This window comes from Aeromonas allosaccharophila (assembly GCF_000819685.1).
Classification (GTDB): Bacteria; Pseudomonadota; Gammaproteobacteria; order Enterobacterales; family Aeromonadaceae; genus Aeromonas; species Aeromonas allosaccharophila.
The window spans coordinates 1-45,487 of the sequence record NZ_CDBR01000086.1 but is presented as its reverse complement, the minus strand read 5'-3'; the positions used below and the strand labels follow the sequence as shown (position 1 = coordinate 45,487).

Annotated in this window: 42 protein-coding genes; 24 read left to right on the top strand and 18 right to left on the bottom strand. The window is 57.4% G+C overall.

Going from position 1 to position 45,487, the window contains the following annotated elements; all coding sequences use genetic code 11:
- Positions 1-117 precede the first annotated feature (117 nt).
- On the top strand, positions 118-2,094 hold the full coding sequence (locus BN1115_RS14990) for a Lon protease family protein (protein WP_042657781.1): 1,977 nt from the start codon (positions 118-120) through the stop codon (positions 2,092-2,094).
- 77 nt (positions 2,095-2,171) lie between these two features.
- On the top strand, positions 2,172-2,732 hold the full coding sequence (fabA, locus tag BN1115_RS14985; RefSeq protein WP_005336586.1) for a 3-hydroxyacyl-[acyl-carrier-protein] dehydratase FabA: 561 nt from the start codon (positions 2,172-2,174) through the stop codon (positions 2,730-2,732).
- A gap of 84 nt (positions 2,733-2,816) precedes the next feature.
- Here the strand turns inward: fabA and rmf are convergent, their stop codons facing one another.
- The 6 genes from rmf to BN1115_RS14960 all read right to left on the bottom strand — a co-directional run bounded on the left by rmf (position 2,817) and on the right by BN1115_RS14960 (position 8,097).
- Entirely contained in the window at positions 2,817-2,996 is a 180-nt protein-coding gene (gene rmf / locus BN1115_RS21820; protein WP_005315693.1) for a ribosome modulation factor, read from the bottom strand.
- Positions 2,997-3,154: 158 nt separating this feature from the next.
- A complete protein-coding gene (gene uup, locus BN1115_RS14980) occupies positions 3,155-5,068 on the bottom strand; it encodes an ATP-binding cassette ATPase Uup (protein ID WP_042657780.1) in 1,914 nt (637 codons plus the stop codon).
- 73 nt (positions 5,069-5,141) lie between these two features.
- Positions 5,142-5,372, bottom strand: a complete 231-nt coding sequence (locus tag BN1115_RS14975) for a glutaredoxin family protein (protein WP_042657779.1) — start codon at positions 5,370-5,372, stop codon at positions 5,142-5,144.
- Entirely contained in the window at positions 5,372-7,567 is a 2,196-nt protein-coding gene (gene rlmKL / locus BN1115_RS14970) for a bifunctional 23S rRNA (guanine(2069)-N(7))-methyltransferase RlmK/23S rRNA (guanine(2445)-N(2))-methyltransferase RlmL (RefSeq protein WP_042657778.1), read from the bottom strand. The genes BN1115_RS14975 and rlmKL overlap by 1 nt, the downstream gene beginning before the upstream one ends.
- 140 nt (positions 7,568-7,707) lie before the next feature.
- On the bottom strand, positions 7,708-7,833 hold the full coding sequence (gene ykgO, locus BN1115_RS14965; RefSeq protein WP_005336596.1) for a type B 50S ribosomal protein L36: 126 nt from the start codon (positions 7,831-7,833) through the stop codon (positions 7,708-7,710).
- Positions 7,834-8,097, bottom strand: coding sequence for a type B 50S ribosomal protein L31 (locus tag BN1115_RS14960; protein ID WP_005336598.1), 264 nt, complete (start codon positions 8,095-8,097; stop codon positions 7,834-7,836).
- A 156-nt stretch (positions 8,098-8,253) separates the two neighbouring features.
- On the opposite strand from BN1115_RS14960, the gene BN1115_RS14955 reads away from it, so the two are divergent.
- Positions 8,254-8,490 carry a hypothetical protein gene (locus BN1115_RS14955; protein WP_042657777.1) on the top strand — a complete coding sequence of 79 codons (237 nt, stop codon included), beginning with the start codon at positions 8,254-8,256 and terminating at the stop codon, positions 8,488-8,490.
- On the opposite strand, the gene BN1115_RS14950 is transcribed toward BN1115_RS14955, so the two are convergent.
- The 9 genes from BN1115_RS14950 to BN1115_RS14910 form a co-directional block, all read right to left on the bottom strand.
- On the bottom strand, positions 8,478-9,014 hold the full coding sequence (locus BN1115_RS14950; RefSeq protein WP_042657776.1) for a cell division protein ZapC: 537 nt from the start codon (positions 9,012-9,014) through the stop codon (positions 8,478-8,480). The genes BN1115_RS14955 and BN1115_RS14950 overlap by 13 nt on opposite strands.
- Before the next feature lie 90 nt (positions 9,015-9,104).
- Positions 9,105-10,115: a quinone-dependent dihydroorotate dehydrogenase gene (pyrD, locus tag BN1115_RS14945; RefSeq protein WP_005336601.1), complete on the bottom strand. Its 1,011-nt coding sequence runs from the start codon at positions 10,113-10,115 to the stop codon at positions 9,105-9,107.
- Between the two features lie 77 nt (positions 10,116-10,192).
- On the bottom strand, positions 10,193-15,031 hold the full coding sequence (locus BN1115_RS14940) for an NAD-glutamate dehydrogenase (RefSeq protein WP_042657775.1): 4,839 nt from the start codon (positions 15,029-15,031) through the stop codon (positions 10,193-10,195).
- Positions 15,032-15,309: 278 nt separating this feature from the next.
- The gene (locus BN1115_RS14935) at positions 15,310-15,531 is read right to left on the bottom strand and encodes a DUF2835 family protein (RefSeq protein WP_005351919.1); all 222 of its coding nucleotides are present in this window, start codon (positions 15,529-15,531) and stop codon (positions 15,310-15,312) included.
- A 70-nt stretch (positions 15,532-15,601) separates the two neighbouring features.
- A complete protein-coding gene (gene pepN, locus BN1115_RS14930) occupies positions 15,602-18,226 on the bottom strand; it encodes an aminopeptidase N (RefSeq protein ID WP_042657774.1) in 2,625 nt (874 codons plus the stop codon).
- Positions 18,227-18,370: 144 nt separating this feature from the next.
- On the bottom strand, positions 18,371-20,386 hold the full coding sequence (gene prc / locus BN1115_RS14925) for a carboxy terminal-processing peptidase (RefSeq protein ID WP_005351922.1): 2,016 nt from the start codon (positions 20,384-20,386) through the stop codon (positions 18,371-18,373).
- Between the two features lie 8 nt (positions 20,387-20,394).
- Positions 20,395-21,033, bottom strand: a complete 639-nt coding sequence (gene proQ, locus BN1115_RS14920) for an RNA chaperone ProQ (RefSeq protein WP_005351923.1) — start codon at positions 21,031-21,033, stop codon at positions 20,395-20,397.
- Between the two features lie 102 nt (positions 21,034-21,135).
- The gene (locus tag BN1115_RS14915; RefSeq protein ID WP_040065573.1) at positions 21,136-21,594 is read right to left on the bottom strand and encodes a GAF domain-containing protein; all 459 of its coding nucleotides are present in this window, start codon (positions 21,592-21,594) and stop codon (positions 21,136-21,138) included.
- 93 nt (positions 21,595-21,687) lie between these two features.
- Positions 21,688-22,149, bottom strand: a complete 462-nt coding sequence (locus tag BN1115_RS14910) for a hypothetical protein (protein ID WP_042657783.1) — start codon at positions 22,147-22,149, stop codon at positions 21,688-21,690.
- Between the two features lie 281 nt (positions 22,150-22,430).
- Between BN1115_RS14910 and ccoN the strand changes: the two genes are divergently transcribed.
- From ccoN to ttcA, 11 genes are all read left to right on the top strand, one after another.
- The gene (gene ccoN, locus BN1115_RS14905) at positions 22,431-23,855 is read left to right on the top strand and encodes a cytochrome-c oxidase, cbb3-type subunit I (protein WP_042062346.1); all 1,425 of its coding nucleotides are present in this window, start codon (positions 22,431-22,433) and stop codon (positions 23,853-23,855) included.
- Between the two features lie 16 nt (positions 23,856-23,871).
- On the top strand, positions 23,872-24,486 hold the full coding sequence (gene ccoO, locus BN1115_RS14900; protein ID WP_042062345.1) for a cytochrome-c oxidase, cbb3-type subunit II: 615 nt from the start codon (positions 23,872-23,874) through the stop codon (positions 24,484-24,486).
- Positions 24,487-24,497: 11 nt separating this feature from the next.
- Complete coding sequence (locus tag BN1115_RS14895; protein ID WP_005336620.1) at positions 24,498-24,677, top strand: CcoQ/FixQ family Cbb3-type cytochrome c oxidase assembly chaperone; 180 nt, start codon at positions 24,498-24,500, stop codon at positions 24,675-24,677.
- Entirely contained in the window at positions 24,677-25,660 is a 984-nt protein-coding gene (ccoP, locus tag BN1115_RS14890; protein WP_042657773.1) for a cytochrome-c oxidase, cbb3-type subunit III, read from the top strand. The genes BN1115_RS14895 and ccoP overlap by 1 nt, the downstream gene beginning before the upstream one ends.
- A 140-nt stretch (positions 25,661-25,800) precedes the next feature.
- Complete coding sequence (locus BN1115_RS14885; protein WP_042657772.1) at positions 25,801-26,301, top strand: FixH family protein; 501 nt, start codon at positions 25,801-25,803, stop codon at positions 26,299-26,301.
- 86 nt (positions 26,302-26,387) lie between these two features.
- Entirely contained in the window at positions 26,388-28,772 is a 2,385-nt protein-coding gene (locus BN1115_RS14880) for a heavy metal translocating P-type ATPase (RefSeq protein WP_042657771.1), read from the top strand.
- Positions 28,773-28,910: 138 nt separating this feature from the next.
- Complete coding sequence (gene ccoS, locus BN1115_RS14875) at positions 28,911-29,099, top strand: cbb3-type cytochrome oxidase assembly protein CcoS (protein ID WP_042657770.1); 189 nt, start codon at positions 28,911-28,913, stop codon at positions 29,097-29,099.
- Positions 29,083-29,769 carry a sulfite exporter TauE/SafE family protein gene (locus BN1115_RS14870; RefSeq protein ID WP_042657769.1) on the top strand — a complete coding sequence of 229 codons (687 nt, stop codon included), beginning with the start codon at positions 29,083-29,085 and terminating at the stop codon, positions 29,767-29,769. Before ccoS ends, BN1115_RS14870 begins: the two co-directional genes overlap by 17 nt.
- A 68-nt stretch (positions 29,770-29,837) precedes the next feature.
- A complete protein-coding gene (locus tag BN1115_RS14865) occupies positions 29,838-30,593 on the top strand; it encodes an FNR family transcription factor (protein WP_042062338.1) in 756 nt (251 codons plus the stop codon).
- Positions 30,594-30,731: 138 nt separating this feature from the next.
- Entirely contained in the window at positions 30,732-31,679 is a 948-nt protein-coding gene (gene uspE / locus BN1115_RS14860) for a universal stress protein UspE (RefSeq protein ID WP_042657768.1), read from the top strand.
- Positions 31,680-31,753: 74 nt separating this feature from the next.
- A complete protein-coding gene (gene ttcA / locus BN1115_RS14855; RefSeq protein WP_042657767.1) occupies positions 31,754-32,662 on the top strand; it encodes a tRNA 2-thiocytidine(32) synthetase TtcA in 909 nt (302 codons plus the stop codon).
- A gap of 103 nt (positions 32,663-32,765) precedes the next feature.
- Here ttcA and BN1115_RS14850 read toward each other — a convergent pair whose 3' ends face one another.
- Positions 32,766-33,452, bottom strand: a complete 687-nt coding sequence (locus tag BN1115_RS14850) for a DUF2987 domain-containing protein (RefSeq protein WP_042657766.1) — start codon at positions 33,450-33,452, stop codon at positions 32,766-32,768.
- A gap of 16 nt (positions 33,453-33,468) precedes the next feature.
- Positions 33,469-34,206 carry a DUF2189 domain-containing protein gene (locus BN1115_RS14845; protein WP_042657765.1) on the bottom strand — a complete coding sequence of 246 codons (738 nt, stop codon included), beginning with the start codon at positions 34,204-34,206 and terminating at the stop codon, positions 33,469-33,471.
- Between the two features lie 201 nt (positions 34,207-34,407).
- Between BN1115_RS14845 and potA the strand changes: the two genes are divergently transcribed.
- From potA to BN1115_RS14825, 4 genes are all read left to right on the top strand, one after another.
- Complete coding sequence (gene potA, locus BN1115_RS14840; RefSeq protein ID WP_042657764.1) at positions 34,408-35,511, top strand: spermidine/putrescine ABC transporter ATP-binding protein PotA; 1,104 nt, start codon at positions 34,408-34,410, stop codon at positions 35,509-35,511.
- Positions 35,498-36,385, top strand: coding sequence for a spermidine/putrescine ABC transporter permease PotB (potB, locus tag BN1115_RS14835; protein ID WP_042657763.1), 888 nt, complete (start codon positions 35,498-35,500; stop codon positions 36,383-36,385). The genes potA and potB overlap by 14 nt, the downstream gene beginning before the upstream one ends.
- Positions 36,382-37,152, top strand: a complete 771-nt coding sequence (potC, locus tag BN1115_RS14830; RefSeq protein ID WP_042657762.1) for a spermidine/putrescine ABC transporter permease PotC — start codon at positions 36,382-36,384, stop codon at positions 37,150-37,152. Before potB ends, potC begins: the two co-directional genes overlap by 4 nt.
- Positions 37,153-37,233: 81 nt before the next feature.
- Positions 37,234-38,301 carry an extracellular solute-binding protein gene (locus BN1115_RS14825; RefSeq protein ID WP_042657761.1) on the top strand — a complete coding sequence of 356 codons (1,068 nt, stop codon included), beginning with the start codon at positions 37,234-37,236 and terminating at the stop codon, positions 38,299-38,301.
- A gap of 362 nt (positions 38,302-38,663) precedes the next feature.
- Here BN1115_RS14825 and BN1115_RS21815 read toward each other — a convergent pair whose 3' ends face one another.
- Positions 38,664-39,011, bottom strand: a complete 348-nt coding sequence (locus BN1115_RS21815) for a hypothetical protein (RefSeq protein ID WP_075113591.1) — start codon at positions 39,009-39,011, stop codon at positions 38,664-38,666.
- Between the two features lie 1,192 nt (positions 39,012-40,203).
- On the opposite strand from BN1115_RS21815, the gene BN1115_RS14820 reads away from it, so the two are divergent.
- From BN1115_RS14820 to BN1115_RS14795, 6 genes are all read left to right on the top strand, one after another.
- Positions 40,204-40,821 (top strand): glutathione S-transferase family protein, encoded by a 618-nt coding sequence (locus tag BN1115_RS14820; protein WP_042657760.1) that lies wholly within the window; start codon positions 40,204-40,206, stop codon positions 40,819-40,821.
- 222 nt (positions 40,822-41,043) lie between these two features.
- Entirely contained in the window at positions 41,044-41,463 is a 420-nt protein-coding gene (rbsD, locus tag BN1115_RS14815; RefSeq protein WP_042657759.1) for a D-ribose pyranase, read from the top strand.
- 21 nt (positions 41,464-41,484) lie between these two features.
- Positions 41,485-43,020, top strand: a complete 1,536-nt coding sequence (gene rbsA / locus BN1115_RS14810) for a ribose ABC transporter ATP-binding protein RbsA (RefSeq protein ID WP_042657758.1) — start codon at positions 41,485-41,487, stop codon at positions 43,018-43,020.
- Positions 43,017-43,985: a ribose ABC transporter permease gene (gene rbsC, locus BN1115_RS14805; RefSeq protein WP_005336670.1), complete on the top strand. Its 969-nt coding sequence runs from the start codon at positions 43,017-43,019 to the stop codon at positions 43,983-43,985. Before rbsA ends, rbsC begins: the two co-directional genes overlap by 4 nt.
- Positions 43,986-44,015: 30 nt before the next feature.
- Positions 44,016-44,891 carry a ribose ABC transporter substrate-binding protein RbsB gene (gene rbsB / locus BN1115_RS14800; protein WP_042061682.1) on the top strand — a complete coding sequence of 292 codons (876 nt, stop codon included), beginning with the start codon at positions 44,016-44,018 and terminating at the stop codon, positions 44,889-44,891.
- A gap of 109 nt (positions 44,892-45,000) precedes the next feature.
- On the top strand, positions 45,001-45,487 hold a 487-nt coding region (locus BN1115_RS14795), incomplete at its 3' end, for a PfkB family carbohydrate kinase (protein WP_042657782.1).

The window sequence follows — 45,487 nt, the reverse complement described above, 5'->3', positions numbered from 1 at the left end:
CTGTTCCGACTGCGCATAATGTATATTATGTTAAATTGAATATCTTGTTTCCTGTCACCACTTATTGAACTGTGTATAATGGCAACAATTGATCCTATCTTCGACCGGATGTCTTAAGTGGCTGAATTAACATCAGAACAATTAAAACCCGCTTTTGCGATTGAACAGTTCCCCAAGCTCAGTGAGCTTGACCCCATCCCCTTTGCTGCGCTGCAGCCCAGAGCCATTTCCGGCATCAAGCGTCTCGCCAGTTTTGATGGTGACTGTCCGGTCATGCTGCTCAACGGGTTCCCCGGCGCAGATTATGAAGGCGTTTGCCAGACACTGATTGCCGACTCCAATGGCAAGGATGGTGACCTGTTTGATCTCTGCTATACCGAGAATCTGAACAACCCTTTCAAGCCTATCTGGCTGCGACTGCAACCTGGCACCGGCGTTGAATTCTGTGAAATGGTTGGTGAACTGCTCAAGCTCTTGAGCCACCATCTCGACGCTGAGCGCATCGTGACCCGGATCATGCGCAAGCAGAACAATGATCCGAAGATCGATGATTTTCTCTCCGATCTGGCGGCTCACGTGGCATTGGGGCTGGAGTTCCAGCACCCCGTACTGATCAACCTGCTGATCCATCACGAAGCGCAGGAAGCGCCGGTGATTTATGGCCGCGATCTCAACTGGGATACCCTTTTTGGTTCCATCAACTACCAGACCGAACAAGGCTCTGTCTATGCCAACCAGCACCTGTTGGAGCCTGGCTTGCTGCGCGAAGCCAACGGCGGCTACCTCATTTTGCAACTGGACGAGCTGCTGGATCAGCCGCACCTCTGGTTCAAGCTGAAAAATGCCATGCAAAAAGGCGAACTGGACTGGAACGCCTATCAGGAAGGAAAAACCCTGACCCCCTTCTTCGCGCCTGAAGCGACCCCCATCAAGCTCAAGCTGATCCTGGTGGGTGACCGACTCGACGTGGCAGAGTTCCAGATGCTGGATCGGGATATGTCCGAGCGTATCTTCCTGCGCGCCGATCTGGTCGCAGAAGTGAATATTGAAGAGGATCTGCAGGAGTTTTTGCAGTATCTGGCCTGGGTTCGCCAGCGCTGGAACCTGCTGGACTTCACGCCTGCCGCCCTCGCCGCCCTTTGTCGTCATGCCAGCCGCCTGTGTGACCATCAGGAGTGGCTGTCGCTCTCCGAAGTGCAGCTGGCCGCCATCATGCGGATGTCTGACAGTCTGGCCCGGGAGCTGGGATCCGAGGTGGTGACCGACGAGCATATTCGCGGCGCGCTGGAGGAGCAGGATTACCGCCTCAATTATCTGGTTGAGCAGTCCGATCAGGGCGTCATCGACGGCCAGATCCTGCTGCAAACCGATGGCGAAGAGATCGGCCAGATCAACGGCCTGTCGGTCATTCAGGTCTCCGGTCACCCTTATGACTTCGGTGAACCGGTGCGCCTCACCGCAACCGTCCACCTCGGCGATGGCGATGTGGCAGATATCGAGCGCAAAGCGGAGCTGGCCGGTCATATCCACGCCAAGGCGATGATGATCATCCACGGCTATCTCTCCAACAAATTTGGCGCAGAGAACCCCTCCCCCCTGTCAGCCAATCTGGTGTTCGAGCAGTCTTACCACGAAATTGATGGTGATAGCGCCTCCCTGACGGGCCTGTGTGCCCTGCTCTCTGCCCTCGCCCGCCAGCCCATCTATCAGCACTTTGCGGTGACCGGTGCGGTCGATCAATTTGGCAATGTGCAGGCGGTGGGTGGCGTCAACGAGAAGATTGAAGGCTTCTTCCGGGTGTGTAAAATCCACGGCATCACCGGCAAGCAAGGGATCATTCTGCCGGGGACCAACATCCAGCAGCTCAATCTTTCTGACGAAGTGATTGAGGCTGTTGCCGCAGGCCAGTTCCACATCCACCCGGTGGATCATGTGGAAGAGGCCATCGAGTTGCTGACCGGCTGCGTGGCCGGTGAGCCTGATATGCCCGATACCCTGTTTGGCCGTATTCAGGATCGGTTGGACGAGTTGAACGGCTCAACCGCCAAAGTCGGACTGCTGCGAGCCCTGTTGGGGCGCCTGTTTGGCCGCTGATGAAGTGATCGGAGTTGTTTAGCGAACAACTGTAAGCTAAATTGGCCCGGCTTTGACCCATTTGAAGGAAATACCGCGTGACCGTAGACAATACCACCATGGAAGCCCGCCTTTCCCTGTGCGAACAGGGCAAGAACTCTTTTACCCGTGAAGAGCTGCTGGCTTGCAGCCGTGGCGAACTGTTTGGTGAGGGTAACAGTCAGCTGCCTGCCCCCAACATGTTGATGATGGACCGCATCGTCAAGATCAATGACAACGGCGGCGAGCACGGCAAGGGCGAGATCCTGGCTGAGCTCGACATTACTCCGGATCTCTGGTTCTTCGATTGCCACTTCCCGGGTGATCCTGTGATGCCTGGCTGTCTCGGTCTGGACGCCATGTGGCAGCTGGTTGGTTTCTTCCTGGGCTGGAAAGGCGGCCCCGGCAAGGGTCGTGCGCTGGGCGTGGGTGAAGTGAAGTTCACCGGCCAGATCCTGCCGACTGCCAAGAAAGTGACCTACAAGATCACCTTCAAGCGCGTCATCAACCGCAAGCTGGTGATGGGGATTGCTGATGGTGTGGTCGAAGTTGACGGCCGTCCGATTTACAGCGCCACCGACCTGAAAGTGGGCCTGTTCAAAGATACCACCGCATTCTGATCTGTCTGATTAGTGGTAAAACAGCATTAACGCAAAGGGGCCACAACGGCCCCTTTCCTTTTGTAATGAGTGATGAAGTACCTGCTACTTCATGAAGAGGCCTGAGCCCCGCCCTTCCATGGCGTCACGCCAACCACCAAGCCAATGCCCACGGGCATCCAAGCATTGATACGGACACGCTTCTTTCTGTTTGCCGACCACGCCAGCCTGATAACCACGAGCACGAGCTCTTTCCAGACGGTCCCGCTTCTGTCTCTTCATCATCTACGACCCTCTTCGTGGAACAAAAAAAGCGACCAATTCTGCATCGGTCGCTTTCATCTTTACTCCTGCGAGTGCACCCGGTCAAACAAAAACTTTCACCCTAACCGGGCTATGTGACACAAGGCACTGAACTGGATTAAGTTTTAATTACAGGGAACTTACTCCTGATTTTTGAGTCCTTCCAGCTCTTCCCAGCGAGCAAATGCCTGCTCCAGCGCGGCTTCGGCGGCATTGAGCGCATCCAGTTTCGGCTGGGTTTGCTCGGCTGACAGGGAGAAGAACCCGGGCTGGTTGATCTCGCTTTGCAGCGCATCCAGTTCGGCTTCCAGCTGTTCGAGACGGGCAGGCAACCCTTCCAGCTCAAGCTGCAGCTTGTAGGAGAGCTTCTTGCTCTTCTTCGGCGCTTCGCTCGCGACGGCAACGACCGGTTCGGGAGCCTTGACCGCTGCACTCTTGGCCTGTTGCTGAATGCTCTGCTGTTCGCGCGTCGCCATCATATCGGCATAGCCGCCCACGTAGTCGCTGATGCGGCCATCCCCTTCAAACAGCCAGCAACCGGTCACGGTGTTGTCGATAAAGCGACGATCGTGACTGACCAGCAGCAGGGTGCCGGGGTAGTCGGCGAGCAGCTCTTCCAGCAGCTCCAGGGTTTCCACATCCAGATCGTTAGTCGGTTCATCGAGGATCAGCAAGTTGCTGGGCTTGAGGAACAGCTTGGCCAACAGCAGCCGGTTCTTCTCGCCGCCAGAGAGTGCCTTGACCGGCGTTCGGGCCCGCTTGGGCTCGAACAGGAAGTCCTGCAGGTAACCGAGGATATGACGGGAGCGGCCACGCACCATCACCTCCTGCTTGCCCTCCCCCACGTTGTCCACTACGGTCTGCTCGGGATCGAGCTGCTCGCGGTACTGGTCGAAGTAGGCCACCTCGAGATTGGTGCCCCCCTTGACGGTGCCACGGGTCGGCTCAAGCTGACCTAGCAACAGCTTGATCAGGGTCGATTTGCCGCAGCCATTGGGGCCAACCAGCGCAATCTTGTCACCGCGCAGCACTTGCAGATCGAGCCCCTTGAACAGGGTACGATCACCAAAGTCCAGCCCCAATCCTTCGGTCTCGAATACCAGCTTGCCGGAGCGATTGACCTCGTCCAGTTGCAGCTTGGCCTTGCCCTGCAGCTCGCGGCGCTGGCTGCGCTCCATCCGCATCGCCTCAAGGGCGCGCACTCGACCTTCGTTACGGGTACGGCGGGCCTTGATGCCCTGACGCACCCACACCTCTTCCTGTGCCAGCTTGCGGTCGAACTCGGCATTTTTCAGCTCTTCGACCCGCAGCCACTCCTCTTTCCCTTGCAGGTACTCGTCGTAATTGCCCGGCCAGGAGGTGATGGCACCGCGATCGAGATCGATGATCCGGGTTGCCAGCTTGTGGATGAACTCCCGATCGTGAGAGATAAAGACGATGGCGCCGCGAAAATCCTTGAGGAAATCTTCCAGCCAGTTGATGGCTTCGATGTCCAGGTGGTTAGTCGGTTCATCAAGCAGCAACAAGTCGGGATCGCAGGCCAGCGCACGGGCCAGCGCCACTTTACGCAGCCAGCCGCCGGAGAGACTGTCGAGGGTCACATCGGGATCCAGCCCCAGCAGGGTCAACACCTGACTGATGCGGGTCTCAAACTGCCAGCCGTTCTGATAGTCGAGCTGCTCTTGCAATTCGCTCATCTTGCGAATGTTGGCATCTGACGGATCATGCGCCAGCTCCATGGAGATGTGGTGGTACTGCTTGAGCAACTCACCCACCCCCGCCAACCCTTCGGCAGCATAGTCAAACACCGTCAGCTCGCTGGAGGCCGGTGGATCCTGCTCAAGGCGGGTCACTTTCAAATCTTGTTGCAGCACCAGACGTCCGTCGTCCAGCGGCAGTTCACTGGCGATGACCTTCATCAGGGTGGACTTGCCCGCCCCGTTGCGCCCCACCAGACAGAGGCGCTCGCCGCGCTCGATGGTCAGTTCGGCATTGTCGAGCAGCGGGAAATCACTGAACGACAGACAGGCGCCGTGCAATGTTAAAAGAGCCATGTTTGTTCCTTATTTCATATGAAAAAAACGGGCAGCAGACTGGGTCTGCCCCCGTTTTATCGTCAAATCACGCTCACCCCTGACGGGTGGCCCAGCCCTTGAGCTCCGCCAGCGTGAAGGGCCAGCCGAGCTCGCGGCCCGCCTCGTCACGCAGTACCGGAATGCGCACCCGATAGGCGGCAAGCCACTGCTCATCATCCATGATGTCGCACTGGCGGGTGGCGGCGGCAAGGTCGGCCTCCTCCACCAGCGCCCAGGCCTGCTCACAGAGGTGGCAACCGTCGGTATGAAACAGGGTCAGCATCACGCCTCAGCCTGCTCCGGCGCATGGGTGATGATCCAGCAGTTGTGGATGTGCTGGTTGCGCTCGAAATCCTTCGGTCGCGTCTTCTGGGTGATGTTCTGGGCCTTGAGACCGATAGCCTCGAGACCGGCCAGATCCATCTTGAAGTGACGCTTGTTGTTGGAGAAGACCAGGGTGCCATCGGCCGCAAGCAGGCGCTTCAGGTGCTGCATCAACAGCAGGTGATCACGCTGTACGTCGAAGCTCTCGTCCATCCGCTTGGAGTTGGAGAAGGTGGGCGGATCGATGAAGATGAGGTCGTACTGATCATCGGCTTCAGACAACCACTTCAGACAGTCAGCCTGGACAAACTTGTGCTGACGGCCCACCAGCGAGTTGAGACGCATGTTGTCCTGCGCCCAATTCAGGTAGGTGTGGGACATGTCCACCGTGGTGGTTTCGCTGGCACCGCCAAGACCTGCGTGCACGGTGGCACTGCCGGTATAGGCAAACAGGTTCAGGAAGCGCTTGCCCTTGGCCATCTGGCCCAGCATGCGGCGAGTCTGACGATGGTCGAGGAACAGGCCGGTATCCAGATAGTCGTAGAGGTTGACCCACAGCCGGGCGCCGTACTCCTGCACTTCCATCCGGTGCTGCTCTTCGGAGAGCTTCTGATACTGCTGTTTGCCTTCCTGACGCTCACGCACCTTCAGGATCACCTTCTCGCCGTCCATGCCGGTCACCTTGATGGCGGCCTGAACCATGTCGAGCAGACGCTGACGGGTCTTCTGGGCGGGAATGTCCTTGGGCGCGGCATACTCCTGCACCACCAGATAGTCCTGATAGCGGTCGATGGCGGCGTTGTATTCCGGCAAGTCGGCATCATAGAGGCGATAGCAATCGATGCCATCTTTGTTGGCCCACTTCTCGAGGGTTTTCAGATTCTTGCGCAGACGGTTGGCAAAGTCCTGTGCGACCTCTTTTTGGGAGGCCACGGAGTCCAGTGCGATTTGATAGTTGCGCAGCTGACACTCGAGGGCGCCGTTGAACAGGCGATATTGCTTGTCGGCACGCAGGCGCAGACAGCTGAGCAGTTCGGGTGATGCGGAAAGAATGGAGACTTTCCACCCCTGGAAGCTGCGACGCAGGGCATCGCCGAGGGCCTGGTGCACTTCCAGCAGTGCCGGGAACTCGCCAAGACGCTCGCCATAGGGCGGGTTGGAGATAAGCATGCCGACTTGGCGGGCCTCCCCTTGACCTTCTTCCCCTTCAACAGGGGCCGGCATCGGCAACGGGTTTTCCAACTTGGTGACGTCGGCTTGCTTGAAGGTGATGAGGTGGGCCACACCGGCCGCTTTGGCGTTGTCACGGGCTTTGAGCAGCACACGCTGGTCGGCATCGCAACCAAACAGTTTTACTTCGCAACGCTGCATGCCACGTTTGGCGCGCACTTGCGCTTCCATCATCAGGCTCTGCCACAGTTCGCTATCATGCTGCAGCCAGCGATCGAAACCGAAGCGCTCGCGGCGCAGCGCCGGCGCCATGTCGGCGGCGATAAAGGCAGCTTCAATCAGCAAGGTACCGGAGCCGCACATGGGGTCCATCATGGGCTCACCGGCCCAGCCGCTACGGGCAATCATGGCGCAGGCCAGGTTCTCTTTGAGCGGCGCTTCGCCGGTGCCTTGACGATAGAAACGCTGGTGCAGCGCTGGGCCTGACAAGTCCAGCGTGATATTGGCCTTGCCTTTGCCCAGGTGCGCCATGATGCGAATATCCGGCGACTTCTTGTCCACGTCCGGACGCACGTGACCGCGCTTGGTGAAGCGGTCGACGATGGCATCCTTGATCTTCAGCGCACCATATTGGGTATTGCGAATGGCTGGGTTGGTGCCGGTAAAGTCCACCGCGATGGTAGAGGTACCGGAGAAGTGCTCTTCCCAGGGAATGGTGTGGGCGCCCAGATAGAGATCCAGATCGTCGTTCATCTGGAATTCGGACAGCACCAGCACGATGCGGGAAGCAAAACGACTCCACAGGCAGGCCTTGTAGCCAATCGCCAGTTCGCCTTTGAAGTGGACGCCAGCCACGGTCTCACGGACCTGCTCTGCGCCCAGGGTGGTCAGCTCGTCGGCCAACAGGTTTTCCAGCCCCTTGGGGCAGGTTGCAAAAAATTCTTTCATCACGCTCACGGGGAACCCATAAAAATAGTGCCGCATTATACCTCATCAGGCGGGCTGGAGCATGCAAAAGTCGGCGGAAACAGCAGGATGGAAACAGATTGATAGGGGGCGATAAAGGTAAAAGACCCCATGATCACCTGATGGCGAGATCATGGGGCCAGACATCATTTAACGAATCACTTCATGCGAGCCTTGAAACGGGGATTGCTTTTGCAAATCACGAACAATTTGCCGCGGCGGCGTACCAACTGACAATCGGGGTGACGCGCCCGTGCGGATTTGAGTGAACAGACGACCTGCATTCAGGACTCCTTCTTGCTTGAAAATGCGCCAAAGCGCTTGTTGAAACGGGCCACACTCCCCTCACTCGATACCTGCTTCTGCTTGCCGGTATAAAACGAGTGCGACTGGCTGGAAACATCGAGCGACACATAGGGATACTCCTTCCCGTCTTGCCACGTGTAGCGGCGATCGCTCTTGATGGTTGAACCGACCAGGAAAAAGGCATCTGCCGCCGTGTCATGGAACAGAACCAAACGATAATCAGGATGAATATGAGGCTTCATGGCAACTCCATTTTGTTATGTTATAACAAAATGTAAGTGAGAATAGCTCTCGTTTCAAGCATAAAATGTCGTATGAAGAAAATCGCTTCAGTGAGTGATGTGTTGATGCTGAGGTGAAGGCACTACACAAGCAGAACGAAACAAGAATGAGACACCATGCTTGCAGAACGGAAGACCAAGATACTGCGTGGGTTAGAACACAAGGTGCAAGTGACTGTAACAAGCCTCAAGAGAGGCTGGATCACAACCATGAAGATCAATCAGAATGGGCAAGATGTTCGCGGATCAATTAAGTATCAGAAACGAGGCACTATGGAGGTGACAACAGTAAAAACAGGCAGCGGTGTAATCACAGAGATAAAAAGATTGATGAAAATATATCAACTGACCTGACGATATTGCTCGGTCACGGTAATACGCGGCTTCATCCGGTTATTCATCACCTTGATCACCCCGAAACGCGGCAAGGTTTTACTGGTGGTCAATACCAGATCGGCAGTGAGGTTCAAACAGACGCTAGCCTGATCCCCTGCCTCAATGACCATAAATTCGCCGTTGCCATGGGGTGTATTCATCAGGACCAGATCACCGTTTTGCGGGATCACTTGCGGATGCTGTTCACTAAAAAACCAGCTTTGCGGCATCAGAGGTTTATAAAAGCGACTGACCGCGATGGCATTAAGCACCAACTGAACCTGATGGGGAATACTCCACTCAAGTTCGGCTGCTTTATCCATCAACTGATAATAGAGGGCGGCATCATCGACACAAAAAAGTTGGGTCGTAAACGAGCTGGGCACCAATTGCCGCCCTTTATACTCGGTCGCAAATAACATGTTATCAGACAGGTCCAACATCAGACGGTCACTCTGGGCATCATAGTGCCATTGCCAGCTATCGGTCGGTTGGATAAACATGTTGGAGCCCTTACTTGATAATTACCAGTTGACTTTATTCCATATGCAGGAAATCAGCAACGTCAAATAAAGGGCTCCGCCATCTATTTCTTAAATATTGGTCACAATCTCTTTGACCAACCCCGGCCCTTTATAAATAAAGCCACTATAAATTTGTACCAGACTGGCACCGGCAGCCAATTTTTCACGGGCGGCCATGGCACTATCAATACCACCCACACCGATAATTGGCAGAGCACCATTGAGCGCCTTGGCCAGATGACGGATCACCTCGGTACTCTTGTGCTGCAGCGGACGACCACTCAGGCCACCCGCTTCACCGGCGTGGGGCATGTCATAAATCATCTCGCGCTCGAGGGTGGTATTGGTGGCGATAACCCCATCAATACCATTACGCACCAGCGACGCGGCCACCTGATCTATTTCTTCAAGGCTTAAATCCGGGGCAATTTTAACCGCCAGCGGCACATACTTTTTATATTGGGCGGCCAGCTCTTGCTGACGTACCTTGAGGGCGGCCAGCAATTCATCCAGCGCCTCGCCATATTGCAGCGAACGCAAACCCGGGGTGTTGGGGGAAGAGATATTGACGGCAATATAACCGGCATGATCATAAACCTTGTCCATGCAGATCAGGTAATCATCCTTGCCCTGTTCGATGGGAGTATCTTTGTTCTTGCCGATATTAATGCCGATGACCCCCTGATATTTGGCCTCTTTTACCTTGGCCACCAGATGATCCACCCCCTTGTTGTTGAATCCCATCCGGTTGATGATCCCCTCTGCCGGAATAACCCGGAACAGGCGGGGCTTGTCATTGCCGCTCTGGGGTCTGGGGGTGACGGTACCGACTTCGATAAAGCCAAATCCCATGGCGCCCAGCGCGTCAATGCACTCACCATCTTTATCCAGACCGGCCGCCAATCCCACCGGATTGGCAAAAGAAAGCCCCATGACAGTGACGGGGCGTTTCGGCAAATTCTGGCGGAAGAAACAATCGAGTGGCGTACCGAGAAGGCGGGGCAAATATTTCATGGAGAGATCGTGAGCCTGTTCCGGATTGAGTTTGAACAGGAAATGCCTGGCGATGGGGTACAACATCTTTGCTCCTTAAAGAAAGCCCCGGCAACTGGCCGGGGCTTTGGGTGTAATGTCGGTGTCATGCCTTAATCTGGCAATTAAAGTGCCCGACAATTCAACTGGAGCAGGTTCAACTCTCGCAAGGCCACCGAGAACTTGGCGAACTCGTGGGTACTGGTGGTCTTGAAGTCGGCCAACATATGGGTCCAACGGGACAAGAGTTGCTCATGCTCCGAAATCCAGTCGGCCAGTATGGTAGCGCATTCTCCCTGATCTTTGCACCCTTCCAGTACCACAGAAGTGAGACTGCGTTGCTGCCAGTCAAGATCTTCGCGGAAGGAGGCTCGCGCCATCGCCTGCCAGTGGTTGCCGACCGGCTGATGGTTGATCTGGTCGAGGAACCAGTGCAGATCCAGTTTGGCACCGAGGCGATAGTAAACATTGGCGGCGCGCAGGATATCGGTCTTGTGCTCCGCGGCAATCTGCGCCAGATCCAGGCTGGAGAAGAGGCTGCTCATATGGGCGACCTGACGGGCAATGGCCTCAGGCACCTGTTTCTCCACCCACTTGGCGACAGCCTGACGATGCTCGGCCACTTCGCTCTCATCCATCACCTCGTAAAGGTGCTTCCCTAAGGTCTCGAACGCCGGACGGAAGAAGGCGATATTCTCGCTGATGCTCCAGCTGCGATTGCGGGCACGCAGGAACCAGCGGGTGGCACGGCGCACAATGCGGCGGCTGTAGAACATCAGCTCGAGCTGAGTCTGGGCATCCACCAGGTTGTCGCACCCTTCGATATCGCGCCACAGCTGGTTCATGCCAAACACTTCGCGGGCCATGGCGAAGCAGCAGGCCACTTCCGCCACCGAGGCACCGGTCTCGTCCTTCATCCGGCTGGCGAAGTTGAGCCCCATGTCGTTGACCAACATGTTGGCCACCCGGGTAGCGATGATCTCGCCGCGTAGCGGGTGGTCGGCCAGCTGGGTACCAAACTGCTGCTGTACTTTGGCCGGGAAGCTGGTGACCAGCATGTTGGCGAGGAAGGGCTCGTCGGTCACTTCCGGGCAGTTGAGCTGCTCTTTCAGTACCATCTTGCCGTAGGCCACCAGCACCGCCAGTTCGGGGCGGGTCAGTCCCTGCCCTGCCGCCATCCGCTCGGAAAGCTCCTCATCGGATGGTAGAAACTCCAGCGCACGATCGAGCTTGCCTTCCCGCTCCAGCCCCTGAATAAAGCGCTGCTGCTCTTTGAGTTGTTCAGAGCCACGGAAGCTGGTGACCGAGATGGACTGGGACTGGCGATAGGCATTGGTGATCACGATCTGCGCCACGTCGTCGGTCATCTCGTAGAGCATCTGGTTACGCTGCTTGAGGGTCAGATCCCCTGCCGCCACCAACTGGTTCAGCAGGATCTTGATGTTCACCTCGTTATCGGAGCAATCCACCCCACCCACGTTGTCGGTAAAATCGGTGTTGATGCGACCGCCCTGACTGGCGTACTCCACCCGACCGAGCTGGGTGAAGCCGAGGTTCCCCCCCTCGCCCACGATGCGGGCCCGCAAATCGCGACCATTGACCCGCAATGCGTCATTGCTGCGATCGCCCACTTCCCCATCGCTCTCACGAGCGCTCTTCACGTAGGTGCCGATGCCGCCGTTCCACAGCAGATCGACATTGAGGCAAAGCAGCGCCTTGATCAGCTCGTTCGGGGCCATGCTGGCCTTGTCGGTGCCGAGCAAGGTCTGGATCTCGGGGCTGAGCTTGATGGACTTGGCCGAGCGCAAGAAGATGCCGCCCCCCTGTGATATCAGCTCGCGGTTGTAGTCATCCCAGCTGGAGCCCGGCAGATCGAACAGACGCTGGCGTTCGACAAAGCTCTTGGCCGCATCCGGGGTCGGGTCAACGAAGATGTGCATGTGGTTGAACGCGCCCACCAGCCGGGTGTGCTCGGAGAGCAGCATGCCGTTGCCGAACACGTCGCCGGCCATGTCCCCAATCCCCACGCAAGTGAAGTCGGTGGTCTGGCAGTTGACGCCAATTTCACGAAAATGCCGTTTGACCGACTCCCAGGCACCGCGGGCGGTGATGCCCATCTTCTTGTGGTCGTAACCGACCGAACCGCCGGAGGCGAACGCATCGCCGAGCCAGTGACCGTATTCGAGACTGATCTCGTTGGCAATATCCGAGAAGGTGGCAGTCCCCTTGTCGGCAGCAACCACTAGGTAGTAGTCATCCTCATCGTGGCGCACCACGGATTTGGGCGGGATCACCTCGCCGCCGATGATGTTGTCAGTCACATCGAGCAGACCGCGAATAAACAGACGATAACAGGCCTTGCCCTCCTCCTGGATGACGGCACGGGACGCCCCCACCGGCATCTGTTTGCAGTAGAAGCCGCCCTTGGCCCCCACCGGCACGATGACGGTGTTCTTCACCTGTTGGGCTTTCACCAGACCCAGCACTTCGGTACGGAAGTCCTCCTTGCGATCGGACCAGCGCAGGCCGCCACGGGCAACCTTGCCCCAGCGCAGATGCACCCCTTCCACCCGTGGCGAATAGACGAAGATCTCGAATTTCGGCAACGGTAGCGGCATGTCGGTAATGCTGGAGGGGGCCAGTTTGAAGGAGATGTAGGGCTTGATGTTGCCCGCCTTGTCCAGCTGGTAGTAGTTGGTGCGCAGGGTGGCATCGATCATCTCCACATAGCGGCGAATGATGCGATCGTCGTCCAGGTTGGCCACCTGATCCAGCTTGGCGGCAAGCTCCTCGTGCAGCTTGGCCTGTACCTTGGCGTCCTGCTTGCCGGCCGGATCCAGGCGCTGCTCAAACAGGGTGAACAGCAGTTGGGCAATATCCGGGTAGCGGGTCAGAGTCTCTTCGATATAAGACTGGCTGAAGGAGACGCCGGTCTGGCGCATGTATTTGGCGTAAGCGCGCAGTACCGACACCTGGCGGCCGGTGAGGCCCGCCCCCAATACCAGCCGGTTGAAGCCATCATCTTCCAGCTGCTTGTTCCAGATGGCGGCAAACGCCTGCTGGAAGCGCTGCTGGCTCTGGGCCAGATCAAGGGGCTGCTCGCCGTGCAGCAGCATGGAAAAGTCGAGGATCCAGAACAGATCGCCGCTCGGGGTGCGCACCTGATACGGGGTCTCGCCGATCACCCGCAGTCCCATGTTCTCCAGCATCGGCAACACGTCTGAAAGGTGAATGGGTTCGGTGCGATGGAACAGTTTGAGCCGTACCCGACGATCGTTCTCCTCCTCCTGCGCGCGGTAAAACAGCATGCCCAGCGGCTCGGCTTCACTCAGGTTATCGAGCGCCATGATGTCGGCCACAGCAGAGCCCGGCAGCACATCTTCCTTGTAAGCACGGGGGAAGGCGGTGCTGAAACGGCGGCGCAGCTCGTTACCACGGGCCTCGCCATAATGGGAAAGCAGCACGGAGTCGAGTCTGTCGTCCCAGCTGCGGGCCGCTTCAATCAGGTTGTTCTGTACTTCGTTCACATCCACATCCACGTTGTTGTTGTTGACCCGCACTATGTAGTGGGTCCGCGCCAGCACGCCCTCGGTGAAGTAGACGTTGAACTCCACCTCTTCGTTGCTGCCAAAATATTTCTGCAATATTTGCTGGGTCTTGATCCGCAGCGCCGTGTTGTAGCGCTCCTTGGTGACATAGACCATGCAGGAGAAGAAACGGCCGTACACATCGCGGCGCACGAACAGCCGCAGCATGTCACGCTCCTGCATCTCCAGCACCCCAAGACCGGTGGCCAGCAGCTCCTCTTCACGGGCCTGGATCAGCTCGTCACGGGGGTAGGTTTCCAATACGTTGAGCAGCGCCTTGTAGGCGTGGGAGCCCTTCTCATGACCGGAGGCCGCCATGATGCGCTCGAGACGATGGCTGATAAGCGGGATCTGGGTCGCGCTGGTGTTGTAGATGGAAGAGGCGTAGAGGCCGATGAAGCGATCTTCCCCGATCACCTTGCCATGCTCGTCAAAGCGCTTGATGCCGATGTAATCCACATAAGCCGGACGGTGTACCCGGGACTTGCTGTTGGATTTGGTGAGGATCAGCAGGTCAGAGCTCAGGGCGGCGTGACGGGCGCTGGCAGGCATGTTGCCAAGGCGCTGGCCTACCTCCTTGATGGAGTTCTTCATCAGCCCCAGGCTGGAACTCGCCTGCGGCAGGATCTCGTGATCCCCCTCCACCGCCTTGACGTCGTAACGGCGATACCCCATCAGGGTAAAGTTGTGGGCAGCTACCCATTTGAGGAAAGCAACGCAGGAGGCCACCTCCTCCTTGCTGACCGGGTGCTTGCGCTTGGGCAGTTCGTCGATGATCTCATTGAGCTTGGCCAGCATCGGCTGCCAGTCGCCGACAGCCAGCGCCACTTCACCGGCCACCGAGTTGAGCTCGGTAGCCAGCGCGGCCATCTGCTCCTCGCTGGTGAGGTGATCGATCTCGATAAGGAATGCTGTTTCAACCGAGGTCTGCCCGTCGGTGTTGTCGAGTTCCAGAATGGCGTCAATCTTGCCATCCGCACCGCGAATGAGGTGCAGCGGTTGGTGCAGCATCATGTGGGCGGTGATATTGAGCCGTTTAAGCGCCATCCGGATGGAGTCCACCAGGAAGGGCGAGTCCTGCAGGATCACCTCGACGATGGTATGGGGCGATTGCCAGCCGTGACGGGTCAGCTCGGGATTGTAGACCCGGATGTAGGGATCGGTACCGCTGCGCTGATTGAGGGCATTCCACAGGCTCAGGGCCGCGCCATAGAGATCGCTGTCATTGCGATCGTGCAGGTCGGAGCTCGCCATGTTGCCGTAGAACTTGGCAACGAAGCGCTCGACCAAAGAGGCACTGTTTTTGGGCAACTTCTGATGGATCAGACTGAGAACGTTTTCGAGCAGAACTGAGGTAGGGGCGTCTTTCAATGCCATTTTTATATTCCTTATCGGACGACATTAACCACCGACGCAGAGGCAACCACCCTGGTTACCCGCTGGTGCAGAGTTGTTGCGAAGTGTAATGGCTTGGATAAGGGAAGGCGAGGAAAGGTGCTAACGAGATGTTAAAAACAAGGTGCAGATCACGGCTTAAACTGTGAGAAATTTTGCAAATAACCAAAAATACAGAAATTCCCACTACCTTTGTGCCAGTTTACCGGATAGATAGTGACATAAAGCAGATAAACAGTCGGTAATCTGTTCGACTTTTGTTAATTTATGCGTTCGAGACTGATAAAGCGGTAATCGTCCTGGGTTTTGAGCCGAAAATAGCCATGCACACCATTGATGGCGACAAAGGGGCGTATTTTTTCTATGCCAAGTTCCAGGGTCAATCCCTGTTCGCTGCGCACCACCAGCCGTCTGGCATGGCCCTGATACATCAGCATCACCTCATCGCTATTCAATGAGAGCCGAAAAGTAAACTGCTTCACGCTTGCTCCTGATCACACGACAAATCACACAATAGGGGCAGGCGCATTCACGCCCCTGCCCCGTCGATACTTACTGCTGTAGCGCCTTGCTGACCTTCTCGAACAGATCCCGTGCCAGACCCTCAAGGTTGGCAAGACGGGTCAGCTCGGCGCGGATCAGGGCCTTGCGCGCCTCATCCAGTCGCTTGAACTGGATAAGCGGAGTGATGAGGCGGGAGGCCACCTGCGGATTGACCTCGTTGAGCTCGATCAGCAGATCGGTCAGGAAGCGGTAACCACTGCCATCCACCGCATGGAACTGCACCTGATTGCTCATGGCGAAGCTGCCGATCAGCGCCCGCAGCCGGTTCGGATTGCGAATACTGAAAGTGGGGTGATTCATCGCCTGTTTCACTTCGCTAAGCACATCGGCAGCCGGTTTGCTGCCAATCAGCCGCAGCCAGTTGTCCAGCACCAGTCCATCCTTGGCCCACTTGCCTTCAAAATCGGCCAACAGCGCGGCACGGCATGGCAACAGATAGCCGTTGGCTACCTGCAGTGCCGCTAGGGTGTCGGTCATGTTGTCGGCAGTTGCATACTGCTCGCGCACCAGCGCATCAGCATGCTCCGCATCCAGCGCCGCCAGATAGCCGAGCACTACCCCTTTGAGGGCCCGTTTGGCCATATCGGCATGCACCACCTGATAACCGTTCAGACGCAGACTCTGATAGGTCGCCGCCAAGCGCGCACCAAAGGCCTCGGCAAGACGGGTGTGGATCGCGTCGCGCACCTGATGGATGGCATCGATATCGGCCACCTCGAACAGCTCGGCCAGGGTCGCTTCACCGGGCAACGCCAGGATCTCCGCCTTGAGGGCCAAATCGAGATCGCTGTCGTCCAGAATAGCGACGAAGGCGGCCAACAGGGTTTGGGAGAGTTCAACCCCCTGCCCGTGCTGCACCCGTGCCACCCCGTCGATGACCGCTTTGTTGATCAGCATCTGGGCCGCATCCCAGCGGGCAAACTCGTTGCGGGCAAAGCGCATCAGGAAGGCGAGTGCTTCGTCGCTGTAGTCATAGTGCAACTTGACCGGCGCGGAGAAGTCCCGCAGCAGGGAGGGAACCGGCTTGACCGGCACCCGATCGAATTCGAAGGTCTGCTCCGCTTCCAGCACGTCGAGCACGTTGCCGATGGCCTTTCCCTGATACTGCAACGGGATGACGGCACCCTGTTCGTCATAAAGCTCGATGTCGAGAGGGATATGCAGCGGCAGCTTCTGCGGCTGATCCTGAGTCGGCGGGGTATGCTGGCTCACATGAAGGCGATAGATACCGCTGGCGGCATCATACTCGTCGGTAACGGTCAGCTCGGGGGTGCCGGACTGACTGTACCAGCGGCGGAAACGGCCAAGATCGACACCGGAAGCATCCTCCATTGCCTGCACGAAATCATCGCAGGTGGCGGCCGAGCCGTCGTGACGCTCGAAGTAGAGACTCATACCGACCTGAAAGGCATCTTCCCCCAGCAGGGTGTGCATCATGCGGATCACTTCCGACCCCTTCTCATAGACGGTCAGGGTGTAGAAGTTGTTCATCTCGATCACCACATCCGGGCGGATCGGGTGCGCCATAGGGCCGGCATCTTCCGCAAACTGCGGGCCGCGGACGGTACGCACGTTGTTGATGCGGTTGACGCCACGGGAGCCCAGGTCGGAGGAAAACTCCTGATCCCGGAATACCGTCAGCCCCTCTTTCAGGCTGAGCTGGAACCAGTCTCGACAGGTGACACGGTTGCCGGTCCAGTTGTGGAAATATTCGTGACCGATCACCCGTTCGATACCGTGGTAGTCGCTGTCGGTAGCGGTGGCCGGATTGGCCAGCACGAACTTGGAGTTGAAGATGTTGAGCCCCTTGTTCTCCATGGCGCCCATGTTGAAGAAGTCCACCGCGACGATCATGTAGATGTCGAGATCATACTCAAGGCCGAAACGCTGCTCGTCCCAACGCATGGAGTTGATGAGGCTCTCCATGGCAAAACCGGCGCGATCGAGGTTGCCCTTGTCAACGAAGATCTCGAGGGCCACCTTGCGGCCGCTCTTGGTGGTGTAGTGGCTGCGCTCCACATCGAAATCACCGGCAACCAGCGCAAACAGGTAGCTGGGTTTGGGGAAAGGATCCTGCCACTGTACGAAATGACGGCCGCCATCGAGATCACCGCTATCGACCTTGTTGCCGTTGGAGAGCAGGAAGGGGAACTGGGCTTTGTCGGCGGTAATGCGGGTGCTGTAACGCGCCAGAATGTCGGGGCGGTCCAGATAATAGGTAATGCGGCGAAACCCTTCGGCTTCGCACTGGGTGCAGTAGGCATCACCTGATTTGTAAAGCCCTTCCAGCGCGGTGTTGGCGGCCGGATCCAGCTGGGTGACGATGGTCAGTACACATTCGGCAGGCAGGTTGAACAGGGTCAGACTGCTCTCGCCTTGCTCGTAGTGGTCACAGGGAATGCCATCGATGGCAACGCTCTTGAGAGTCAGCTGTTCACCATCGAGGACGAGCGGCGCATTGTGCTCGCCGTTGCGACGAATGCGGGTGATGGCGGTGACCTGGGTCAGCGGCTCCTGCAGTTGGAAATCGAGGTCGATGGTGTCGATCCAGTAGAGCGGCGCCTGATAATCCTGGCGATATTTGGCCGTCATGGCCTGGGAGTGATCGGTCATTATTGTCTGCTTCCACGCTTGTTAAAGGCGAGAAAGAGGCTGTCACAACCAACTGGCGGGGTCAAACAATTTGCATTACGTCAGATACGCCAGACAAAAAGAAAGGGCGACCGCAGTCGCCCTTGTGCATTACAGGTCGCCTTGTCAGCTGCGTTTGCTGACCTTGGCCAGATCTGCCGTGATATTGGCAGCTTCGATGAGATACTCATCGGGTGCTTCAAAATCAGCGGGCAGTTCATCCAGACTCTTCACCGCCGGCTTGCCAAGACGTGCCAGACGCTCGTTGGTACGTTTGAGCGCTTTCTCATCCTGTTTCGCCTGCTCTGCAACACGTTCCGCCTCGTTGAGGGAGACCGACTTCTTGTCTTTCTCCTCCTTGTAGTCGGCGATGTCCTGCATCACATAGGCAAACTCGGGATCCTTGGCGATCCGGGCATCGTGCGCCGCCTGCAACTTGGGCAGTACGCTGGCGAAGTTGCCGAGTTTCTCGTAGTTGGCGGAGGCAATCTTGTCCCACGGCAACGCATTGAACTCACGGCTTTCGCCCGTCTCTTCCGGAGCAACCGGTGTCGGGAAGCTGATATCCGGCGCAACGCCCTTGTTCTGGGTGCTGCCACCGTCGATCCGGTAGAACTTGGCGATGGTGTACTGCACGTGACCCAGCGGCTGCTCGTAGAAGTCATAGACCTTGGCGAGACTGCGATGCTGCTGCACCGTCCCCTTGCCGAACGAGTTTTCACCCAGGATCAGGGCGCGGCCATAATCCTGCATGGCGGCAGCGAAGATCTCGGAGGCCGAGGCACTGTAGCGGTCGATCATCACCGACATGGGGCCGCCGTAGTAGACGTTGCCATCGTCATCGCCATTGACCGTGATACGGCCCATATGATCACGAATTTGCACCACGGGACCGCTGGCAAAGAAGAGACCGCTGAGGGCGGAGGCTTCGGTCAGGGCGCCACCGCCATTACCGCGCAGATCGATGATCAGACCATCGATCTTCTTCTTGTTCAGGCTGGAGAGCTCCTTGATCACGTCATCGTGCAGATTGACGTAGAAACTCGGGATCTCGATGACGCCAATCTTCTTGCCTTCGGCGTTAATCACCTTGGACTTGGCAGCCCGGTCTTCAAGGCGCACCTTGTCGCGGGTCAGCTCGATCTGCTCGGTCTTGGCGGTTGCGCCCTTGCCGCGCTGGATCTCCAGCTTGACCTTGCTCCCTTTGGGCCCCTTGATGAGCTCGACCACGTCATCAAGACGCCAGCCGATCACATCGACAATCTTGCCATCTTCCTGCCCCACCCCAGTGATCTTGTCATCGGGTTTGAGGTGGTTGGATTTGGCAGCAGGGCCACCAGGCACCAGAGAACGGATGACGGTAAAGTCATCTTCCGCCTGCAACACGGCACCAATCCCCTCCAGCGAGAGGTTCATCTCTGTGTTGAAACGATCGGCACTGCGCGGTGAGAGGTAACTGGTGTGCGGTTCGATGGCGCGAGCGAAGGAGTTCATGAAGAGCTGGAAGACATCTTCGCTCTCGGTCTGGGACATCCGCTTGATGGCGTTGTTGTAACGCTTGCCAAGCAGCTCCTTGATCTCGGGCCACTCCTTGCCGCTGAGCTTGAGACTCAGAGCATCGAACTTGACCCGCTGACGCCACAGCTCGTTGAGCTCTGCTTCATCTTTGGGCCAAGCCGCCCCTTCCCGATCAAACACATAGTTGTCGGTCTGGGTAAAATCGAAAGGAGTATCAAGCAGTTTGAGGGCGTATTCGAACCGCTCATAACGCCGCTGCTGACTCAGGTTGAACATCTCGTAGGCGGGAGCCAGACGGCCTCTTTCGAGGTCGGTGTCAAAACCGTTACGGTACTTTTCAAAACGGCTGATATCAGAGGCCAAAAACAGGTTGCGGCTGTAGTCCAGATTCTCCAGATATTTATCGAAAATCACGGAGGAAAAGGCATCGTCCAGCTTGAACTGTTTGTAGTGCGAGCGGGTAAACAGATTGGTAATTCGCTTGCTGGCCGTAGCATGTTGGCTCTCTTGAGCCAACACAGGCAAATCACTCTCCTTGAGCACCGGCTCGATGGCCTGTGCAAGCCCGGCAAGCGCCAGGCTACAGGCAACGAGGGAAAAACGAATTACGCCATGCTTCAACATTTGTCTCCTTAGAGAACCAAGTGCTCTGATTTGACCCGCACCATCATGCCGGTCTGCAGTTGGACCTGTACATCGTCCTTGGTTACTTCCTTGATGGTTGCCGGAACCGGGAATTTACCCATAACGACGCGCACATCCTGGCCCACTTTCAGCGTAGCGGCATCCACTTTAACCAGCGGAGCGTCAGCGACCGGTGCCTTGGCGGCAGCTTTCGGCTTGGCAGCTACATCAGCTTTCTCGGTTTTGCGCACAGCAGGACGACGGGGCTTCTTGGCCTTCTCATCCTTCTCTTTGGTATTGGTACGACGGCTGGCGAATACGCGCTCTTTGCTCTCTTTCAGAGCTTGCTTGGCGTGCTCGATGTGCTCTTCGGTCAGCAGTTCGCCCGGGTTACCGTCCAGATCAACGCGAGCCTGGCCAGCTTTGAGGCCGTGCAGGTAGCGCCAGCTGGAGGTGTATTGACGCAGTGCGGAACGCAGCATGGTCTTGGAGACTCTGGCATCGTCAGCAAGACGCTCGGCCAAATCCTGGAAGATGCCAATCTTGAGCGGCTTGGCCTCTCCTTCAGCAACGAAGCAGGCCGGGAATTTCTCGACCAGGTAGGCAACGATCTCTTTACTGTTCTTCAGCTTCTCAGTGTTTTCCATGTATAACCTTGGCTTTCATATAAACGCACGGGCACGTCCCGAGCACAACAAAGGCCCCATTATAGAGAGCTTGGGGCCTTTTGCGAACCATCTAGCAATGACTTAGAGCATGCTTTCCAAAATTTGCACCGTTTCTTCGAGGCCAATCCGGTCTTCCTGGTCGAAACGGTTAAAAATCGGACTGTCGATATCGAGCACCCCGATGATCTCGCCACCACGGCGCACCGGGATCACGATTTCCGAGTTGCTCGCGCCATCGCAAGCGATGTGACCGTCGAACTGGTGGACATCGTCAATGAGCTGGGTTTTCCCCTCTGCCACTGCCGTACCACACACCCCGCGGCCGACCGGGATCCGCACGCAGGCCGGTTTGCCCTGAAATGGCCCCAATACCAGGGTCTCGCCCTGCAACAGATAAAAACCGACCCAGTTGATCTCCTCCAGCTCCTGATTAAGCAGTGCGGAGAGGTTGGCCAGATTGGCAATCAGATCGGTTTCCCCCTCCAGCAGCGCCTTGGCCTGCTGGTTGAGGGTGCGATAAAACGGTTGTTTTTCAATCATGATTAAATGAACTTCACTCCCTGATGGTTTGGGGAAGGTAACGCCTGGCCGGGAAATTTCAAATATTTTTTCCACTCCCCACCTCTTGCGCCGTTATTCCCGGGCAACGGAAAGCGCCAATTGCTGGCGTTGACCATTACTCCACTCGATATTTAACAACCAGATCATGACGGGTGATGTACAGCTCCCCACCTGGGTCACCCCCTGCCACTGTCCGTCTATTTGTTCAAAGCTCACCGGAATGGTGCCCATAAACATATCTTTGCCTTCGAGTGTCGCTTTCACCGGTTTGATGGCCGGATCGCCGCCGGTAATAGCGATGGCAAAGTCATGTTCGGCGCGCAGCGGTAATTCCTTGATGGCGACCGTCAGCGGCTTGTCACCAATCAGCACGCTGCAAGGGGTGTGGGAAAGATCACAAATCTGATCTTTTTTCTGGTCAGCAGAGACGCTGTTATCGGCCGAAAACCAGGTGCGATAGGCCATCAGCGTCAATAGCAGCGCTAATACCAGTACCAGGTGCAAAACTTTACGTGCGGTAAGTCTCTCTTTCATCAAAAACAGCCCGATTAAGATGCAATTAAAATAGTTTTTTGTGATCTCGAACAAGGTAAAAAACCGCCATAACGAGACCGGACGGAGCCAAATATATCACTGTTTATACTGTTATTTTACCTGTCAGTTCAGTATCATTCCCATGAAGTTTTCATTTAGCCATCTTTTGCTTTTCCTTTCGTTAACAGATGTTAACAACTGGTCGGCGGTGGCTGATGAAGCCAGTCCGGTTCTCCGGATACAAAACCAAACAACAGCAGCATCGGAAGCGGAATATAACGATGAGCCATACAACTAACCATCCTGAGTACAACTACACCGTTGTTCGCCAGTTTACCGTCATGACGATTGTCTGGGGAATTGTCGGCATGTCGGTTGGCGTACTGATCGCAGCCCAGTTGATCTGGCCTGCTCTCAACTTCGAGACTCCGTGGCTGACTTACAGTCGTCTGCGGCCCCTCCATACCAACGCAGTGATCTTCGCCTTCGGCGTCAGTGCACTGATGGCCACCTCGTTCTACGTGGTGCAGCGCACCTGTCAAACCAGACTGTTCGGTGGCCCGCTGGCAACCTTCGTCTTCTGGGGCTGGCAAGCGATCATCCTCTCTGCCGCCATCTCTCTGCCGCTGGGTTACACCTCCGCCAAAGAGTATGCCGAGCTGGAGTGGCCGATTGATATCGCCATCACTGTGGTATGGGTCGCCTATGCCATCGTCTTCTTCGGCACCCTGATGAAGCGCACCACCTCCCACATCTATGTGGCGAACTGGTTCTTCGGCGCCTTCATCATCACCGTGGCGGTGCTGCACATTGTCAACAACATGGAAGTGCCGCTCTCGGGCATGAAGTCCTACTCCATGTACTCCGGCGCCATGGACGCCATGGTGCAGTGGTGGTATGGCCACAACGCGGTAGGCTTCCTGCTGACCGCCGGCTTCCTGGGGATGATGTACTACTTCGTGCCCAAGCAGGCCGGTCGTCCGGTTTACTCCTATCGCCTCTCCATCGTGCATTTCTGGGCGCTGATCTCCCTCTATATCTGGGCCGGTCCGCACCACCTGCACTACACCGCACTGCCTGACTGGGCCCAGTCGCTGGGCATGGTGATGTCCCTGATCCTGTTCGTACCCTCCTGGGGCGGCATGATCAACGGCATCATGACCCTCTCCGGTGCGTGGCACAAACTGCGTTATGACCCCATCCTGCGCTTCCTGATCGTCTCCCTGTCTTTCTACGGCATGTCGACCTTTGAAGGCCCGATGATGGCGATCAAAACCGTCAACGCCCTCTCCCACTACACCGACTGGACCGTTGGTCACGTTCACTCCGGGGCGCTGGGCTGGGTTGCCATGGTCTCCATCGGTGCTGTCTATCACCTGATCCCGAACCTGTTCGGCCAGGGCCGGATGTACAGCATCAAGCTGATCAACGTTCACTTCTGGCTGGCGACCGTGGGCACCGTGCTCTACATCGTTGCCATGTGGATTTCCGGCGTGATGCAGGGCCTGATGTGGCGTGCAGTCAACGAAGACGGCACCCTGACCTACAGCTTCGTTGAAGCGCTGCAGGCATCCTATCCCTTCTATTTCGTGCGCTTCCTGGGAGGCTGCTTCTTCGTCACCGGCATGTTGCTGCTGGCTTACAACGCCTATCGCACCATCACTGCGCCCAAAGGTTCTCTGGAACCTATCGCCCAGCCAGCCTGATTGAAGAGGTCAACCCATGAGCAACAATAACCGTCACGAAATATTTGAAAAAAGCGTTCCCATGCTGGTGGTCGGCATCATCTTCGCCATCAGTCTGGGGGGCCTGGTTGAAATCACCCCGCTGTTCTTCCAGAAGCAGACCACCGAGCCGGTGGAGGGCCTCAAGCCCTACACCGCTCTGCAGATGGAAGGGCGCGACATCTTCATCCGCGAAGGCTGCACCAACTGCCACAGCCAGATGATCCGTCCGTTCCGTGCCGAGACCGAGCGTTACGGTCACTACTCGGTCGCCGGTGAGAGCGTCTGGGAGCACCCCTTCCTGTGGGGCTCCAAGCGTACTGGTCCGGATCTGGCCCGTGTTGGCGGTCGTTACTCCGATGCCTGGCACCACGCTCACTTGATCAACCCGCGCGATGTGGTACCGGAATCCAACATGCCCGGTTACCCCTGGCTTGACACCAACGTGCTGACCGGCGAGATGACAGCCAAGAAGCTGGCGCTGTTCCGTGATCACTTTGGTGTGCCGTATACCGACGCCGATATTCAGGGTGCCGGGGAAGCGGTCAAAGGCAAGACCGAGCTTGAAGCACTCATCGCTTACCTCCAGTCACTGGGCCATGCCCTGAAATAAGGAGTCTCAAGATGGATTACGGCACATTTCGCGGTCTGTACACCCTGCTGTTGATGGCCATCATGATTGGCATCATCGTCTGGGCTTACAGCAAACGCCGCAAGACCTCTTTCGACGAGGCTGCCAACCTGGTTTTTGCCGATGATGAGCAACCCGGTGCTGATAAAAAGAACGCAGGAGCGAAACAATAATGAGCACTCTGTTTAGCATTTTTGTGACTGTCATCAGTCTGGGAACCATCCTCGGCTGCTTCTTGCTGCTGATGTGGTGCCGCAAGGACAAGATGGGTGTTGAAGAAGGTAAATCGATGGGCCACTCCTTCGATGGCATCGAGGAGATCAACAACCCGCTGCCGAAGTGGTGGACTTACATGTTCCTCTTCTTCATCGTCACCGGTCTGGTCTACCTGGTCGCCTTCCCGGGTCTGGGTAACTGGAAAGGTGTGCTGGGCTGGCAGAGCTCCAACCAGGATGTTCGCTCGCTGGCAGAGTCCAAAGCGGCGACCGTATCGGCCAAGGCCGAAGGTCGCGCGGTGGAGTATGACCGCGAGGTTGCCAAGGCTGACGAGATCTACGGCGCCAAGTTCCGTGAACTCACCTATGAAGCGGACGGCAAAACCTATCGTGCCATCACCGAGATCGCCAAGGATCCGGAAGCCCTGAAAGTGGGTCAACGTCTGTTCCTGCAGAACTGTTCCCAGTGCCACGGCTCCGATGCCCGCGGTGGCCGCGGCTTCCCGAACCTGACCGACAGTGAATGGCAATGGGGCGGTCAGCCGGAGAACATCAAGACCACCATCATGGGCGGTCGCCAGGGGATCATGGCTGCCTGGGGTGAAATCCTCGGCAAAGATGGCGTTCAGGAAGTGGCTTCTTATGTGCTGAGCCTCTCTGGTCGCAAGGTCGATCTGGTTGAAGCGAAGAAAGGTGAAGCCCGCTTTGCCATCTGCGCAGCTTGCCACGGGGCCGATGCCAAGGGCGGTATTGCCGTCGGTGCGCCAGACCTCACCAACAACACTTGGCTCTACGGTGGCTCCCGCGAAGTGGTGGTGCAGACCATCACCCACGGTCGTCACGGCGTGATGCCAGCCTGGAAAGACATTCTGGGTGAGGACAAGGTTCACCTGCTGGCCTCCTACGTTTACAGCCTGTCTCATCAACAGTCTGCCAAATAAGGTTCGCCCGTAACGTTGTAACATGTGATAAACACGTGATTACACAGCAAAAAGCCTCGACTCCTCGAGGCTTTTTGTTATCTTGTGTTGCGTCAAAACCATCTTCCACGTTAATCATTCGTTTCATGGCAGTAGCAATCATGACCCAACCTCTATCCAAACCGTGGTATCGCCAATTCTGGCCCTGGTTTATCATCGCCCTCCCCACTGCCGCCGTGGTCGGCAGCATCACCACCGCCATCATTGCCAGCCAGGATGGGGTCAATCTGGTGGCCGAGGACTATTACAAACAAGGGAAAGAGATCAATCAGGACTTGAGCAAGTTTGACCGCTCCGAAGCGCTCAATATCCGCTTTGGGCTGGAGGTTGACGGCAACGAGCTGACTCTCAAGCCCATCAGCGGCGACATTCCCGCCGGGCAAGCCCTCTATCTCTCGCTGTTCCACCCGACGTTGGCTGGTCAGGACAGCGAACACATGATCACCGCCGATGCGAGCGGCACCTATCGTCTCCATTTCGACAAGCCGCTGGTCGGCAAGTGGCACATTCGGGTCGATGCCTTCGATCACGAGTGGCGATTGCAAGAGACCGTCCAGCTGCCCACCCTGGCCCCTGTCGAACTCGACCCGAAAGGACGCTAAGCCATGACCGGCTGTTCTCACTGTGGTGAGCAGGTTCTCGCCAGCGCCCCCGCAGCTCGTATCCTGCATTCAGGGGGCCATAAACCATGACCCCGTGCTTTCACTGTGGCGAGCCGGTGCCCGCCAATAGTGGCTATTCCCTCGAGATAAAGGGGATTGTTCGCCCCATGTGCTGCCCCGGTTGTCAGGCGGTGGCGGAAACCATCATGGAGTGCGGCCTCGCCAGTTACTACGATCACCGCACCGCCCCCGGTACCAAGGGGGATCTGGTGCCCGAGGAGCTGGCCGCGCTCACCCACTACGACCTGGCCGAGATCCAGCAGGAGTTTGTCACCGAAAGTGGCACCCTTCGTGAAATCCAGCTGACGGTCGAGGGGCTCACCTGCGCCGCCTGTGCCTGGCTGATCGAACGGCATCTGATGACCCTGAGCGGCCTGCGCTACATCAACGTCAACACCACCACCCACCGAGCCCGCATCAAGTGGGATCCGGACCAGCTCTCCCTGAGTGACATCCTCAAGGGATTCGCCCAAATTGGCTATCGCGCCTACCCGTTCCAGACCCATCAACAGGAGGCGCTCTACGCCAAAGAGGTGCGCAGCTATATGTTCCGGCTGGCATTGGCGGGACTGGGCTCGATGCAGGTAATGATGTGCGCCGTGGCACTCTATATGGATCTCTTCATCAGCGTTGAAGATGAGTTCATGGTCTACTTCAAGTGGATAAGCCTTTTGCTCTCCACCCCCATCATGATCTATTCGGCACTGCCGTTTTACGTGGGCGCCTGGCGCAGCCTGAAACAGGGCCACCTGTCGATGGATGTGTCGGTGTCGCTGGCGCTGATCGGTGCCTTTGTTGCCTCTATGTGGGCCACCGTATTCAACACCGGTGAGGTCTATTACGACTCCATCACCATGTTCGTCTTCTTCCTGCTGCTGGGGCGCTTTCTCGAATTGCGGGCCCGGCGCAAGGCGTCGGAATCGAGCTCCAACCTGGCGCGACTGGTGCCCATCATGGCGACCCGCATTGATGATGAAGGGGAACATGAGGTAGCGGCCAAGACCTTGCAGGTCGGCGATCGGGTTCGGGTGCTGGCTGGCGCTACTTTGCCGGCGGACGGCATCATTGTCGAAGGACAAGCCAGTCTCAACGAATCCATGCTGACCGGCGAACAGCTGCCCCTGCTCAAACAGCCCGGCGATCAGGTCTATGCCGGCACCATCAACACGGATGCGCCGCTGCAGATCCGGGTCAGCCACCGCATCGAAGAGTCGCGGATCGCCCAGATCATGCGGCTGCAGGATCATGCTCTCGACGACAAACCGGCCATCGCCCAGATGGCGGATCAGCTGTCGCGCCACTTTATTCTGGTGCTGCTGATCATTGCCGCCGCAGTCTGGACCTTCTGGCACTTCCATCAACCGGATCAGGCCTTCTGGGTCACCCTCGCCGTGCTGGTAGCTACCTGCCCCTGCGCCCTGTCGCTGGCGACCCCGACGGCGCTGACCTCGGCCACCGCCAATCTGACTCGCAACGGCATTTTGCTACGCCGCGGTCATGTGCTGGACGTGCTGACCAAGGCCAACCGGATCGTGATGGACAAGACCGGCACCCTGACCACAGGCAACGTCAGCCTGACGCAGACTCAGGCGTTGGCCGACCTTGACGAGGCGCACTGCCTCGCCATCGCTCGGGCCATGGAGGCGCAATCTGAGCACCCCATTGCCCGCGCCTTCCGGTTGCCCGCCGACAACATCACAGTGCTGCCATCCGCCCGCGAGATCACCCCGGTCATCGGTCATGGCATCACGGCGCTGGTGGATGGCATACGCTACCGCATCGGCAGTGCCCGCTGGCTTGGGCTGGATCCGGCGCAAGAGCACGGCCGCGGTCTGGCTATCTATCTGGCCGACGAGCAGCAGGTATTGGCGCGCTTCAATCTGGAAGATACCCTGCGCCCCGATGCCAAGGCGCTGATCGCGGCATTCAAGGCGGCCGGTCTGCAAACCACTGTGCTGACTGGCGACAGCTCCCTGCAGGCCGACGAGATTGCCCGCGAGCTGGGAGTGGATGAGCTGGTCAAGGGGGTCTCACCCGATGGCAAGCTGGCCTATCTCAAGGCTCGTGAAGCCGAGGGTGATATCAGCATCATGGTGGGCGATGGTATCAACGACGCCCCGGTACTGGCCGGAGCTCACGCCTCGTTCGCTATGGCCGGTGGCACCGATCTGGCGAAAAACAGCGCAGATGCCATCCTGCTGGCCGATGACTTGAGCCGACTGCTCGAGGCCAGAGTGCTGGCAATGCGTACCCGCAAGATCATCATCGAGAACTTCGCCTGGTCCATCGGTTACAACCTGCTGGTGTTGCCGCTGGCAGCCTGCGGCTGGCTCCCCCCTTATCTGGCGGCGGCAGGCATGTCGCTCAGCTCGCTCATCGTGGTGACCAACTCCATGCGTCTCAACCGATGAGGCCGGTGGCGGAAAATAGCTGAAAATGTGGCCTGCCTCCGATGCAGGCCACATTTCTAATTGATAGCGGCTGGCCCCCTGCCCGAACAGGGTTACCATAGGGGACGCTTGCCAAGGATGAACGCCAAGGTACCTCTCATGAATATAATTTTTGTCCTGATCCCCATCGCCATCCTGTTTGTGATCATCGCCGGGGTCGTCTTCTTCTGGGCCATTCGCTCCGAGCAGTTTGAAGATCTCGACCGGCAGGGTTCCAACATCCTGTTTGACGAAGAGCAGCCCGCCCGCAAACCCGCAAAGCCTGCTGACCATGACCCACAACCTTGATCTGGCCGGGGCCTTGCTGGTCGGACTGGCAGGCTCTGCCCACTGTATCGGCATGTGCGGTGGCGTCTCCGCCGCGCTCTCAATGGCGATCCCCGCCAACAAGCAGCACTTCTGGGGACGGCTCACCTATCTGCTCAACTACAACCTCGGCCGGATCCTGAGCTATGTCATTGCAGGCGCCTTGGCTGGCGGGCTGCTGGCGACCACCAGCGAGCTCGGCGCTGGCAAACACGCTATCGCCGGTTTGCGCCTCGTGGCGGCACTGCTGATGATTGCACTTGGCCTTTATCTGGCGGGCTGGTGGCAAGGGATCTTGCTGCTGGAGCGGCTCGGCGCCAGGCTGTGGCCCCGTATCAAACCGCTGGCGGGCAAGTTTCTCCCCTTCACCTCACCGCTGCAGGCACTGCCCTTTGGCATGGTGTGGGGTTGGCTGCCCTGCGGGCTGGTCTATTCCATGCTGACCTGGAGCGCGGCGGCGGGTTCAGCCAGTGGCGGGGCGCTGATCATGCTCTTTTTTGGTCTCGGCACCCTGCCCACCCTGTTCGCGTTGGGGGGGCTTGCCGATCGCCTGAGATACTGGCTTACCCTGCGCAGTTTGCGCCTTGGCGGTGCCCTGCTGCTCATTTTGTTCGGGGTGCATACCCTGTGGATTGGCATTGCTTCCTTTTGAAACCCTATCCAAAACGGATGAGTTGATGGTAAACTTGTTTGATATAAATCAATTATTCGTATGAGCCTATGATCCCGGAAAAGAAACCTGGCAGACGTATCCAGAGCGGTGGCTGTGCAATTCATTGCCAGGATTGCAGTATCAGTCAGCTCTGTATTCCCTTCACTCTGAACGACAACGAGCTTGATCAGCTGGACAGCATCATCGAGCGCAAGAAGCCGATCCAGAAGGGTGAAGAGCTGTTCAAGGCTGGCGACGAGTTCAAATCGCTCTATGCCATCCGTTCCGGGACCATCAAGTCTTACACCATCACCGAGCAAGGGGATGAGCAGATCACCGCGTTCCACCTCGCTGGCGATCTGGTTGGTTTCGACGCCATCCACAAACAGGCACACCCCTCCTTCGCCCAGGCGCTGGAAACCGCCATGGTGTGCGAGATCCCGTTTGAAGTGCTCGACGATCTCTCCGGCAAGATGCCCAAGCTGCGTCAGCAGATCATGCGTCTGATGAGCAATGAAATCATGGGCGATCAGGAGATGATCCTGTTGCTCTCCAAGAAAAATGCCGAAGAGCGCCTCGCCGCCTTCCTGCACAATCTGTCGGTACGCTTCTCCGAGCGTGGCTTCTCCGCCAAGGAGTTCCGTCTCTCCATGACCCGTGGCGATATCGGCAACTATCTGGGGCTGACCGTCGAGACCATCAGTCGTCTGCTCGGCCGTTTCCAGAAGTCCGGTCTTATCAGCGTCAAAGGCAAATACATTACCGTGCTGGATCAGGTCGCCCTTGGCATGATGGCCGGTGCAACCCGACCAGCCTGTGGCTGAGCACTCTTTTAAAGCCCGCTTTCCCTGCCGGATCCTTTCCTCTGGAATGTGATCCGGTACGTTCCAGATACCCTCCTCCTGCGCTAAGCTGTAATAGCTAACATTCTGCTGTCATTGGACTTTTCCAAGGAGGAGAAGATGGTCAAATATCAGAATATTCTGGTGATTATCAATCCAGAAGAGGAGCGTCAAATCGCCCTCGAACGGGCAGTCAAAGTCGCCGAGCTGGACGAAAACGCCCATCTGACCCTGCTGCTCACCATCTATGACTTCTCGTATGAAATGACCGCCATGCTCTCGGTGGACGAGCGGCAAGAGATGCGCGACGGCGTCATTTCACAGCGACGTGAGTGGCTGGACGAGATCCTGACCCCCTATCGGGCACAGGGGATTGCCTGCGAGGTGAAGGTGGTCTGGCACAATCGCCCCTTCGAATGTGTCATTCAGGAGGTGCTGGAGCAGCACCACGATCTGGTGGTCAAGGCCACCCACCATCACAGCTTCCTGCAAACCTTCATCTTTACCCCCACCGACTGGCATCTGCTGCGCAAATGCCCCTGTCCGGTGCTGCTGGTCAAGGAGGGGCACTGGCAACGGGGTGGCAACATCATCGCCGCCATCAACTGCTCAAGCGACGATCCGGATCAGAAACTGCTCAACGAACGGATCACCCAGGAGGGGAGCGATATCGCCGAACTGCTGGGCTCCAACCTCTATCTGGTCAACACCTACCCGGGCACCCCGGTCAACGTGGCCATCGAGCTGCCGGAGTTTGACCCCAACGCCTATAACGAGGCTATCCGCAAACATCATGAAAGCCTGCTGCTCAGCCATGCCGACAAGTTCGGGATTGGTCATCTCTGGACCCGGGTGGCAGAAGGACTGCCGGAAGAGGTGTTGCCGGATATGGCCGAAGAGCTCAAGGCGACATTGATGATCATGGGTTGTGTCGGGCGTACCGGGCTTTCTGCTGCGTTGCTCGGCAATACTGCCGAACATGTGATTGACCGCCTCTCCTGCGACATCCTGATCCTCAAACCGGCTGACTACAGCTGCCCGGTCGACAGTCGTCGCAAACAATCATAAGGTGCCTGGCACCTTGCCCTCCCCCGGGACATGGCTATAATAACGCGCTTATTTGTGTCCCGGGTTTTACGAGCATGCTAGAAGAGCTGAACGCCAAAGATAAATACAGTTTTAACAAACTGCAGAAGCGCCTGCGGCGCAACGTGGGTCAGGCCATTGCCGACTTCAACATGATTGAAGAGGGCGACAAGGTCATGGTCTGCCTTTCCGGCGGCAAGGACAGCTTCGGTATGCTCGACATACTGATGAGCCTCAAAGCCAGTGCCCCCATCCATTTCGATCTGGTTGCCGTCAACCTGGATCAGAAGCAGCCTGGCTTCCCCGAGCATGTGCTGCCTGAATACCTCGCCTCACTCGCTATCGAGTACAAGATCGTCGAGGAAGATACCTACTCCATCGTCAAGGAGAAGGTACCGGAAGGCAAAACCACCTGCTCCCTCTGCTCACGACTGCGCCGCGGTATTCTCTATCGCACCGCCCAGGAGCTGGGTTGCACCAAGATTGCCCTTGGCCACCACCGCGATGACATCCTCGAGACCCTGTTCCTCAACATGTTCTACGGTGGCAAGCTCAAGTCCATGCCGCCCAAGCTGGTGAGTGACGATGGCAAGAACGTGGTGATCCGCCCGCTGGCCTACTGCAAAGAGAAAGATCTGGTGCGTTACGCCGAGGTCAAAGCCTTCCCCATCATCCCGTGCAACCTGTGCGGCTCGCAGGAGAACCTGCAGCGTCAGGCCATCAAGCAGATGATGCAGGATTGGGATCGCCGCTTCCCCGGTCGTATCGAAACCATGTTCACCGCCATTCAGGATGTGATCCCGAGTCACCTGCTCGATCACAAGCTGTTTGACTTCAAGAGCATCAACCGCGACTCCGGCATTATCGATGGCGGCGACAAGGCGTTTGATCCGCCCGAGATGCCAAAGGCTCCGCTGCTGGACATCGACGAGATGGATATGCTGGATGTGATTGAAGTGCGCTAAGCCGCCGTCACAGGGCAAACGCCACGCAATAAAAAAGGAGCGATAATCGCTCCTTTTTTGCTTTCTGGATTGGTCTGTCACTGCGGTGACAGCACCACCAACATCAGCCCTTGTGCAGCCAAGGGGTCAACCTCAGCACCTCACCCTGCAGGCGCAGTTGCCCGGCGGCGAACGCAGCCAGTTGCTCATTGCTCAGCAGCAGATGGCCTTCCTGCCAGGGCAGCGCCTCCTGACGGGCGCCATCAATCAGATAAGCGGTGCCGCTCTGCTGCACCAGGGTAATGCGCACCCCTTCCATCTTCGGCAGGAAGTGCTTGCCGACCATGCCTGCCATCTTGTCGAGCAGCGACTGCATCTGCTGCTGACGCGCCGCCAGCTCGGCCAGCGGCAGCTCGGGGCCGTTCGGTGCGTCGGCCATCACCTGTACTGCCATATCGCAGCTGGCGTGGGGCTCTTTGAGCGTGACCTGCACCATCCCTTTGTCGAGGTTGAGATCATCATCAAACGGCAGTCGCAGCTCGCTATCGACCGTCACCTCGCCCGCGACCTCCTTGTCCTGCGTCGATACCCGCGCAGAGACCAGACCGCAGCGCTGACCATTTTGCGGATCGGTCAGATAAAACCCCAGTCTGGCGTGACCAAACTCCCCTTTGGCAAAGGTCTTCATCTGGCTGTAGAAGGTGCTGTATTGCAGATCCAGCACCGGCTCAGCCAGCGCCAGCCCTGGCAGCAAGAGACTGGCCAGCAAGCTATGGCGCAAGGCCTTGGTCACTCCATATCGACGGGTCATTCAACATCCTTTTGCATCATGCATTGAAATGGTTGGGGCCTTCTGTCACCTCGTTAACCTCTACTGCCACGCCGCAGAGATCCCGATAGAGGATCCCCTTGCAGTTGAAATAGAGCGGTGCCACCCAGATAAGCCCCAACCCCATGGGGATCAGAGCCAGGAAGAAGAGCGCGGTCATCACGCCGTGGAACAGCACAATGCTGGGCCAGCCGCGCGCAAAGAGCTTGAGAGAGATCAGAATGGCCTGGGGCGGCGTCAGGCCGCGCTCCAGCACCAGCGGTACGGTAAAGAGCAGTCCCATGCCAATCAGGGCCGAGGGAATGAAAGAGAGTACGGCGGGCAATCCCAGCAGATCGAACAGCGGGCCAAACAGGCTGGTGAGCAGACTGCCAAGCAAGCTCAACATGCCAAGGCGCACAAAATGGCGGAAGAAGTCGAACACCTGGTTGGCCCGGGCACGCACCCCGACCGACTGCTGCAACCCCAGCATATCGAGGGAGCTGGTCATGGGGGCCATCACCACCGTCATCAGCAAGCTCAGCACCATGGCCACATTCATCTGGTTGTCATCCCCCAGATAGGGCAACAGCAGCACATTGCTAAGCAGGATCCAGATCGCCGTCACCCCGACAATCGCCAGCAGCAGGCCAAATCCGGTACGGCGGGTCTGTTGCCATCCCTCCTGGATGACCCCTTTCAGATCAAGGCGGTAGCCCTGGTTCAGAGACTGCTCAAGGGAGCCGCCAATACGCATTTTATTACTCAATTGACTATCCAATATCTAAAACGACCAAATCAGGTGGCACATTATAGCGATTTGGCCTGCTATTCGTAGCCGTTTTTCCTGCGCACTTGCGGCTAATTCGGGCCAAAAAGCCTTTGATTTCATGGATTGGCTGCATAGAATGCGGCCCTCTTTCAACACGATGGCCACTGGCAGGGGTGAGACTGGCGGATGATGAACAATCCACAGGTAATTGTCGCGCTGAACAAGATCAGCAAAAAATACGATGGCAAGGTGATCCTGAGTGACCTTGACCTGGAAATCTACGATGGTGAATTTCTTACCCTGCTGGGCCCTTCCGGCTGTGGCAAGACCACCCTGCTGCGCCTGCTGGCCGGGCTCGAATCGGTCGATGGTGGCACCATCCATCTGGCCGGTGACGAGATCACCCATATCCCCGCCGAGCACAGGCACATCAACACCGTGTTCCAGAGCTATGCGCTCTTCCCTCATATGACGGTGTTTGAAAACGTCGCCTTTGGCCTCGAGATGCAGAAAGTGCCTGCCAGCGAGATCCGCCAGCGGGTCGAGGAGACCCTCGCCATGGTGCAGCTCACCGAGCTGGCCAACCGCCGCCCGGATCAGCTCTCCGGCGGCCAGCAGCAACGGGTCGCCATCGCCCGCGCCGTAGTCAACAAGCCCCGCCTGCTGCTGCTCGACGAATCCCTCTCGGCACTCGACTACAAGCTGCGCAAGCAGATGCAGAGCGAGCTCAAGGCGCTGCAGCGTCGCCTTGGCATCACCTTTGTCTTCGTCACCCATGATCAGGAAGAGGCGCTCACCATGTCTGATCGCATCCTGGTGATGGAGGGCGGCAAGATCATCCAGCGCGGCACTCCGCGCGATATCTACGAATCGCCAGCCAATCTGTTCGTGGCCCGCTTTATCGGCGAGATCAACGTGATGGACGGCAAGCTGATCAGTCAGCGCGAGCCTGCTATCTGGCAGGCCGAGGTAGAGGGGCGCGAATGCCTGCTTCATACAACACTGCCATTCCAGCCAGACGACAAGGTACTGGTGCTGCTGCGCCCGGAAGATCTGCGCATTCTCGATCAGGATGACGATCAGAGCGGCGCACTGCGGGGCAATATCCGCGAGCGCAACTATAAGGGGGCAACGCTGGATTCAGTGATCGCGTTAGAGAGCGGAAAACAGCTGCTTATCTCTGAGTTCTTCGACGAGGATGACCCCGACTTTGACTACCGTCTCGGTCAGGAGGTGGCGATCCACTGGGTCGACAGCTGGGAGGTGGTGCTGCCCTATGAGCCTCATTAATCTGCGGGTAGCGCACAGCTTTGCCCACAACGGCTTTCGCAACGGGGCCATCGCGCTGATCCTCGGCTGGCTGACGCTGTTTGTCTTCCTGCCCAACCTGATGATCATCGGCGTCAGCTTCCTGACCCGTGACGAGTCCGAGCTTATCGCACCGCTCTTTACCCTGAGCAACTATGGCCGCCTGCTGGACCCCCTCTATTTCGAGGTGCTGCTCCACTCCCTCTGGCTGGCGCTGCTCGCTACAAGCATCTGCTTGCTGGTGGGTTACCCCTTTGCCTGGCTGCTGGCCCATCTGCCAACGCGTATCCGCCCGCTGCTGCTGTTTCTGGTGGTGGTGCCGTTCTGGACCAACTCCCTCATTCGTACCTATGCGCTCAAGGTGCTGCTCGGCACCCGGGGGCTGATCAATGGCTGGCTGCTGGATCTGGGGCTTATAGAGCGGCCGCTGCAGATGATGTATACCGAGGTGGCCGTCATCATCGGGCTGGTCTATGTGCTGCTCCCCTTTATGGTGCTGCCGCTCTACTCCAGCATCGAGAAGCTGGATGGCCGTTTGCTGGAGGCAGCGCGAGATCTTGGCGCCAACGGCTGGCAGCGGCTGGTACGGATCATCTTGCCCCTCACCCTGCCCGGCATCATCGCCGGTTGTCTGCTGGTGTTCCTGCCCGCCATGGGGATGTTCTATGTCTCCGACTTGCTGGGGGGCGCCAAGCACCTGCTGATCGGCAACCTGATCAAGACCCAGTTCCTCAACAGCCGTGACTGGCCCTTTGGCGCCGCCATCAGCGTGATGCTGACGGTGCTGATGGCACTGTTGGTCTACTGCTACTGGCGGGCGGGCAAGCTGCTTAGCAAGAAGGGGGAGCTGGCATGATACGCGCACTGAAAGCTCTGTTCCTGCTGCTGGTGTTTGGCTATCTCTATGTGCCCATCGGGGTGCTGATCGCCAACTCCTTCAACCTGTCGAAATATGGCATCGACTGGCGCGGCTTTACCCTGGGCTGGTATGAGAAGCTGTTTGCCAGCGCCAGCCTGATGCAGGCCGCCCAGCACTCCCTGACCATCGCCGCCCTCACCGCCACCGCAGCCACCCTGATCGGAACCCTCACCGCCGTGGCGCTGTTTCGCTACCGCTTTCGCGGCAAGCAGTACGTGAGCGGCATGCTGTTCGTGGTGATGATGTCCCCCGATATCGTGATGGCCATCTCCCTGCTGACCCTGTTTGTGGTGACCGGCATTGCGCTCGGCTTCTGGTCGCTGCTGATCGCTCACATCACCTTCTGCCTGCCGTTCGTGGTGATCACCGTCTACTCGCGGCTGTGCGGTTTTGATGTGCGGATGCTGGAGGCAGCGCGGGATCTGGGGGCTGGCGAGTGGATCATTCTGCGCCGCATCATACTGCCGCTGGCGCTACCGGCGGTGATGGCGGGCTGGCTGCTCTCCTTTACCCTGTCGCTGGACGACGTGGTGGTGAGCTCCTTTGTTACCGGCCCGGCCTACGAGATCCTGCCGCTCAAGATCTACTCCATGGTCAAGGTGGGGGTCTCCCCCGAGGTCAACGCCCTAGCCACCCTGATGCTGGTCGCCTCCCTCGGGATGGTGCTGCTGGCACAACTGTTACTGCGCAAACGGCAGGGTTGACCCTGCCCGTTTCGTCCCCGCCACCTTTGGCGAACTCTGTCACGGTGGGCCGCAAGGCCCCATAACCCCAAGGAGTTATTGATGACAATCCAACACCAGGCCGGCGCCCTGCTGGCAGCCGCCCTCACCCTCACCACCCCGCTGCTGAGCCAGAGCGCTCACGCGGCCGACGACAAGGTGGTCTACTTCTACAACTGGTCGGAATATGTGCCGGACGGTCTGTTGGAGCAGTTCCAGCAAGAGACCGGTATCAAGGTGATCTACTCCACCTACGAATCCAACGAGACCCTCTACGCCAAGCTGAAAACCCATGGCGACGGCTATGACGTGGTCGTGCCCAGCACCTATTTCATCTCGAAAATGGCCAAAGAGGGAATGCTGCAGCCGCTGGATCGCGCCCAGCTGCCCAACTTCAAGCACCTCGACCCTACCCTGCTCAACCACGAGTACGACCCGGACAACCGCTACTCCATCCCCTATATCTGGGGCGCAACCGGGATCGGCACCAACACCGACATCATCGAGCAACCCGTTACCAGTTGGAAACAGCTCTGGGCACCGGAGTGGAAAGAGAGCCTGCTGCTGATGGACGATGCCCGCGAGGTGTTCCATATCGCGCTGGCGCAGCTGGGCTACAGCCCCAACACCCAGGACAAGGCGCAAATTGCCGAAGCGTTCGAATACCTGAAAAAGCTGATGCCCAACGTCAAGGCGTTCAACTCCGACAACCCGGCCGACCCCTTTATCGCAGGTGAGGTCAATATCGGCATGCTGTGGAACGGCTCGGCCTACGGCGCCCAGCGCGAATACCCCTCCATCCAGATGACCTACCCCGAAGAAGGGGCGGTACTCTGGATGGACAACCTCGCCATCCCGGCCAAGGCCAAGCATGTGAAAGAGGCCCACGCCCTGATCAACTTCCTGATGCGCCCCGATGTGGCCGCCAAGGTGGCCGAGGCGATTGGTTACCCCACACCGGTCAAGGATGCCATTCCCCTGCTCACCCCGGCGTTTCGCAACAATCCCATGGTCTTCCCGAGCGACGAGATCAAGCGCAAGGGCGAGTTCCAGTCCGATGTAGGGGATGCCTCCCGCCTCTACGAGCAGTACTTCCTGCAGCTGAAAGCCATGGTGGCCAAGGCGGGTTAAGTCGGCGGTTAATTGACCCTGATGGGTTCAATAAATTAAGGGGGCAATATTTGCCCCCTTCTCTTTTCATAATCGCCAACATATTCAGAGTTGCCCCTTTGTGTAGATATGGGCAAAATATGTACGTTTATGGAAAATGACTGTACAGTATTATCGAAACCGCGAATGTCCGCTTACACGATTGCGAATCGACCTACGACCCTCAACACATCCTTTCTCAGAGGCACAAAACTATAAGGTGTGGGATTATAAAGCAATCCCACACCAATGTTTTATATCACTATGACTATTTAGCCAAACTGGAATTTTTCAAATGGCAGTTGGCGAGGCCTTTATAAGAAAACTGTACTTAGTAGCCTTTACTATTTTTTATATTCAACAAGTAGTCTATCCTTTGTAATATACTTTCCAATTTCATAGTCAGGATTCCATGTTGCTACATTATGCGCGCCGATTGCAATTGAGCTTGCAACCCCGGCTAAAAAAGTGACAGGATTAGGTGTAACCGCCGCAGCCATTATAGCTTTTCTTCCGATGGTATACACACGACATTTCATATCCATACTTTCAATTAATTTCTCAAGAGTCGCAACCGTATTACTAACGTTACCTGAACCAATCTTTTCAATTTCGAACGACTTTTTTTCTCTTAATAAGTTTTCAACTTGACTATCCGATAAATCTTTAAGTGAATAAACGCCAATATCCATATATATTACCTCTAGGTTTGTGTTAAGATGCCCTGATTATTTTGGTAGCTAACATTTTGTTAAGAGAAAACAAATTGCTGACTACAATTCGAATTCGTGACAAAGTCATAAAAGCAAACTACTTTATCATTTTGTGCTACTTGTTGTTTCGACTTATCTTTAAGTAAAGAAATAACTTTATCATAAATATCAACATAATCTGTTTTTTTGTTTCATGATCTCTCGTTGTTTTAATGTTTAATACAATGTAATACCCCAAATTAACGACAATAAAGCAATTGCAGAGTATGGATATTATTTTTCCAAGGGAAGAATGCCCATAAAATCACAAAAGCTATTCTGTATATATTCAAAAATTTGACGCATTGAAAAAATTTTAACATCCTACTCTAACCACCTGGGTCCATGCCATAGATATGCGGAATCTTTCCTCATTCTCCGATAATCGAGTTCACTAAATAACTGCTCTAAATAGTGCTACATCTTGCCGAAAGCCTTGCGGTGTAAAACATCGCTACCATCAGGTGACAAAGCTGGCTCAAACACCCCTCTTCTAGAGGCTGTACGAGTGCAGTTATCTACTATTCTGAACAACTATGTAGTATCCAGCATCCCGTATCCTAGTAAACAAGATGGCTACCGCAAGGAGGTTCAGATCCCATCACGCTGCTTTATAACTGGATGTAATATGAAGCAACCACCAGGCATCTCGGCTGCCATTATCACTCTATAGAGCCTGATGAGTAAGGTATCAAACGCAGACCATTACAGTCAGCAAAAAGTTCTCTATCGGACTGATTTCTTTCTCATTTTTTGATGAAGGTCAGCCTTGTTGTGTGAACGAAGATAGGATACGCAGAGGGTATTCCAGTAGACGACCACATCGTGCAAGAGCGGTAAAACAACTGGGGAGGTTATTGCGCCCACAGTCCTTTCAATACCAACAGCCCTATCTCTGTCGTCAGAGCTCCCACCAAACTCAGCACTAGTTGACTCGTACTCTTAGCCAAGGGGTTTAAGACAAGATGGCCAAAGCCTATTAATTCTGCACTTTTTCATCACCCCTCAGGGGGTGTAGATTGGTTGAGGGGGCAAGCGTTGCCCCCTCTCTTTTTTCATGACCCCTCGAGGTATCACGGAAAACACGTTTTTCGCCGGTATCGCGGGTGGCCTGAGCCAATCAGGAGTATTCATGTCCGATCTGACCCTCTATTTCGCTCCCGGCACCTGTGCCATGGCTGTGCAGATTGCCCTGCTGGAAACCGGCGCCCCGTTTACTGCCCGCCAGCTCAATCTGGCTGCCGGTGAGCAGCGTTCGCCCGAATACCTCGCCATCAACCCCAAAGGACGGGTGCCTGCCCTTGTCACCGAGCATGGCACCCTGACCGAGACCCCCGCCCTGCTGCTCTATGTGGCGCAGTGTTTCCCCGATGCCAAGCTGGCGCCGCTGGACAACCCGTTCCTGCTGGCCCGCATGCAGGAGGTCAACAGCTTCCTCGCCTCCACCGTGCATGTCTCCCACGCCCACGGCCGCCGTGGCAGCCGCTGGGCCGATGACGAGCAGGCCATTGCCGCCATGCAGCAGAAAGTCGCCAGCAATATGCGCGATGGCTTTGCCCAGATTGAGCAGCACTATCTGGCAGGCCCCTGGGTACTCGGCGAGCAGTTCAGCGTGGCGGATATCTACCTGTTCGTGGTCGCAGGCTGGCTGAAAAGCGATGGGGTCGAGATCAGTGAATTCCCCAAGGTTGCCGAGCATTATCAGCGTATGTTGACCCGTCCGGCGGTCGCCAAGGCGCTGACCAACTAACCATAAAATCAGTAACGATGGGTGTCAGGGCTCTGCTGACACCCTTCCTGCCTCCTCCCCTGCACTTCTTCTCTCGCCTTTGAGATCGTTTTCACAATTTTGCTGTTTTGCCGTGGCTGTTTTCCGGTAGATGGCCTACCTTTAATCCATCACGCAACCGGTTGCGTAACCGGTTGCCTAGCGGTTCACAGATTGATGGGCCAAGGCCTGATGAGGTGCTGTATGAAACGAGGCGTACTGCTCAATGCTCCCCTGAGTGCTCTGGTGGCACAAATGGGCCACACTGACGAGATCACCGTCTGCGATGCAGGCTTGCCCATTCCGGCCGGTCCGGAGCGGATCGATCTGGCGCTGATGGCGGGGACGCCCAGCCTTGCAACCGTACTGACCGCCCTGCTCACCGATCTGGTGGTGGAGAAGGTGATCATGGCAAGCGAGATCAAGCAGATCAGCCCCGCCGCCCATCAGGCGCTGGTCGATCAGCTTGAGGCCCACGCCACCGCCCAGGGCAAGCCCATCACTATCGAATACTGCCTGCACGAGGAGTTCAAAACCCGCTCCCGCCAGAGCAAGGCCATCGTGCGCAGCGGCGAGGTCACTCCCTACGCTAATATTATTCTCTGCGCCGGTGTGGCGTTTTAAGCCTCTTCAAGGACGCTGCAAATGAGCACAACCTCCCCCCTCTCACCCATTCTGGAGCTAACCGGGATCGTCAAGACCTTCCCCGGTGTGCGCGCCCTCGATGAAGCGGGTCTGCGGGTCTATCCGGGCCAGGTGATGGCCCTGCTCGGTGAAAATGGCGCCGGCAAATCCACTCTGATGAAGGTGCTGACCGGTATCTATCAGGCCGATGCGGGCAGCGTCAGCTACCGCGGTCAGCCAGTCCACTTCAAGGGCCCCCGCGACTCCCAGGATCAGGGGATCAGCATCATCCACCAGGAGCTGAACCTGCTGCCGGAGTTGTCGATTGCCGCCAACATCTTCCTCGGTCGCGAACCGCGCACCCGTTTTGGCAGCATCGATCACCAACAGTTGCGTGAGCGGGCCAGCGGTCTGCTGGCACGACTTGGTGTCAAGCACGGCCCGGATACCCGACTCGGGGATCTATCCATCGGCGAACAGCAGATGGTAGAGATCGCCAAGGCACTGTCGTTCGATGCCAGCGTCATCATCATGGATGAACCCACCGATGCGCTGACCGACACCGAGACCGAGCAGCTGTTTGTGGTGATCCGCGAGCTGCGCCAGCAGGGTTGCGGCATCGTCTATATCTCCCACCGCCTCAAGGAGATCTTCCAGATCTGCGATCGAGTCACAGTGCTGCGCGATGGCAAGTGGATCGGCGAGAAGGCGGTAAGCGATCTGGACGAAGACAAGATCATCGAGATGATGGTGGGTCGGCGGCTGGAAGAGCAGTATCCGCGCCTTGAGCGCGAGCTCGGCCCCGTCAGCCTGCAAGTGAAGGATCTGGCAGGTCCCGGCGTGCGCGGGGTGAGTTTCTCCCTGCGTCAGGGAGAAATTCTGGGCTTCAGTGGCCTGATGGGCTCCGGCCGCACCGAGCTGATGAAGCTTATCTATGGCGCCAGCCCCATCAGCGCCGGCGAAGTGGAAGTGGACGGTCATGCTCTGGTGCCCAAGCCCAAGAGCCCGGCCGACGGATTGGCCGCGGGCATCGCCTATATCTCCGAGGATCGCAAGGGCGATGGGCTGGTGCTGGAGCTGTCGGTGCGCGAAAACATGAGTCTGTGCGCCCTCGACGAGTTCATCAGCAACGGCAAGATTGACGGCAAGGCCGAGCGGCAGGCGGTGAGCGACTATGTGCGCCTGTTCAATATCAAGACCCCGAGTCAGGATCAGCTGATCAAGCTGCTCTCCGGCGGCAACCAGCAGAAGGTGGCCATCGCCAAGGGGCTGCTGACCCGGCCCAAGGTGCTGATCCTCGACGAGCCGACCCGCGGCGTCGACGTGGGGGCGAAAAAGGAAATTTATCAGCTGATCAACCAGTTCAAGAAGGAGGGGATGAGCATCATTCTGGTCTCCTCCGAGATGCCGGAAGTGCTCGGCATGAGTGATCGCATCATGGTGATGCACGAAGGGCGCATCAGCGCAGAGTTCAACACCCGCGACGCCAATCAGGAGAAGCTGATGGCGGCGGCAGTCGGTAAACAGTGGCAAGCAGAGCAAGAGGCATCCCAATGACAACCCAAACCCTTTCCCGCCGTGGCGTCATGAGCAAGGCGTGGTGGATCGAGAACAAATCCCTGGTCGCGCTGCTGGTCCTGATTGGTGTGGTCTCCTTCCTGAGCCCCAACTTCTTCACCGCCGACAACCTGCTCAACATCCTGCGCCAGACCTCGGTCAACGCCATCATGGCGGTCGGCATGACGCTGGTGATCCTCACCGCCGGTATCGATCTGTCGGTCGGCTCGGTACTGGCCCTGTGCGGTGCGCTGGCGGCGACTATGGTCGCCATGGAGCTGCCGATCTGGCTGGTGGTGCCCCTCACGCTGGGGGCCGGTGCCCTGCTTGGCGGCGTCAGCGGTCTGATCATTGCCAAAGGCAAGGTGCAAGCGTTCATCGCCACCCTGGTCACCATGACCGCCCTGCGCGGCATCACCATGGTCTATACCGAGGGTCGCCCCATCTCCACCGGCTTCAGTGACGGCGCAGATCACTTTGCCTGGCTCGGTACCGGTTACCTGTTCGGTCTGCCGGTGCCCATCTGGCTGATGGCCATCGTCTTCCTGCTCGCCTGGTTCATGCTCAACCACACTCGTCTCGGTCGCTACATCTACGCGCTGGGCGGTAACGAGTCTGCCACCCGCCTCTCCGGCATCAATGTGGATCGAGTGAAGCTGGCGGTGTATGGTCTGTGCGGCGCGCTCTCGGCGCTGGCAGGGCTTATCGTTACCTCTCGCCTCTCCTCTGCCCAGCCGACGGCGGGTATGGGTTACGAGCTGGATGCCATCGCCGCCGTAGTGCTCGGTGGTACCAGCCTGATGGGCGGCAAGGGCCGCATCATGGGCACCCTGATCGGTGCCTTGATCATCGGTTTTCTCAACAACGCCCTCAACCTGCTCGACGTATCGTCCTATTACCAGATGATCGCCAAGGCCAGCGTGATCTTGCTTGCCGTGATGATCGATAACAAAAGCAACCGTTAATAAGACAAGCCACACACAAGGAATGAAATGATGAAAAAGCTCAATACCCTGCTCGCTGCCGCCATCATGTCCGTGCTGGGCACCGCCCAGGCCGCCGATCAAACCCTGGCGATGGTGGTCTCCACCCTCAACAACCCCTTCTTCGTCACCATGAAAGAGGGTGCCGAAGCCAAAGCCAAGGAGCTTGGTTACGAGCTGGTGGTACTGGATTCCCAGAATGACCCGGCCAAAGAGCTCTCCAACATGGAAGATCTCACCGTGCGCAAGGTCGGCGCCATCCTGATCAACCCCACCGACTCCGAAGCGGTCGGCAACGCCATCCGTCTGGCCAACCGCGCCAACATTCCGGTGCTGACCCTGGACCGCGGCGCCGCGCAAGGCGAGGTGAAAGCCCACATCGCCTCCGATAACGTGGCGGGCGGCAAGCTGGCCGGTGACTTCATCACCGAAAAACTGGGTACCGGTGCCAAGGTGATCCAGCTGGAAGGGATTGCCGGTACCTCCGCCGCCCGTGATCGTGGCGAAGGTTTTGCCCTGGCCGTGGCAGCCAACAAGCTGCAGGTACTGGCTTCCCAGCCTGCCGACTTTGACCGCACCAAGGGTCTGAACGTCATGGAAAACCTGCTGGCGGCCCACCCGACCGTACAGGCAGTGTTCGCCCAGAACGACGAGATGGCGCTGGGTGCCATCCGCGCGGTGCAGGCTGCCGGTAAAGAGGTGATGATCGTCGGCTTCGACGGCACTGACGATGGCAAAGCCGCCGTTGCCAAGGGTAAACTGGCCGCCACCGTGGCCCAGCAACCTGCCCTGATCGGTGCCATCGGCGTCGAGACGGCCGACAAGGTGCTCAAGGGTCAGCCGGTCGAGAAATCCATCCCGGTTCCGCTGCAAGTGGTCAGCAAATAAGTGCACAGGGGGAGGCTCGCCTCCCCTTTTTCCCCTCAGTCGCGGTGCCTCCCGGCTTGAGCTCACTCAGTCATTGTGTTCAAGCCAAGATGCATCAGGAGTAGTCAACATGAAACGTCTCGTCGTTCTGGGCAGTGTCAATGCAGACCATGTGCTGCGCGTTCCCCACTTTCCTCGCCCGGGTGAAACCCTGACCGGTCACAGCTATCAGGTGGTCCCGGGTGGCAAGGGGGCCAATCAGGCGGTCGCTGCCGCCCGCCTCGGCGCCCCGGTCTCCTTTATCGCCCGTATCGGTGATGACGCCATCGGCCACCAGATGAAAACCGGCTTTGCCAAAGATGGCATCGACGTGAGCGCCGTCGAACTCGACGACACCTTGCCCACCGGTATCGCCATCATCTATGTCAGCGATGAGGGGGAGAACAGCATCGGCATCTCCGCCGAAGCCAACGGTGCCATCACCCCTGCCGTGGTGAAAAACCACGAAGCGATGATCGCCGACGCCCACACCCTGCTGTTGCAGCTGGAAGTGCCGCTCGAAAGCGTGTTCGAGGCGGCCCGTTTGGCCCGTGCCCACGGCACCCGGGTAGTGCTCA

What these genes read in the sequence shown, in the direction of transcription:
- rmf (WP_005315693.1), bottom strand. Translation starts at nt 2,996, where the DNA reads ATGATGAAGAGACAGAAGCGGGACCGTCTGGAAAGAGCTCGTGCTCGT.
- uup (WP_042657780.1), bottom strand. Translation starts at nt 5,068, where the DNA reads ATGGCTCTTTTAACATTGCACGGCGCCTGTCTGTCGTTCAGTGATTTC.
- BN1115_RS14975 (WP_042657779.1), bottom strand. Translation starts at nt 5,372, where the DNA reads ATGCTGACCCTGTTTCATACCGACGGTTGCCACCTCTGTGAGCAGGCC.
- rlmKL (WP_042657778.1), bottom strand. Translation starts at nt 7,567, where the DNA reads ATGCGGCACTATTTTTATGGGTTCCCCGTGAGCGTGATGAAAGAATTT.
- ykgO (WP_005336596.1), bottom strand. Translation starts at nt 7,833, where the DNA reads ATGCAGGTCGTCTGTTCACTCAAATCCGCACGGGCGCGTCACCCCGAT.
- BN1115_RS14960 (WP_005336598.1), bottom strand. Translation starts at nt 8,097, where the DNA reads ATGAAGCCTCATATTCATCCTGATTATCGTTTGGTTCTGTTCCATGAC.
- BN1115_RS14955 (WP_042657777.1), top strand. Translation starts at nt 8,254, where the DNA reads ATGCTTGCAGAACGGAAGACCAAGATACTGCGTGGGTTAGAACACAAG.
- BN1115_RS14950 (WP_042657776.1), bottom strand. Translation starts at nt 9,014, where the DNA reads ATGTTTATCCAACCGACCGATAGCTGGCAATGGCACTATGATGCCCAG.
- pyrD (WP_005336601.1), bottom strand. Translation starts at nt 10,115, where the DNA reads ATGTTGTACCCCATCGCCAGGCATTTCCTGTTCAAACTCAATCCGGAA.
- BN1115_RS14940 (WP_042657775.1), bottom strand. Translation starts at nt 15,031, where the DNA reads ATGGCATTGAAAGACGCCCCTACCTCAGTTCTGCTCGAAAACGTTCTC.
- pepN (WP_042657774.1), bottom strand. Translation starts at nt 18,226, where the DNA reads ATGACCGATCACTCCCAGGCCATGACGGCCAAATATCGCCAGGATTAT.
- prc (WP_005351922.1), bottom strand. Translation starts at nt 20,386, where the DNA reads ATGTTGAAGCATGGCGTAATTCGTTTTTCCCTCGTTGCCTGTAGCCTG.
- proQ (WP_005351923.1), bottom strand. Translation starts at nt 21,033, where the DNA reads ATGGAAAACACTGAGAAGCTGAAGAACAGTAAAGAGATCGTTGCCTAC.
- BN1115_RS14915 (WP_040065573.1), bottom strand. Translation starts at nt 21,594, where the DNA reads ATGATTGAAAAACAACCGTTTTATCGCACCCTCAACCAGCAGGCCAAG.
- BN1115_RS14910 (WP_042657783.1), bottom strand. Translation starts at nt 22,149, where the DNA reads ATGAAAGAGAGACTTACCGCACGTAAAGTTTTGCACCTGGTACTGGTA.
- ccoN (WP_042062346.1), top strand. Translation starts at nt 22,431, where the DNA reads ATGAGCCATACAACTAACCATCCTGAGTACAACTACACCGTTGTTCGC.
- ccoO (WP_042062345.1), top strand. Translation starts at nt 23,872, where the DNA reads ATGAGCAACAATAACCGTCACGAAATATTTGAAAAAAGCGTTCCCATG.
- BN1115_RS14895 (WP_005336620.1), top strand. Translation starts at nt 24,498, where the DNA reads ATGGATTACGGCACATTTCGCGGTCTGTACACCCTGCTGTTGATGGCC.
- ccoP (WP_042657773.1), top strand. Translation starts at nt 24,677, where the DNA reads ATGAGCACTCTGTTTAGCATTTTTGTGACTGTCATCAGTCTGGGAACC.
- BN1115_RS14885 (WP_042657772.1), top strand. Translation starts at nt 25,801, where the DNA reads ATGACCCAACCTCTATCCAAACCGTGGTATCGCCAATTCTGGCCCTGG.
- BN1115_RS14880 (WP_042657771.1), top strand. Translation starts at nt 26,388, where the DNA reads ATGACCCCGTGCTTTCACTGTGGCGAGCCGGTGCCCGCCAATAGTGGC.
- ccoS (WP_042657770.1), top strand. Translation starts at nt 28,911, where the DNA reads ATGAATATAATTTTTGTCCTGATCCCCATCGCCATCCTGTTTGTGATC.
- BN1115_RS14870 (WP_042657769.1), top strand. Translation starts at nt 29,083, where the DNA reads ATGACCCACAACCTTGATCTGGCCGGGGCCTTGCTGGTCGGACTGGCA.
- BN1115_RS14865 (WP_042062338.1), top strand. Translation starts at nt 29,838, where the DNA reads ATGATCCCGGAAAAGAAACCTGGCAGACGTATCCAGAGCGGTGGCTGT.
- uspE (WP_042657768.1), top strand. Translation starts at nt 30,732, where the DNA reads ATGGTCAAATATCAGAATATTCTGGTGATTATCAATCCAGAAGAGGAG.
- ttcA (WP_042657767.1), top strand. Translation starts at nt 31,754, where the DNA reads ATGCTAGAAGAGCTGAACGCCAAAGATAAATACAGTTTTAACAAACTG.
- BN1115_RS14850 (WP_042657766.1), bottom strand. Translation starts at nt 33,452, where the DNA reads ATGACCCGTCGATATGGAGTGACCAAGGCCTTGCGCCATAGCTTGCTG.
- BN1115_RS14845 (WP_042657765.1), bottom strand. Translation starts at nt 34,206, where the DNA reads ATGCGTATTGGCGGCTCCCTTGAGCAGTCTCTGAACCAGGGCTACCGC.
- potA (WP_042657764.1), top strand. Translation starts at nt 34,408, where the DNA reads ATGATGAACAATCCACAGGTAATTGTCGCGCTGAACAAGATCAGCAAA.
- potB (WP_042657763.1), top strand. Translation starts at nt 35,498, where the DNA reads ATGAGCCTCATTAATCTGCGGGTAGCGCACAGCTTTGCCCACAACGGC.
- potC (WP_042657762.1), top strand. Translation starts at nt 36,382, where the DNA reads ATGATACGCGCACTGAAAGCTCTGTTCCTGCTGCTGGTGTTTGGCTAT.
- BN1115_RS14825 (WP_042657761.1), top strand. Translation starts at nt 37,234, where the DNA reads ATGACAATCCAACACCAGGCCGGCGCCCTGCTGGCAGCCGCCCTCACC.
- BN1115_RS21815 (WP_075113591.1), bottom strand. Translation starts at nt 39,011, where the DNA reads ATGGATATTGGCGTTTATTCACTTAAAGATTTATCGGATAGTCAAGTT.
- BN1115_RS14820 (WP_042657760.1), top strand. Translation starts at nt 40,204, where the DNA reads ATGTCCGATCTGACCCTCTATTTCGCTCCCGGCACCTGTGCCATGGCT.
- rbsD (WP_042657759.1), top strand. Translation starts at nt 41,044, where the DNA reads ATGAAACGAGGCGTACTGCTCAATGCTCCCCTGAGTGCTCTGGTGGCA.
- rbsA (WP_042657758.1), top strand. Translation starts at nt 41,485, where the DNA reads ATGAGCACAACCTCCCCCCTCTCACCCATTCTGGAGCTAACCGGGATC.
- rbsC (WP_005336670.1), top strand. Translation starts at nt 43,017, where the DNA reads ATGACAACCCAAACCCTTTCCCGCCGTGGCGTCATGAGCAAGGCGTGG.
- rbsB (WP_042061682.1), top strand. Translation starts at nt 44,016, where the DNA reads ATGAAAAAGCTCAATACCCTGCTCGCTGCCGCCATCATGTCCGTGCTG.